At 45.1% G+C, this 44,919-nt stretch carries 42 protein-coding genes and 5 pseudogenes; 15 read left to right on the top strand and 32 right to left on the bottom strand.

Annotation, left to right across the window (positions count from 1 at the left end):
* Nucleotides 1-54: 54 nt before the first annotated feature.
* The 7 genes from QUB61_RS39955 to QUB61_RS19380 all read right to left on the bottom strand — a co-directional run bounded on the left by QUB61_RS39955 (nucleotide 55) and on the right by QUB61_RS19380 (nucleotide 4,400).
* Nucleotides 55-156 carry a hypothetical protein gene (locus QUB61_RS39955; RefSeq protein WP_445300620.1) on the bottom strand — a complete coding sequence of 34 codons (102 nt, stop codon included), beginning with the start codon at nucleotides 154-156 and terminating at the stop codon, nucleotides 55-57.
* 319 nt (nucleotides 157-475) lie between these two features.
* Nucleotides 476-1,024 carry an Hsp20/alpha crystallin family protein gene (locus QUB61_RS19405; RefSeq protein WP_333131281.1) on the bottom strand — a complete coding sequence of 183 codons (549 nt, stop codon included), beginning with the start codon at nucleotides 1,022-1,024 and terminating at the stop codon, nucleotides 476-478.
* Between the two features lie 434 nt (nucleotides 1,025-1,458).
* Complete coding sequence (locus tag QUB61_RS19400; protein ID WP_333131279.1) at nucleotides 1,459-2,574, bottom strand: SDR family NAD(P)-dependent oxidoreductase; 1,116 nt, start codon at nucleotides 2,572-2,574, stop codon at nucleotides 1,459-1,461.
* A gap of 9 nt (nucleotides 2,575-2,583) precedes the next feature.
* A complete protein-coding gene (locus QUB61_RS19395; RefSeq protein WP_333131277.1) occupies nucleotides 2,584-2,799 on the bottom strand; it encodes a hypothetical protein in 216 nt (71 codons plus the stop codon).
* A 167-nt stretch (nucleotides 2,800-2,966) separates the two neighbouring features.
* Nucleotides 2,967-3,206 (bottom strand): hypothetical protein, encoded by a 240-nt coding sequence (locus QUB61_RS19390; protein WP_333131275.1) that lies wholly within the window; start codon nucleotides 3,204-3,206, stop codon nucleotides 2,967-2,969.
* Between the two features lie 155 nt (nucleotides 3,207-3,361).
* Complete coding sequence (locus QUB61_RS19385) at nucleotides 3,362-3,613, bottom strand: hypothetical protein (protein WP_333131273.1); 252 nt, start codon at nucleotides 3,611-3,613, stop codon at nucleotides 3,362-3,364.
* A gap of 574 nt (nucleotides 3,614-4,187) precedes the next feature.
* On the bottom strand, nucleotides 4,188-4,400 hold the full coding sequence (locus QUB61_RS19380) for a hypothetical protein (protein ID WP_333131272.1): 213 nt from the start codon (nucleotides 4,398-4,400) through the stop codon (nucleotides 4,188-4,190).
* 593 nt (nucleotides 4,401-4,993) lie between these two features.
* Here QUB61_RS19380 and phaA point away from each other — a divergent pair.
* Nucleotides 4,994-6,313, top strand: a pseudogene (gene phaA / locus QUB61_RS19375) (acetyl-CoA acetyltransferase PhaA).
* A gap of 643 nt (nucleotides 6,314-6,956) precedes the next feature.
* Here the strand turns inward: phaA and QUB61_RS39950 are convergent.
* Nucleotides 6,957-7,214 (bottom strand): hypothetical protein, encoded by a 258-nt coding sequence (locus QUB61_RS39950; RefSeq protein ID WP_445300259.1) that lies wholly within the window; start codon nucleotides 7,212-7,214, stop codon nucleotides 6,957-6,959.
* Nucleotides 7,187-7,405 (bottom strand): hypothetical protein, encoded by a 219-nt coding sequence (locus QUB61_RS19370; RefSeq protein WP_333131270.1) that lies wholly within the window; start codon nucleotides 7,403-7,405, stop codon nucleotides 7,187-7,189. Before QUB61_RS19370 ends, QUB61_RS39950 begins: the two co-directional genes overlap by 28 nt.
* Nucleotides 7,406-7,861: 456 nt before the next feature.
* On the opposite strand from QUB61_RS19370, the pseudogene QUB61_RS19365 reads away from it, so the two are divergent.
* Nucleotides 7,862-8,282: pseudogene (locus QUB61_RS19365) on the top strand (transposase domain-containing protein); the annotation flags it as partial.
* A gap of 105 nt (nucleotides 8,283-8,387) precedes the next feature.
* Here QUB61_RS19365 and QUB61_RS19360 read toward each other — a convergent pair.
* From QUB61_RS19360 to QUB61_RS19340, 5 genes are all read right to left on the bottom strand, one after another.
* Nucleotides 8,388-8,891, bottom strand: a complete 504-nt coding sequence (locus QUB61_RS19360) for an IS630 family transposase (RefSeq protein WP_333131268.1) — start codon at nucleotides 8,889-8,891, stop codon at nucleotides 8,388-8,390.
* Nucleotides 8,892-8,911: 20 nt separating this feature from the next.
* Nucleotides 8,912-9,388, bottom strand: coding sequence for a helix-turn-helix domain-containing protein (locus QUB61_RS19355; RefSeq protein WP_333131266.1), 477 nt, complete (start codon nucleotides 9,386-9,388; stop codon nucleotides 8,912-8,914).
* An 882-nt stretch (nucleotides 9,389-10,270) separates the two neighbouring features.
* A complete protein-coding gene (locus QUB61_RS19350; RefSeq protein WP_333131262.1) occupies nucleotides 10,271-11,650 on the bottom strand; it encodes an amidase in 1,380 nt (459 codons plus the stop codon).
* 144 nt (nucleotides 11,651-11,794) lie between these two features.
* The gene (locus QUB61_RS19345; protein ID WP_333131260.1) at nucleotides 11,795-13,150 is read right to left on the bottom strand and encodes a cystathionine beta-synthase; all 1,356 of its coding nucleotides are present in this window, start codon (nucleotides 13,148-13,150) and stop codon (nucleotides 11,795-11,797) included.
* A 63-nt stretch (nucleotides 13,151-13,213) separates the two neighbouring features.
* Nucleotides 13,214-14,494, bottom strand: coding sequence for an aminotransferase class I/II-fold pyridoxal phosphate-dependent enzyme (locus tag QUB61_RS19340; protein ID WP_333131258.1), 1,281 nt, complete (start codon nucleotides 14,492-14,494; stop codon nucleotides 13,214-13,216).
* Nucleotides 14,495-14,555: 61 nt separating this feature from the next.
* Between QUB61_RS19340 and QUB61_RS19335 the strand changes: the two genes are divergently transcribed.
* On the top strand, nucleotides 14,556-14,876 hold the full coding sequence (locus tag QUB61_RS19335) for a hypothetical protein (RefSeq protein WP_333131257.1): 321 nt from the start codon (nucleotides 14,556-14,558) through the stop codon (nucleotides 14,874-14,876).
* 316 nt (nucleotides 14,877-15,192) lie between these two features.
* Here the strand turns inward: QUB61_RS19335 and QUB61_RS19330 are convergent.
* Nucleotides 15,193-15,496, bottom strand: a pseudogene (locus QUB61_RS19330) (HNH endonuclease); the annotation flags it as partial.
* 78 nt (nucleotides 15,497-15,574) lie between these two features.
* On the opposite strand from QUB61_RS19330, the pseudogene QUB61_RS19325 reads away from it, so the two are divergent.
* A pseudogene (locus QUB61_RS19325) lies at nucleotides 15,575-16,276 on the top strand (IS1 family transposase).
* Nucleotides 16,277-16,340: 64 nt separating this feature from the next.
* On the opposite strand, the pseudogene QUB61_RS19320 reads toward QUB61_RS19325, so the two are convergent.
* Nucleotides 16,341-16,943: pseudogene (locus QUB61_RS19320) on the bottom strand (IS1634 family transposase); the annotation flags it as partial.
* A 408-nt stretch (nucleotides 16,944-17,351) separates the two neighbouring features.
* A complete protein-coding gene (locus tag QUB61_RS19315; protein ID WP_333131254.1) occupies nucleotides 17,352-18,302 on the bottom strand; it encodes a pirin family protein in 951 nt (316 codons plus the stop codon).
* Nucleotides 18,303-18,318: 16 nt separating this feature from the next.
* Between QUB61_RS19315 and QUB61_RS19310 the strand changes: the two genes are divergently transcribed.
* The 8 genes from QUB61_RS19310 to QUB61_RS19275 all read left to right on the top strand — a co-directional run bounded on the left by QUB61_RS19310 (nucleotide 18,319) and on the right by QUB61_RS19275 (nucleotide 24,514).
* Nucleotides 18,319-18,513 (top strand): hypothetical protein, encoded by a 195-nt coding sequence (locus QUB61_RS19310; protein ID WP_333131252.1) that lies wholly within the window; start codon nucleotides 18,319-18,321, stop codon nucleotides 18,511-18,513.
* A gap of 713 nt (nucleotides 18,514-19,226) precedes the next feature.
* Nucleotides 19,227-19,355 (top strand): hypothetical protein, encoded by a 129-nt coding sequence (locus tag QUB61_RS19305; protein WP_333131250.1) that lies wholly within the window; start codon nucleotides 19,227-19,229, stop codon nucleotides 19,353-19,355.
* A gap of 133 nt (nucleotides 19,356-19,488) precedes the next feature.
* On the top strand, nucleotides 19,489-19,617 hold the full coding sequence (locus tag QUB61_RS19300; RefSeq protein ID WP_333131248.1) for a hypothetical protein: 129 nt from the start codon (nucleotides 19,489-19,491) through the stop codon (nucleotides 19,615-19,617).
* A 139-nt stretch (nucleotides 19,618-19,756) separates the two neighbouring features.
* Nucleotides 19,757-19,885: a hypothetical protein gene (locus tag QUB61_RS19295; RefSeq protein ID WP_333131247.1), complete on the top strand. Its 129-nt coding sequence runs from the start codon at nucleotides 19,757-19,759 to the stop codon at nucleotides 19,883-19,885.
* A 129-nt stretch (nucleotides 19,886-20,014) separates the two neighbouring features.
* On the top strand, nucleotides 20,015-20,143 hold the full coding sequence (locus QUB61_RS19290) for a hypothetical protein (RefSeq protein ID WP_333131245.1): 129 nt from the start codon (nucleotides 20,015-20,017) through the stop codon (nucleotides 20,141-20,143).
* A 134-nt stretch (nucleotides 20,144-20,277) separates the two neighbouring features.
* Nucleotides 20,278-20,400 carry a hypothetical protein gene (locus QUB61_RS19285; RefSeq protein ID WP_333131243.1) on the top strand — a complete coding sequence of 41 codons (123 nt, stop codon included), beginning with the start codon at nucleotides 20,278-20,280 and terminating at the stop codon, nucleotides 20,398-20,400.
* 166 nt (nucleotides 20,401-20,566) lie between these two features.
* Entirely contained in the window at nucleotides 20,567-22,111 is a 1,545-nt protein-coding gene (locus QUB61_RS19280) for an HlyD family efflux transporter periplasmic adaptor subunit (protein WP_333131241.1), read from the top strand.
* A 243-nt stretch (nucleotides 22,112-22,354) separates the two neighbouring features.
* Entirely contained in the window at nucleotides 22,355-24,514 is a 2,160-nt protein-coding gene (locus QUB61_RS19275; RefSeq protein WP_333131239.1) for a peptidase domain-containing ABC transporter, read from the top strand.
* Between the two features lie 194 nt (nucleotides 24,515-24,708).
* Here QUB61_RS19275 and QUB61_RS19270 read toward each other — a convergent pair whose 3' ends face one another.
* From QUB61_RS19270 to QUB61_RS19195, 14 genes are all read right to left on the bottom strand, one after another.
* Nucleotides 24,709-25,059 carry a hypothetical protein gene (locus tag QUB61_RS19270; protein ID WP_333131237.1) on the bottom strand — a complete coding sequence of 117 codons (351 nt, stop codon included), beginning with the start codon at nucleotides 25,057-25,059 and terminating at the stop codon, nucleotides 24,709-24,711.
* A 258-nt stretch (nucleotides 25,060-25,317) separates the two neighbouring features.
* Complete coding sequence (locus QUB61_RS19265) at nucleotides 25,318-26,025, bottom strand: hypothetical protein (protein ID WP_333131235.1); 708 nt, start codon at nucleotides 26,023-26,025, stop codon at nucleotides 25,318-25,320.
* Nucleotides 26,026-26,797: 772 nt separating this feature from the next.
* Nucleotides 26,798-27,016, bottom strand: a complete 219-nt coding sequence (locus tag QUB61_RS19255) for a hypothetical protein (RefSeq protein WP_333131231.1) — start codon at nucleotides 27,014-27,016, stop codon at nucleotides 26,798-26,800.
* 9 nt (nucleotides 27,017-27,025) lie between these two features.
* Nucleotides 27,026-28,165 (bottom strand): hypothetical protein, encoded by a 1,140-nt coding sequence (locus QUB61_RS39945; protein ID WP_445300260.1) that lies wholly within the window; start codon nucleotides 28,163-28,165, stop codon nucleotides 27,026-27,028.
* Nucleotides 28,166-28,399: 234 nt separating this feature from the next.
* Nucleotides 28,400-28,720, bottom strand: coding sequence for an RHS repeat domain-containing protein (locus QUB61_RS19240; protein ID WP_333131229.1), 321 nt, complete (start codon nucleotides 28,718-28,720; stop codon nucleotides 28,400-28,402).
* Nucleotides 28,717-28,914, bottom strand: a complete 198-nt coding sequence (locus tag QUB61_RS19235; protein WP_333131227.1) for a cytoplasmic protein — start codon at nucleotides 28,912-28,914, stop codon at nucleotides 28,717-28,719. The genes QUB61_RS19240 and QUB61_RS19235 overlap by 4 nt, the downstream gene beginning before the upstream one ends.
* A gap of 265 nt (nucleotides 28,915-29,179) precedes the next feature.
* On the bottom strand, nucleotides 29,180-29,368 hold the full coding sequence (locus QUB61_RS19230; protein ID WP_333131225.1) for a cytoplasmic protein: 189 nt from the start codon (nucleotides 29,366-29,368) through the stop codon (nucleotides 29,180-29,182).
* Nucleotides 29,369-29,475: 107 nt separating this feature from the next.
* A complete protein-coding gene (locus QUB61_RS19225) occupies nucleotides 29,476-29,682 on the bottom strand; it encodes a cytoplasmic protein (RefSeq protein ID WP_333131223.1) in 207 nt (68 codons plus the stop codon).
* 7 nt (nucleotides 29,683-29,689) lie between these two features.
* Nucleotides 29,690-30,091 (bottom strand): ADP-ribosyltransferase-containing protein, encoded by a 402-nt coding sequence (locus QUB61_RS19220; protein ID WP_333131221.1) that lies wholly within the window; start codon nucleotides 30,089-30,091, stop codon nucleotides 29,690-29,692.
* A complete protein-coding gene (locus tag QUB61_RS19215; RefSeq protein ID WP_333131219.1) occupies nucleotides 30,076-30,276 on the bottom strand; it encodes a cytoplasmic protein in 201 nt (66 codons plus the stop codon). Before QUB61_RS19215 ends, QUB61_RS19220 begins: the two co-directional genes overlap by 16 nt.
* Before the next feature lie 4 nt (nucleotides 30,277-30,280).
* Nucleotides 30,281-30,505 carry a hypothetical protein gene (locus tag QUB61_RS19210; protein WP_333131217.1) on the bottom strand — a complete coding sequence of 75 codons (225 nt, stop codon included), beginning with the start codon at nucleotides 30,503-30,505 and terminating at the stop codon, nucleotides 30,281-30,283.
* Between the two features lie 39 nt (nucleotides 30,506-30,544).
* Nucleotides 30,545-30,736, bottom strand: a complete 192-nt coding sequence (locus tag QUB61_RS19205; protein ID WP_333131214.1) for a cytoplasmic protein — start codon at nucleotides 30,734-30,736, stop codon at nucleotides 30,545-30,547.
* Between the two features lie 265 nt (nucleotides 30,737-31,001).
* The gene (locus QUB61_RS19200; RefSeq protein ID WP_333131212.1) at nucleotides 31,002-31,193 is read right to left on the bottom strand and encodes a cytoplasmic protein; all 192 of its coding nucleotides are present in this window, start codon (nucleotides 31,191-31,193) and stop codon (nucleotides 31,002-31,004) included.
* 4 nt (nucleotides 31,194-31,197) lie between these two features.
* A complete protein-coding gene (locus tag QUB61_RS19195) occupies nucleotides 31,198-40,572 on the bottom strand; it encodes a DUF4114 domain-containing protein (RefSeq protein ID WP_333131210.1) in 9,375 nt (3,124 codons plus the stop codon).
* A gap of 577 nt (nucleotides 40,573-41,149) precedes the next feature.
* Between QUB61_RS19195 and QUB61_RS19190 the strand changes: the two genes are divergently transcribed.
* The 3 genes from QUB61_RS19190 (at nucleotide 41,150) to QUB61_RS19180 (ending at nucleotide 43,699) form a co-directional block, all read left to right on the top strand.
* Nucleotides 41,150-41,956, top strand: coding sequence for a TPM domain-containing protein (locus QUB61_RS19190; RefSeq protein ID WP_333131208.1), 807 nt, complete (start codon nucleotides 41,150-41,152; stop codon nucleotides 41,954-41,956).
* A 333-nt stretch (nucleotides 41,957-42,289) separates the two neighbouring features.
* Nucleotides 42,290-42,913: a precorrin-8X methylmutase gene (locus QUB61_RS19185; RefSeq protein WP_333131207.1), complete on the top strand. Its 624-nt coding sequence runs from the start codon at nucleotides 42,290-42,292 to the stop codon at nucleotides 42,911-42,913.
* Nucleotides 42,914-43,201: 288 nt separating this feature from the next.
* Entirely contained in the window at nucleotides 43,202-43,699 is a 498-nt protein-coding gene (locus QUB61_RS19180; protein WP_333131205.1) for a GNAT family N-acetyltransferase, read from the top strand.
* Nucleotides 43,700-43,802: 103 nt separating this feature from the next.
* Here QUB61_RS19180 and QUB61_RS19175 read toward each other — a convergent pair whose 3' ends face one another.
* Nucleotides 43,803-44,516 (bottom strand): phosphate ABC transporter permease, encoded by a 714-nt coding sequence (locus QUB61_RS19175; RefSeq protein WP_333131203.1) that lies wholly within the window; start codon nucleotides 44,514-44,516, stop codon nucleotides 43,803-43,805.
* Nucleotides 44,517-44,919 lie beyond the last annotated feature (403 nt).

The raw sequence follows: 44,919 nt of genomic DNA, 5'->3' as shown, positions 1-44,919 counted from the left end.
TAATTGGGTCAACAGGTAAAAGATGAGTAATTTTACTCATTGACAATAGTGCTTTTAGCTTAACTTGTGAGTAATGAAGCAGGCGGGAACGGTGACGACAGCTTGGGTAGCTTTTTCACCAAGGTATTTGCTGGAATCGTCCGCGAGTTTACGCAGAAATTGAGCGGAGTTTTATGCGGGGGCAAACTGTTCGCCAGCAGCGGGACAGTCGAGTTTGAAGCTAGCGTTACTGTCGCGCAGGACTTTAGAGGAAACTTATGTGAGTTCTTGAGTACCTTCGTGGTATTTGCGGCAAATTCAGTTGTTATGAATTTGACTGGGCAAAGAATAAGCAGGAGTGACAGGGAAAAATTTTGGATGCCCATTTTCCTCTCACTCCTGCTGCTTATTCATTCCTGCCAGTGTTTTTTAAAACGGAGCCAGGAGGAATATAAACGGCTAATTAATCAAAGGTTTGGGGAAGCTGAACCAATGTTTAACTTGCTTGGACTTCAGCTTCAGCTTGGCTTGCAACTTGCCCGTTGCCCTGAGCTTGTCCTTGCTGAATTTGTTCTGGCTGCTTTTGTCCTCCCAGGTTAATTGTGACAACCTTGTTTTTTTCTTCCTCAGCTTTAGGCATGGTGAGGCAAAGGATGCCGTTATTAAATTCAGCTTGTACCTTGTCGTTTTGAATTCTCGCTGGCAAGGGAACGATCCGTTGAAATCGGCCGTACCGGAATTCGGTACGATTCATACCTTTGCCGTCGCTCTTGGTTTCAGATTTGCGCTCGCCAGTGATAGCCACTGCTTCGGCAGTAACTTTAATATCAAGGTCTTTGGCTTCTATGCCAGGAACTTCCATTTTGAGTTTGATGTCCTCAGGCGTTTCGTGCATTTCCGCAGCCGGCATAAAAGAAGAGCCAGCGCCCATGATGTCAGACTGCCCCTCATTACCAGGAGCCGAGATCATTCGGTCAAACAGGCGGTTCATGTCCCGTTGCAGCATTTCCATTTCTCGGAAAGGTTCCCAACGAATTAAGGCCATAGTTTTGTCCTCAACTTTTTTGCAATTCCAAGAGTTTCAACAGTCTTTTTCCAAGCATTTTTATGGTATTTAAAATTCCTAATTTGCTCCTCTATCAATCGACAGATATTATTGTTGTGTTAATGCCAATTCTTGAGAAATACAAAACTACTAACTTTGGTGTTTTGGTAGCTGCTATCGGACTTATCTGTTGTAGTGCAAGTTCGTGTGTGGCACTAACTAACGGGCTTAACTATAAATTTCTTCTTTTTCTCTAAAGGGAGAGGGTTGTGACCCAAATAATTACGAATTACCAAGGTCGAATTGCGAATTATTCGGTCACTCATTTCTAATTTCTCCGCGAACCTGTTAAACAATTGCGATCGTATTAACAGCATGGGGACGATCGCGCCGATCGCCTAGCGTGTTGTGAAAGAGAACCGCGCAGTTTCGGCTCACCCATCCTCACCGTCGGACAAAGACGATCGGTAGCTCGATCGCTCAGGGATTCGATCGCCATCCGGTTGCTCTTGGCTGCCCATCTCATTGTTTTGCCGTGCGGCTTTGTCACTCAAAAAAGTTAACACCGAAGGCGATAAAGATGAGTGGCTGTCTTTTCCAAAAGCGCGTTCAGTACCAATGCCACCTGTTCCAGGTAACAACCGATTAAACCAACCGATCGCAGTGGTAGAAAGCCCTGGAAAAAGAGCATAGAGTCTGGCACTAAACCAAGTCCAAAGTGGCACAATTACCTCTGCATCACCCCGTCGAAATCCAGCAATGGTCTCACGAGCAACCTTTTCGGCACTCGTCGAGATCCAGGGCAAGGAATCAGCAATGCTGAACCAGGTAAACTCCTTGCGGTGCTGACCTTTGAACATAGCGCGGTCTATCACGCCTGTGCGGATGAAACCCGGACATACCGTTGTGACAGCAATCCCGTCCTTTGCCAGTTCTGTCCGCATCCCTTCCGACAAACCCGTTAAGGCAAATTTGCTCGCGCAATACGCCAACATATGCGGGGAAACTACCTTGCCGCCGATCGAAGAGATATTAACGATGCGTCCAGCCTGTCGTTGACGCATTTCCGGGAAAACCGCATAAGTAGTGTATAGCGGTGCCCAGAAATGCAGCTTCATCAAATCGTCGTAGTCCTCGATCGTCAATACGTCCATTGGTCCGACAAGGTCGGTGCCTGCGTTGTTAATGAGGATGTCGATCTGACCGAAGCGATCGCGCACTTGCTGCACCATCCGGTCAACCTGGGTGCGATCGGTCACATCACAGGGAACAGTCAGCACCTCTCCACCGCACTGCAGCAGCTCGACACGCGCCCTTTCGAGCTCGGCGCGATCGCGGGCACAAATTGCCAAACGCGCTCCTTGCTGCACCAACTGGCGCGCCATAACCAAACCAAGTCCGCGAGAACCACCCGTAAGCAGCACCGTCTTGCCTGTGAGATCGTATTGACGTTCGCGCCACGATCGCACCACCCAAAGCACGACGAACAAAGCGGCCGCGCCAACTGCAAAAAGAATAAGAGGATTCTGATAATCTATATAGAAATTCATGGTTAAAACTCAAATGCTGATGTATTGTGAAGCGCAGTCTACCCTAATACCTGAACCTGATACTAAAACCTTAAACTTCTCCTCTCCTCTGACTGAGAGGTTGTCATCAAGGCACGCATCTATTAGCTTTCGGTCGTTCGGGATAATTAAATTTTGCAAGGCTTTCAAGTCTGGCAATCTTTCGCCAACCGGAAGCCGTTTTATATCCTCTAACGTTGTAACCATGTTTACTTATCCTCGATTAAAATAATCAGATTGATATTTATTGTTATCCGGCTTGCTAGGCAATTTATGCTCGGCATTATTTGCAAATAAGGCAGTGTCTCTACCACCTTATTTGCTGAGCTACCGTTCATCTCTCTCACAGATTTGCGCGATTTTAAAGAATCTTTTTAACGCGAGTCAGTTCCTTGATTTGGACTACCAACAACCTTGGGAGCAGCTCCTGGAGCTTCAGGTTCACTACCGGGACTAACCTCAGTATCGGATTGTTGACCGGTCATGCGATATCTCTCATCCAGTGGAGTGTCACCCTCTTCTGTGGTCGGTATACTTGTTTGGGTTCCAGGATTATCTTGAGGGTCATGTTTTTCCTCATCTTGCCGAGTGTCTGGAGGAGTATGTGATGTCATGATTTGCACCTGTTTTTGACCTTACTCTACAAGGCTATCATTCAGTTTCAAGCAGGCGCTCTATCCTCAGACATGACTCGTTCTATCACTAATTATCGAGGGAATATTGAGCTAGAATAATTGCATAAAATATGTGCAATCATTCTGCATCGGGCTTAACATTTGCTGTACGCCCAACACCGCTGTAGAAAATCGTCCATACTTTTCGCCGTTGTATCGATTAGCGTGTGTAGCCCTGTGCTTTGGTGTCCTGGTTGCGGCGTCCCAGCAGGGTGCCAACAGCGGTAAGAACCTCCGGGATTGCGAGTACGATGGACGCGATCGAGCAAACCGTCGCAACGCCGGCAGTATTCACAAAACGCCTTGTTCTCGCTCCATTCCTCACGAGCTAACTCGACATTGGTCACCGCATCCTACACGAGCTTGATACCTATTGCAAAGCGTGTCAATGACAATCAATAGAAAACGCACTAGGAACCCAATCCAACGATGCGATCGTCCTGCGCTGAGAGTGTATAGAGTTCCCATCATTTTATGGATTCAGTTTGATGCGTACCACTTACCTAAGAGGTACTTTAAATAAAGCGCTGTATTTCAAGCTCTTGTATACAAAAACTAGAACTCGGTTAATATTAATAAGTCCTTTCTTTAGGTAGACCCTTAGACAAAGTAATAGCATTAAAGTTTAATATAGGGCTTTTTAGTGAATTAAACCTTTTTATGGCAAAAACGAATAAAAAAATTTTTATTATTGAAAACGGTTTCATCTTTTAAAAGTTCCCCAAGAGGTTATCTTAGAGAGCTTTGTTAGTTTTTCTAGCAGGTTTGTAAAGCCGATGGCTTCCTAACTTTCGCAACACCCGATAAAAGATCAAAAATCACTCTCTAGGTAAACTCATGCGACTCTAATCATCAGTCGGCTTTTGTAATTTACGGCCTGCCAAGCATTTTGAAATAGCTTTCCCAAAATTGCTTCTGGGCTTAGATTGACAGACGAGCAACCATAGCCTGAAATTCCAGAGAACTCGTGACCACCTGTTCCTGAAATTTCAGGGTGTTAGCCACAGTATCGCGTGTGTTGGGCATATTGGAGCTTGCCATATTCGGCATCATGGATGCCCAGCTAGTGAAAATGCCTCTCTGCAATTCGCTTAACTGTCTTAGGTACTGTTCGGTGTTACTATTCCAATCCATCCTATTTCTCCTTTGATTGGGGTATTAAATACTGATTGTCTTGTCTGCAAACAATCAAGTTGATAATCAATTATAGCCTGTATAGTGTGCAATGGATAATAACTACGTTTTTTAAGTGCATTTATAAATAAGATTTGTATGAGAAGCAAGCTGTAATCAATACCTAATAGGCTTTACAGCTTGTCAAAAATACATTTCAACCCGTATGCAGTCGGCGCCATAAGGTTGAGTTCTTCCCATGAAAGCTTAACTACTCATCACTGTGCCGATTTTCAATTTTTGATTTTCGATTGGGAAGAGAAGTTGCTTCCGGATTCAGGCGTGTGGATCATCCGAAATCCCCAAATCCTGAAATTTGTAATCCACAAAATCTGTAATCCCAAATCAGCAAGCTCCCCAATTCATTTCGGGAGCTTTAGTGAGAAGAACAATCCAAAATCTCAAAGCCCAAATCCCAAAGTCTTTGACTTTTGATTGAGCTTTGATAAATGAGGAAAACTTCCTGATACTACTGACGGAATCCGCTTCCCCAAGCATCCCGCTTGAAGTTGGTAGAGCTTAACAATGCGAGAATTAAAAGATAGTGAGGATGTATGCAAGAAGCCTATATTGTCTCAGCATTACGCACGCCGCTCGGTCGGTTTGGAGGTGTCTTTACGGACTTTTCCCCAGTGGATTTAGGGGCACACGCCATGCGAGCCACCTTGGAGCAAGCCGGACTATCGGGTGACGCTTTAGACCTGTACATTTTTGGCAACGTACTTAGGGCAGGTCACGGACAGTTACTGCCCCGTCAGGCAGCTTTCAAAGCCGGGATTCCGGCAACGGTGAACGGGTATGCCGTAGACATGGTGTGTTCGTCGGGAATGTTGAGCGTGATGAACGCCGTTACAGCTATCCGCGCTCAAGAAGCCGAAATCATACTGGCTGGCGGCATGGAAGCTATGTCTCAGACTGGATTTTTCTTATCGCACCGAGCCTGATGGGGGTACAAATTGCTGCTAGGTTCGCCAGAGCAACTCACCGATATTTTGCTCCACGACGGACTCACCGACGCCACCACCTCCGAAACAATGGGAGAGCAAGCTGAACGGCTGGCCGCAGCTTACAACATCACGCGCCCTGAGTTGGACGAAGTTGCCTTCTATTCACAAGCTAGGGCAGCGATTGCAACCGAGCAAGGTTTCTTCAAGAAGGAGATCGTACCAATTGAGATCGAAGGGAAGAAAGGTTCGCAATTTGTCGATAAAGATGAGGGAATCCGCCCCGAAACCACGTTAGAGAGCCTTGCCAAACTCAAGCCTGCTTTTGGGGAAAATGGAGTATTCACAGCAGGCAACAGCAGTCAGATATCGGATGGAGCAGCAGCGCTAGTCTTAGCAAGCAAAACGGCGGTGGAACGCTACGGACTGAAGCCAATAGCACAGGTAATTGGAGGAGCGTCGATAGGTGGGGAAGCTTGGCGATTCCCCGAAGTTCCTATCCTGGCAGTCAACAAGCTTTTAGACAAGCTCAAGATGAGAATCTACGATTTCGATCTGTTCGAGAACAATGAGGCGTTCGCTTTAAGCAGCGTGCTGTTCAACCGGACGCTCGGCGTTCCTTACGAGAAGCTCAACGTCTATGGGGGAGCGATCGCTTTGGGGCATCCCATCGGGGCTTCTGGGGCGCGGATCATCGTCACGCTGCTCAACGCCTTGCAGGAGCGAAATGGGCAGCTAGGGCTGGCCTCTGTGTGTCATGGCACTGGTGGCGGTACTGCGATCGCAATTGAGCGGCTTCGATCGGGAAAAAGGCGAAAGGAAAAGGGAAAAATTCTTTTCTGGTTCTTTTTGCCTTTCTCCTTTCACCTTTTTCTTTTTCCTCCATACAGCGGAAGAGTGGCTTATGAAATCTTTGGGACTGGAAGATAAAGTCGTTTTAGTAATACCAATTTTCTAAAGTCCTGCTACAGATATAGCTGCCAAAATAAATTTCCATCCCGTCAAAGAAGCAATGACTTCTTTAGTCAATTTTTTTTACTCTTTTTGCACCACTGCTCTCAACTATTCTATTCGCTCGAATCTCAACCATTTCAATTGTTTTTTTACATATCCCCACAGTCTTTCTCTGGGGTTTACTTCCGGACTGTAGGCGTATTGAAATAGTAAAATAACGTTAAGATGGTATACTGAGATTTAAAGAGTTATGAAACCCGACCTTATCTACTTGAATTAGATGTAAATCCTCCGGGTACTCACTAGCAAATAGCTCTCAAAATTTCTCAAACCACACTGTATCTAAATGAGTAAACTCATAAAAAAAGCAGGCTCCTGTTAGCGGGTCTACTGCACCACACAACCACAAATAAGTAAAGTCCCATTGTACTTTCCCTTGCGGTTTTATGCCGTAACCTGTTAGCTTTTTTCTGTAAATTGTATGCAACCCCATCCGACTTTCGTCTTGACGACAATACCGCACTTTTTTCCATTGTTTTAAAAAGCTCTGACAGCGACTTGCTTTAATTAATATTGGCAGTTTTTTTTTAACTCTTCTACTGCTCCTGGTTTCTGCTTTTCACTCACGCCTTCGTGTCACTTTTAATTTGCCTTTAAGGCGATATCTTGCCCATTGATGCACTGTCCGATATGCCACGGGAATGTCACAACAGCTTATCAACCATTGATGTACTTCTTTGTAGCTACTGAATCCTTCTACTTGGTTTAACTCTTCTGATAATTTCTCTATCGTTTCAGGAGTCATTATTATGGGCCGATCCGGACGAGGTTTCTGGCATAATAATTCTTCTATTCCCCCAGTTCGGTAGCTAGACAACCATCTTTGTATTGTGATACGATGCTTACCGTGCGCCGCACCGCAGCAGACAATACATTATCCACTGTTTTGGTTTTGAGCCAATACAGAATCAGCAGTTTTTCGGGGCGCACGGCATCTTTCTCTTGGCACAGCAAAGTTTTCAGTTCTGCTGCGGTTTCTCGAATTACAATTTTAACAATTCCTGACATTGTTTTGACCTCTATTTGGCTACTAAATTGCCAAATACACTTCTACTAACTGTAGCACTATTTTCTGAAATTGGTATGAGAGGTTCTGTGTTGATTGCTGATTGAGTCGATCGTGTCGAGGTGGCTCACACGGACTGCACTGTTGGCAAAATTCCCGATGAAGATCCCTCGATGTTCCTGGCAGTACCCACGATGCGAGACCCATCGATCGCACCCTTCGGAAAGCATAGGCTGTGGATTGAGTTTTTTGTACCTTATAAGATTAAAGGTGCAGAGGGCACGGGTCTCAACGCAATACGGTTCAGTTAAGGCTTAAATAGTGGTAAATTAGGTATCGTGTCCCCCACATGGAAATCAAGTTAGCGTGCATCTCAAAGAATTCTCATTAGTATCTCCTTCGCTCCTTTCGTAGCGAAATATTCAAAGCAATAGAGAGCGCAATTCCAGCCAGTGCAATTGAAGAGGCGATTACTAAAACGAAGGTTGAAGAGAAACGCCATCGTGCTGGCGCCAGCACAAGTGGTAGTGTGTCTGGTAATAGCAATGAGCTTGTGGTCGAAGGATTCCAGGCGCGAGATACTAAAAAACTTAATTGATGGTCAAAATGAAACATGGATAAAAATTGGTAAGTAATGGCGATTTCCATGTGTATTTCGGCCACTCAAGCCAGACAGAGATGAGGAGCAGGTGTGATGAGACAGTTGTTTGATCGTCCGCATGCGACCAATGGCTACGGTCGAAACAGTAGGAGCTTTTATCAACGCACTAAGAATCGTAGTGATGGACGGGACGTGCTTAGATATCCCCTCTGGGTGATGAAAATGCCAGGGTTTTTGGTCGTCCGGGAAGCCGTCCGGCTAGGATCGCAGCGTTCCCCTTTCGCTAGATTAGTCATACCTTTTCTCTAAAGTTATCCAACAGTAGCTAGGGCTGATAAAATGTAATCCCATCCGGCTATAGATGCTATTTGTTCTGCTGAAAATTATTCAAGAAAAGCGCAAACTTTTTCTTTAATATCATCTAAATTTTCAGAGATTTCCCAACTTAGTTCTTGTTTTAGGTGTGACCAGATTCTCTCCATGGGGTTTAATTCTGGAGTGTATGGTGGTTGAAAAATCAGCAGAATATTATCTGGTATTCTCAGGCTACTACTATGATGAAACCTACCATTATCCAATTGGATAACATTTAAATGAGCGGGATATTTCTCGCGTCGTATATCTAAGAATATCTGAAAGCACATACCATCTAAATGTGAGAACTCCCACCAAAAACTTTCTCCTGTTTGTGGCGCAACTGCCCCAGATAAATAGTAGGCTTTAAAATTCCATTGAACTTTACCTAATGGTTTAACTCCCAAAGCTGTAATTCTTTTCCTTTCAATTGTTTTTAAGCCCATTCTAGTTTCATCTTGACACCAATATTTAAGTCCATTTTTTGCTGGTTTTGGGGTCAAATACTCCAACCACCAAGAGACTTGAAGCAATTTTTTTAGTTTTTTTTGAACTATATACCTGCCGCATTATCTTTTTTAATGCTCGAAGGTCTTGGTACTTTTAATTTAGCTTTCATTCGATAGTGTACTTGTTTGTGCAATGTTTGATACTTGACTGATCTTTGATATTTATCTTCTACCCACTTACCAATTTGTTTATAACTTTTAAACTCACAGGACTCCCCACTTAATTTATTTGATAATCCAGCTATTATAGCTTTAGGGATTACTCGGGGTCTACCAGTTGATTTTCCTATTTTTAGCAGTGATGTCAGACCGCCAACACTATATTGTTTTAACCATTTATGTACAGTTATCCTATGTACCCCTAGACGTTTTGCTACATCTGTAAGGCTTGGACTCAATCCAGATTTTAACCAATAAAGTGCCTGAATTTTTTGTCGGTTAATTAGAGTTCGCTGCTCCGACAAAATTTTTTTTAACTCCTCAACGCTTAAATCAATTCTTTCTTGGTAATCTACATTCATGCAACAATCCTCAAACTCTTATTGTTATTATAGCATACTTTTAGGGAAATAGTATTATTAAACTCAAAAAGTTAATTTTTAGGACAACTTAAGCTAGGTTGGTAAACAATACCTTGTGGTTGCTGAACGAGCTAATCGAGCGTCAGCCCTGTTTAACAGCTAAAAAATAAGAAGATTTCGTACAGGAGGAACGGTGAGCTTAATTAATCTTGTCATATCTTCGCCGCCCGGTACCACTGCCGGGATTGGCGCAATCTTAAAACTGATGCGGGATCATCCCGAACGTGTCTTAAAAGTTGTACACTTGTAACGCGATAATCCCAAAAGTACCAGCACTTTTATTGCGTTTTTTAGATATAGCAGAAGGCAGAAGGAAGTTCGGCAACGAGCAATGTACGGGATGTAACGGATGTAACGGATGTAACGGATGTCAGGAAGAAGGAAGAAGCAATAATAGCAATGGTTTCAGCGATTAAGAATGTCCTAACCGTCTTGGCGGTTGCTATAATTAAACTCTCTTTAGCAAATTACAGTAATTCTCAATGTATGGGATACGTTCTTTGGTTCCAACGGGGAAGGATCTCGTGCTTATGGTGCAATTTGCTCTGCAATTGAAGACTTGGAACTTCCTTTTGAACAGCACGATTGGCGGGTGTTTGCCCATCTAAAAAAAGGGTTAACCCATCGGGATTGGTCTGATGGCTCTTGGTCATTGCTTCTGCAGCCAGATGCCTTACACCAATGACAAATGACATTTCTAAGCTGTTGTGCATTTAAATTGTATATTTCGAGTCCCGATCAAAAATCGTCAAATCCTCTCCCCCTCTCCCCTTCACCCCCTCTCCCTCTCTAATACCATAGGCAATCTAGATGCAACACAGCTTAATACCCAGGTGGGCGTTGAAAAAAACCAGTTACTTGAGTTAATTTTTCTGCAATCTCTAGCAGTTTCAGATCGCTTCCGCGCCGTCCCACCACTTGTAGGCCGATGGGTAGTCCTTCTTGTGATTGTGTAAAGGGCAGCACTACGGCAGGGTTGCCAGTTAAATTGAAAATTGTTACGTAAGCACCTATTGTTGTCCAATAAGAGAACTCGCGACCATCCACCTCAATGGGTTCTCCTGGCTGACGGTGGGTGAAAGCAGGCACTGGCACCACTGGACACAGCCAAGCATCCCAATTAGATAAGAAACTTTCGATATTAGCAATCAGAATATCGCGCTCAATGAGGGCGGTGATATATCGTTGTTGCTGTTGAATCTGCGTCAGGTCTGGCTGGGATAAACCCAATTCAAATTTATAAATATTGAGGTAAGTATCACGTACCGCATTGCTATCAAAATTTGGCGGCTCGTTGTGGTGCTCTACACAGCATCCTATATCTGTCAGGGATGATGCTAATTTATCTAGAGCAGCTTTGGTTTGAGCTGTGGCTGGAATCTCACCAAAACCTTCTGTCCAAGCGTATCGGTACGATTGTAGCGTGGTTGCTGGGTTAACTTGTGTGGATATCGGTATTACTTCTGGCTGGCGGGGGTCTGGATCTTGAATCAGTGACAGGCACAATCGCAAGTCTTCTACAGAGCGGGCAAGAGGCCCTATTGTTTGTAAGTGATGGATAGTTTTAGGTGTTCCTGGTAATTCTGGAATATGTCCAAATGTTGAGACGCGATTCTGGGTTGGTTTCAATCCAAAAATGCCACAGAAGTGAGAGGGAACGCGGATTGACCCACCAATATCACTACCAAGTTCAAGAGGGGATAACCCCGCAGCTATAGCACTCGCTCCACCCCCAGTGCTGCCGCCTGGCGTATATTCATGGTTCCAGGGGTTGTTTGTTCTACCAAACAGAGGACTGTTGGTCTGAAAGTTACCAGCTAGTTGTGGTGTATTCGTCTTGCCCAACATAATTGCTCCTGCAGCGCGCAGTCGAGCGACGACGGTAGCATCTTGCTTTGGGACATAATTAGCTAAGGGTTGATAGCTGCTGGTTGTGCGTAACCCTTTGGTTTCGAGGGTGTCTTTGATAGTTACGGGTACTCCATGTAAGGGTCCCCAATTTTCTCCTTGAGCTAATGCTCGATCTGCTACTTTCGACTGCGCGATCGCATTTTCCGCATCCAGAGTCACAATCGCATTTAGTCCTGGGTTGTATTGAGCAATCTGACTCAAATAAGCTTCTATTACTTCTGTTGAAGAGACTTGGCGAACGCGGATTGCTTTTGCTAATTGATGAGCCGCTAAAAAAACTAAATCATTCATTCTACTTAACTCTATTTTTAGGGAATAAGCTGTTCATCATTTAAATTTTCGAGGCTATCTAAGCCACTAAAGGGTTTCAACCTCTGAAATACGCATTTTAAATGCACAACAGTTTACAACTATTTCTCATTCATAATTCAGACGCTAGGTTTTGCTTGCCCAATATTTTATTAAATCAGTTCTAGTAATTAATCCTACAGGAATACTATTTTGTTCAACTATAATACCATTAGTTCCTGATAGAAGAACTCTATAAGCTTCGGAAATATCGACTTTCTCATCTAAACTCGGTAAAGGTTCACTCATAACAGGCGCAACTTTTTGGTGAGAAAAATTAATCCCTTCATGCAGTAGTTTCATTAAAGCTGCTTCATTTAAACTGCCAAGGATGTGATGGTTTTCAATAACTGGAACTTGTGAGATATTCAGTTTTTGCATAACTTCAATGACTTGACTCAATGTGTCCTGCGAACTCACAGAAACGAGTGAGGGAAAATCTTGTTTCTGGGCAAGTATCTCTTGAAGTTTTATTGTTTTTTTTGTGGGTTCTTCCCAAAAACCATTTTCCTGCATCCAGCTATCAGAATAAATTTTATTTATGTAGTTTCTTCCTGTATCTGGTAACAGCACTACAATCTGTTTCGGTTCTGATAATCTGGCTGCATATTTAAGGGCTGCTGCTACTGCTGTGCCGCAAGAGCCTCCCACCAATAAACCTTCTTCTCGCGCTAGACGGCGAGCCATATTAAAAGACTCGCGATCGCTAACTCTGACCATTTCATCTATAACTTGGCGGTTAAACGTCTTCGGAATAAAATCTTCACCAATTCCCTCAACCTTGTAAAGTTTGGGGGTATCACCAGAAAAGATAGAACCTTCTGGATCTGCGCCAACAATTACTATATTTTGATTTTGTTCTTTCAAATATTTGCCAACTCCAGAGATTGTGCCGCCTGTTCCCATCGCGGCGACAAAAACATCAACTTTCCCATTACTATCTGACCAAATCTCTGGCCCAGTCGTTAAATAATGGGCTAACGGATTATTAGGATTAGCAAATTGATCCGGTCTATAAGCTCCTGATATTTCTTTAGTAAGTCTTTCTGCTACACCGTTGAAACTTTCTGGAGAGTCAGGCGGAACTGCTGTCGGCGTAATTACTACTTCTGCTCCATAAGCTTTAAGTAAGTTAATTTTATCCTGGCTCATTTTATCCGGCATCACAAATATGCAGCGATATTTTTTTATCGCAGCGATTAGCGCCAGACCAACTCCCGTATTTCCTGCTGTTGCCTCAATTATTGTCCCACCGGGTTGCAGTTTTCCTGCTTTCTCTGCGGCTTCAATCATGGACAGAGCTATTCTATCTTTCGTACTACCACCCGGATTGAGGTATTCTACCTTGCTATAAATTGTTGATTGAATTCCTTGACTAATACTATTAAGTTTAATGAGGGGAGTTCTGCCAACTGCTTCTAGAATATTATTGTAAGTAGCCATCAGAATGTCTCTAGTATTTTATAATGTTGTATTGCCGCTTTATGTTGGAAAAAAAACTTCAGACTAAACTCCACCAAATGCTTTTGCAGTAGCGTGTTCTATAGCTGCTTGAAATTTCGGCAGGGCACGGGAAATCATGTCTTGGTTGGCAGTCAGAGAAATTCGGAAATAACCCGGTATTTCCTGGGGTGTCCCAGGGAAGACAAAAACATCGTGGCTGGCTAGCAATTCGGCAAAAGCACAATCGTCTGACCAAGGTGACTCTACTAACAAAAAGAATGTCCCTTCAGGTATTTGTAACTTGTAACCCATTTCCTGGAGTGCCTTCACCATCCAATCGCGTTTGCGCTGTAAATGCTCTATATCGATGGTGAGTTGCTCCAAGTCAACGAGGGCATATTGCATCAATGCACTGGGGAAACACCAACCAAAGGGACTGCCTTGCAGTGTACGAATTATGCGCCGTATTGATTCCCGTTCAGGCATTGTGGGTGGCAAGGCAATATAGCCGATGCGTTGACCGGGAGCCATCCAGACCTTACTGTAACCATAGATGAGGAAGGAAAACGGGTAGAACTGGGTGGGACTCGGACAAGTTTGCCCGTCGAACACAATGCGGCTGAAGGTTTCATCGGAAATCAGGTAGATGGGTTTAGCGTAGCGATTGGAGGCATTGGTGAGCAGATTTGCTAATTGTTGTAGGGTTGTTGCTGAAAAAATCTTGCCTGTGGGGTTGTGGGGTGAATTGATAACGATCGCTCTGGTACGTTGAGTTACGGCAGCCGCGATCGCATCGAGGTCCAGATCGAAAGTAGTTGGATTGACTGCAACGCCAACCGGAACTGCACCAGCAACATGAATCATCCGCCTGTAGTTTAGCCAAGGTGGGGTGATGATTATCACCTCGTCTCCTATTTCGGTCACCATCTGAAGACAAATAGTCAGACTAATCAGACTACCGTTGGTCAGGAAAATATCTTCTGGTGCGATCGCGATCCCCCGTTGCCTCTTCAGACCTTCTGACACAGTGACTCGTGCTTGTGGAAGGTTGTCTTTGTAACCGAACCAACTCTCATTTTGCGGAATGCTCCAGCGCTGAAGGGCTTCTACAAAGCCTGGTGGGGGCAGTTCGTGAGCGTCACCCTCAGTAAAATCAATGTTCCCCGGTTCATGCTTGCGATTCATGTAGTTTGCCTTGGCAAGGAGTTCACTGGGGGTCTGGGCTTGAATCGCTTTGAGCAGTCGGGACGAGATTGTATGAGTTTTTATATCGAAATTCTCTTTAGTATCGGCTTCTTGTGCCTCCTGTGGCATTTTACTTGGTGGTTGTGTTTGATCTGCCATAATATAAGGTAAGTTGACCTAGTTATGTTAATCATAATCGCTGTTAGGACTTACGTACTGAGTGCCAAATTGCGTCATTCTGAGCGATCGCATTAGCGCAGTGGCTCCGCAGGATCTAGAACCGACATCCTCGCCAACAACAGCGATCCATCCTTTGAACTACAACTGGTCAGGTTTGGGGTGGATGCAGGCTCCGCCCGCATCAAAACCAATTTCCTCACCAGCCGTGCGCCAAAAACCTGAGACTCCCGAACAATGGGCTACTTTAACCGAAGCATGGTTCGTAGCTTGCGAGTATAAGCCCACCGTTGAAGATTTTCGCTTATTGCCAGAATTACTGTGGGAGAATCAAGGCAACGTTGAAGTTGACCTTGACTGCTAACAGCTTTGGATGGAATTTACTTCGATAACAGAGCGATCGCCCTATTTTGGAAAGATGAGCTTTTACCGCTATGCCTAAACCAAAGAGGTATCCCGACAATTGGGGAGACATTGCACTCTCGGTAAAAGAAAACGCTCTTTGGCGTTGTGCTTGCGTGCCATCAACAATGCCTCAGACCCGGTAAACCAAGCGGCCCGGGCCAAATCTGAACGGTGTGCCTTAACTTTGGCGGTGCACCATCGCAACCGGATACCGGAAGACAATCGCCTAGAAAACTTAATAGCCCTTTGTACTGCGTGTCACCATTAAACTCAACGAGAGTGTCACCAGCCCCGTTGGTCTTCAAAACCGTGCATGAAACTTTAATTTCACACGGCTCCTCAATGATTTGGTGCTTGTTACGCATACCTCATTACCCATTTATCCTCGACTCTTTCAAGTCTTTTGGTGGGTTTAGGCTCGACACTGTTGCAGTCGGATTTGCTGCCTGAACTGCCATCATTGGCTGTCTTTATATCATGGCAATGTCTATGTAGAAGTTGAAGATTTTTATATTCATCCTTTTCACCTTTCGATTTGGGGATGATATGGTCAACTTCCATTACATCATCTTCACGGAAGAAGGCGTTGGTGAGTTAAGGTACGATCATTTAATAGTGCGATCGCCAAAAAAATCAAACTGAGTGAAATCCCAGCTTATGCAATGCCCTGACTGCCTGTCAACTGAGATCGATAAAAATGGACATAAAAAAGGCAAACCAAACTTGATTTGTGTTCGTTGTGGTAGACAATTTATAGAGGATTATCAACCCCATAGAGGTTACTCGAAAGAGGTTCAACGAGAATGCCTAAAAATGTATGTCAATGGCATGGGTTTTAGAGCCATTGGCAGAGTCAAAAATCTTCACCATACTACAATTATTCATTGGGTAAAACAAGCTGGAAAGCTGTTACCTGATTTTTCTGAGCCAGAGGCAACACCAGAAGTGGGAGAATTAGATGAATTAGAAACTTTTATTGGCTCAAAAAAAATAAAACCTGGCGACCGACGGCAGTAGACCACTTTAAACCTGGTATTTTAGGATGGGCTTTAGGCGACCAAGCGTGGTCAAACTTTTAAACCTCTATGGGAAGTTGTTGAGATATGGAAATGCTATTTTTATCTGACAGATGGATGGAAAGTTTACCCTCATTTTATTCCCGATGGAGATCAGATTCCACCGCAAAACCTATATGACCCGAGTTGAGGGTGAGAATACAAGATTAAGGCACTATTTGGCTCGTTTGAAACGAAAAACTTTTTGTTATTCTCGCATCTGAACAAATGTTAAGGCATTCAATTCGATTATTAATTCACTATTCTTCGATTTGGAGATGTTCCTGTTCCTGCTCAAAATTAAAAAAATCATTTTTGTTGTCGGCGATCGCCTTTGAGCTTCATCATACCTTAATTCACCAACGCCCTATTTTTAAATATAATGGTAGGTCTCCGTCTCCGGTTACGATCATGTCTATGATGAATTGTTTGAGATCTGGTCGATGATCCCTTGAGTATCCATGTACTATTTCTATGGGTTTGATTTCGGTGTCTGCTTCTGAGGCTTCTTTTTCTATTTCGCTGATGGCTTCTGCTTCGGTTTTGTAGGCTCCATGTACGTACATTGAACTTCCGTCTAGATGAATGCTGTTCATTTTTACTTGAAATTTATGAGCTGCTTTTAGGGTGATTGCTGTAAATATTTTTGTGGTTCCTGTTTGGTAGTATTTGTCTAATGCTCTCCCTAGTCTGTCATCGTTTAAATGTTTGGGCAATATTCCTTTTCCGATTAGATGTTCTGTTGCTTTTCCTACGAAAAATTCCTCGAATATGTATAGGGGGGCGCTCAAAAATCCTAATCCCTTCAAAACCATTGCTTTCATTACTTGTCCGGGACTTATGGTTTCTTTGTTGCTTATTCCTACTATTTTATTGACTTCTTCTACCAATTCCATCTCGTCTATTATTCCGGCTACTATTCCTAAATGGTCGAGATTTAGGACTTTTATTGCTTCTTTTGGCTCATTCATGGTTTTTCTCCCTTTCTACTTGACTTGATTATTTGACATCAAAAGAGCCTGAAATGATTGCCAGGTAATCATTTCAGGCTACATTTTTTACATTTTTGCGCTCGTTAAATCTGCTTAAATATCTGCGGAATGTGGGTTAAAAGAAGAGGCGTAGGGGTATAATTCTTTTCATATTGTGCGATCGCTGTACTCAGAGCCTGGCAGTTTTTTCATGCTACCGGGACAAAAACTGCGTTTTAAGCCTAAACTAATACGAAGTTTGGAACTCCATATTGTTGTGTAGCAGCCCACCCACAAATCTATACCTAACTGTATCAAAGGTTTTGGAATAATATCCGTGAAGATTAGAGAAAAAAAGACAGATTGTAAATCAAAAAACAGTTTTTTAATTTAAATCGCTGGGGTTATTCATAATGGTTGCTCTGCTTGATTCGGCGGCTCTTCTGGCAGCGGAATAAACTCTGTCTCTTCAGGAACCTGACCAAAGCGTCCCTCTCTCCAATCGAGTTTGGCTTGTTCAATGCGCGAACGCCGACTCGAAACAAAATTCCACCACTTATGGCGCTCACCGACAGGTTCACCGCCAATCACAATACAGCGAGCTTTGCCAGAGGCAGAAATGTTTACTTCAGTGCCTGAATTTAAAACCGCTAACCGATGCTGTGCTAAAGGCACTCCATCGATCGCCAGCCCCTCTGTAACGCTGTAAACCGCCTGTTCGCTGTAATCCCCCGGTAAGGTAAATTGCTTGCCGGGAGCTAGTTGTGCATCCAGATAAATCATAGGTGAAAATATTTGAACTGGGGAAGTGCGACCGTAGGCATCACCCGCAATCAGGGTTAAAGAAACTCCTGCATCCTCCCAAACAGGCAGATCGGTAGCCGGATGGTGTCGAAACCAGGGGTCGGTTTCTTCGTGTTCATCGGGAAGTGCTATCCAGGTTTGGATGCCGTGCAGGATGGCTTCTTTGTTGCGATCGTCCTGGGGCGTGCGTTCGGAGTGGACAATTCCTCGCCCTGCCGTCATCCAATTCACGGCGCCAGGACGGATTTCTTGAACGCTGCCGACACTGTCGCGGTGCAGCAAAACCCCTTCAAACAGGTAGGTGACGGTCGCTAAGTTGATGTGCGGGTGTGGCCTGACATCCACGCCCCGATCGGGTGGAAACACGGCAGGGCCGAGATGGTCAAAAAAGATGAAGGGGCCAACCAGTGTTAGAACGTCTGAGGGAAGCAGCCGGCGGGCTTGGAATCCACCCAAATCTTGAATGTGCGGCTCGATGAGATGCTGGATGCTATCTGTCATGATGTTGGTGAAGTTGCGAACGTTAATCGCCTGTGTCAAAAGTGTATTATACAAAAAGCTATCCCTTGATATGTCCGTAGGGAGAGCAGCGCCCACTGTCGATGCTGGCGGTAAAGACGGGGCGCAAGAAAGTGGATATTGTGCGGATGTTGTTGGAGGATGGGTTGAAGGAGGTGGACGGGTAAAAGCGATCGTCCTAGCCCGCATTAAAGTGGTAAAGAACATCTCCAAACCCTCAAAATCTCGTAGTGGGCTGGCGGCATAGTGGCTAGCCCATTAACCACCCGGCCAATCAGGGATTGAACCCTACACGCCAGGGCAAAGAGAATGCGCTAGTTTCTATGAAAGGGCGATCGTCTCAATTGGGCTCGCGATCGCATTGATGCGCCTTCAATCTATCAATACTTCGGACTGTTTTGGGAACGATACTACAAGCTTTAGAGGGCAAGGATAATAAAAAAGTCGAATTAAATGGAAGTCAGGGATGGATCTGACATTGATTTAATTACCCACAGGGGCTCAGAATCCCAAAGAGTAAGCCATTGGGCCATCTAGAAACTGCCCTGACTGCTGGGTAAGTTAGGTGGGGAATTATCGCTGGGGTTATCCGAAAAAAATATTTAGCAAACTATCTGGCGAATCATCCGGACAAGCAAAATGATGAATGTATCTCTTGATTGATCTAGATATTTCTGAACTCAGGAGAACTAACAGTGAAAACCTAGAAGCAATCCCAGAAACAAGTTACCACCCAGCTACAGGTATATCTACTTATTGTCACCCTGACAGAAAAAGATATGTGTTCCGTTAACGGCGGCGGACAGCTTAATCCAATTTAGAGGTTAAGAAACCTCTAGAATTGTTGGTAGGAGGGGCTAAGGTAACGAGGACGTTAATCCAAGTTCTAAAACGAAGGAGAAAACAACGGCTTTTTTCCTCCAATTTGTTGAAATTTATTTAAACGTGGAGGATTCTACAATGGACACTAAAAAACAATCCCAGAAACAACCCAAAACACTACCTTTGGCACAACTGGCAATTGTCTCCCTAAGTGAAAAAGATATGTCTTCCGTCAACGGCGGGGGTACTCAGGCATGGGCTGGTTAATCAACCTCTAAGGTTGCTGTAGGAGGGGCGAAGGTAACGAGGAATTAAATCCTAGTTATGAAAAAAAGTAGTAAAAAACGACTTTTTCCCCCTCCACTTTGTTAATTTTCTCTAAAACGCGGAGGATTATATAATGGACACGAAAAAGCAAGACCAGAAACAAGCCAAAACCTTACCTTTGAAAAATTTGCCAATTGTAACCATGACCGAAAAAGATATGTCTTCCGTTAACGGCGGAGGTTACAATTCATGGGCTGGTTAATCAACCTCTAAGGTTGCGGTAGGAGGGACTAAGCGAACGAGGAATTCAACCCGAGTTCTGAAAATGAGGGAAGTAGTAAAAAACTACTGCTCTTCCCCTCCAATTTGTTAAAATCCACAAAAATGCGGAGGATTGTACAATGGAGACGAAAAAGCCTGACCAGAAACAAGCCAAAACCTTACCTGTGACACAACTGCCAATTGTTACCCTGACTGACAAAGATATGTCTTCCGTCAACGGCGGAACTCAAAGAGTATGGGGCGGTTAATCAACCTCTAAGGTTGCTGTAAGAGGGACTAAGCGAACGAGGAATTCAACCCAAGTTCTGAAAAGAAGGAGTAAAAAAACACTTCTTTAACCCTTTTGTTACAATTCAAAAAACGCCGAGGATTCTACAATGGACACTAAAAAACAATCTCAGAAACCCGCCAAAACATTACCTGTGACACAACTGCCAATTGTCACCCTGACTGAAAAAGATATGTCTTCCGTCAACGGCGGTTTCGCATGGAATGGTGGTTATTAATCAACCTCTAAGGTTGCTGTAGGAGGGACTAAGCGAACGAGGAATTCAACCCAAGTTCTGAAAAGAAGGAGTAAAAAACTACTGCTCTTCCCCTCCAATTTGTTAATATTCTCTAAAACGCGGAGGATTCTACAATGGACAATAAAAAGGCAGACCAGAAACAAGCCAAAACCTTACCTTTGACACAACTGCCAATTGTCACCCTGACCGAAAAAGATATGTCTTCCGTCAATGGTGGAACTAGCCACCATGGTTGATGGGTAGCAACTGACAAAATAAAGATTGGTGCTACCTAGTAGCTGTTCAAAAGTCTAAAAAGTTAACCCGGAGAGGATTGCCCTAGTGACAAAAGAGCAATATTTCTATTTCCTCTCTGGGTTATTTGTTGGTTAGCCAGCCGCGTGGTACTCTACCCTTGTAAGTATGTTTAGTGACCCCAACCCAGACCTGCTCCGGCCAGCCAAAAGCGATGAATTTCTGCCTCCCATCAGTCTTTGGACAACCCTAGGCGGCGTACTTCTGATGGGAAGCGTGGGTGCAGCCCTCATCCTCACTGCCGTTACGAAATACAACATTACCGTCAAAGCCCCCGCCACGGTCCGACCTTTGGGGGAAGTTCAGATAGTACAAGCAGCGACAGAAGGAACGGTCGAAAGTATTCCGGTTAAAGAAAACATGGTGGTAAAACAGGGAGATGCGATCGCAATTATCGACTCCTCCCAATCTTTGACTAAAAAAAGTCAATTACAAGGAAATATCCAGCAAAATCAACTGCAACTGCGTCAAATTTTGGCTCAAGTTACCGCTACAGACGAGCGAATCGCAGCAGAAAATTGGGGGATGGAACGCGCAATTGCCTCCGCCGAAGCCGATTTAAGCCGCAATCAACAGGAATATCGAGAACGAAAACTGACGACAGTTGCCGAAGTTGAAGCAGCCGCAGCTAATTTTCAATTAGCCAAACTGGAAAGGCAAAAATCCCAAGAAGACTTGCAAAAAGAACAGGCTTATTTACTAAAAATAGCGGCCAATTTAAAAGCAACAGAGGCGAGTTTAAAGGCGGCAATTTCTAAGCACAATCGCTATCAGCCGCTGCGAGAATCAGGGGCGATTTCCCTCGATATACTAGAAGAAACTGAACGAGCCGTTGAGCAGCAAGAACAAGCCGTAGCTGGGGAAAAAGCAGCGCTTAAAGTCCAACAACAAGCCATTGAAAGCCAAAGAAAAACCGTCGAAAAACAACAACAAGCGGTTGAAGTAGCTGCCGCTAAATTGAAAATCGTTCAAGCTGCCCTTAATCCTAGTGCCGCACCTGTAGCGATCGCTTCTGAACGAATTCTTCAAGAAAACGCTAAGGGCGAAGCAGGTTTGGCGATGTTAAAAAAAGAACGAGAAGCGCTAATTCAAAGTCGCCACGAAATCCAAAATCAAATAAACCGCGATCGGCAAGAACTCCAACAAATTGGGATCGAGCTCAAAAAAACCATAATTACTGCCCCAGCCGACGGTACTATCCTCAAACTAGAACTGCGAAATTCGGGTCAGGTGGTACGTCCTGGAGAATCCATTGCCCGCATTGCTCCAAGTAATGCCTCGCTTATCATTAAAGCTCGTGTGGCGGCTCAAGATATTGGCCGCGTTCGAGTCTGCAAAGAAGAAAAAGTCTCAGACTGTACGCAGGGCAAAGCTCAACTGCAAGTTTCTGCCTATCCTTTTCCAGATTATGGCACGCTCAAAGCTGCGGTAAGGGCGATCGCTCCCGATGCGATTACAGTTCACAGCCAGGATACGAGTGCAGCTACTCCCTACTACGAGGTGACACTTCAGCCTGAAAAACTTTATCTAGATAAGAGCGGTCATCAGTATCCCATCCAATCGGGAATGGAAGTTACAGCAGACATTATCTCCACAGAAGAGACGGTACTTACGTTTATTCTCACAAAGGCAAGACTGCTGATAAATTTATGATTTAACAGTCTAACTCTTCCTCAAATTGATGGAGTTGTGTTACTTTTTCAAAACGAAGATTAACTACAAAAAATTATTACTTTATCTAGCTCGCTTAAATTTTCTCATTCACTTTTTTAGTATTTGATAGAGTGCGATGCTTGTGACAAGAAACTAAGTGTCACTAAGTTTATCCAAAAGCTATAAAAACATGATGAGAATAATGAGTCTACACTGGCATATTCTGTTGGATCTAAAATAAGAATGCTTAGATTTGTTAAATATCCTTGTGTTTTACAGCTTACTGAGTCTGACTGTGGGGCAGCTTGCTTCGCTACCGTCGCTAAACACTACGGGCGTACCCTAGCAATCAGCCATATTCGGGAACTGGTAGGCACAGGGCAACACGGAACCACTCTACTAGGCCTGAAGCGGGGGGCGGAGGCGCTAGGTTTCAATGCTCAAGGCGTCAAAGCATCACCAGAGATTATTGACCAAATCGACGCTCTCCCCCTGCCTGCAATTATTCACTGGCTGGGGTACCACTGGGTAGTTTTGTATGGACGACAGGGCAAGAAATATGTCATCGCTGACCCAGCCGTTGGTATCCGTTATTTATCCCGCCATCAGTTAACCGAAGGCTGGCAAAATTACATCATGCTCTTGCTAGAGGCAGACCCAATTCGCTTTGCCCAGCAGCCCAACGATCGGATTAACAGCCTGGGACACTTTGTGCAGCGCATCTGGCCTTACCGAGCCATTTTATCGGAAGCGTTGCTGCTCAATCTTTTCTTGGGTTTGATTACTCTGGCTTTTCCATTCCTGATCCAAATTCTCACTGATGATGTACTGGTGAGGGGAGATACCAAGCTGCTCAATGGTGTGATTATTGCCACTGTAGTCATGAGTTTAATCGGTAGCGGAATGAGACTGGTGCAGTCAAATTTGATTGCACATTTTAGTCAACGGCTGGAGTTGGGGCTCATTCTCGAATTTATTCGAGCAATCCTGCGTTTACCGCTCACTTATTATGAAACTCATCGCAGTGGTGAAATCATTAGCCGGCTGCGAGATATTCAACGCATTAGAAATATAATTTCTCAGCTTTTAATTAGTTTACCCAGCGAGTTTTTTATTGCTGCGGCGTCTTTGGGTTTCTTATGGTTTTATAGCTGGAAACTTATGCTGCTTGCTACCTCAATCGCAGCGGTAATGACGCTATCGACGCTTGTGTTCCTGCCAACTCTCCGGCAAAAAACCCGAACTGTATTAGCCGAAGACGGTGAGAACCAAGCAATTCTGGTAGAAACCTTTAAAGGAGGACTCACGCTCAAAACAACCTCTGCCGCATCTCAACTGTGGGAACAACTCCAGAGTCGATCGGGCAAGGTAGCCAATCTGACATTTCGCACTATCCAGATTACCGTTATTAACCGCAGCTTTTCTGATTTAGTCTCTAATCTCGGTAGTGTCGGTATGCTTTGGGAAGGCAGCCAACTGGTGATTGCTAAAGAAATCAGCATCGGTCAACTGGTCGCTTCCTATACCTTAGCGCAAAATGTAATTCGCTTAATGACTGATTTGATTATCATCATCAATGAATTTATCTGGATTAGAACCGCTGTTGAACGCCTGACCGAGGTCACTGATGCCAAACCAGAAACGCAACTAGGGGATGTCAAAAAGCCTTTTGCCAAAATTTCTGAAAGTGCTGATATTGTTTGCACCAACATTAACTTTAACTATCCCGGTCAAGTTGATTTAGTTGATGATTTCTCTGTGACGATTCCTGGGGGAAAAGTCGTTGCTTTAATTGGAGAATCTGGTTGCGGTAAAAGTACCTTAGTCAAACTCATTGCAGGGTTATATCCCTTGCAATCGGGCAATATTCGCCTGGGAATTTATAACAGTCAAGACCTGGCTCTTGATTGTTTGCGCCAACAGATTGTTCTAATTCCTCAAGAACCTCACTTTTGGAGTCGCTCGATTCTCGCCAACTTTCGTTTGGGTTCACCTCACGTTGCCTTTGAGGAAATTGTTACAGCCTGTCAGCTAGCTAAGATTGATGAATTTATCAGTAAACTACCTGATAAATATCAAACTGTTTTAGGCGAGTTTGGCGCAAATATTTCTGGAGGACAGCGACAACGACTCGCCATAGCCAGAGCAATTGTCACCAACCCACCAATCCTGATTTTAGACGAATCAACAGCTAACCTTGACCCAGTAAGTGAAGCCCAAGTCCTAGATGGGCTCTTGTCTCACCGCCAAGGCAAAACTACGATTTTGATTAGTCACCGCCCTAGAGTCATCATGCGAGCTGATTGGATTGTTTTACTGGAGCAGGGTCAAGTGAAACGGCAAGGTTCTTTTGATGAATTGCAAAAGCAGACTGGCAACCATTTAGACTTCTTAACTCCTTGAAAACTATGGAGCCCAGCACTAATTAGGGTTTGCTGAATAAGTGCCAAAAGGTAACGGGCTTGGGTGATTCGATGGCGCGAGCAACAGAAGTGTGCAGGATAAATAGGTAAAAAAGGTAAACGAAGATTCGGTCTGAACTGGGGTTTCTGCCACTCTGCCATCTAAGCTGTGTTGTATCTAGATTGCCTATGGTATTAGAGAGGGAGAGGGGGTGAAGGGGAGAGGGGGAGAGGATTTGACGATTTTTGATCGGGACTCGAAATATACAATTTAAATGCACAACAGCTTATCACACCACTCGCCTGTACCTCATTTCCCTCACTGCCGCAGACAGCCGATAATGCTTCGGCTGCTTCACCTGCATTTATGCCGGTGCCGATACAGCGCGATCGCGCTGTAGGACGGTCAGCATTCCAGACAGCGGAAACATCACCAACACCCTCAACACCCTTCCCTTTATTGCCAACCGCCACACCACCTGGACCTTTCGCATTTGCACCAGAACCAGTTTCCATTCGATCGAAGGAGCGTAGTTTAACGAGCAAACTGCAAGCACCCAATAAAGAAGCGACGGTCAGGTTTAGCGTGGATATGTCTGAATCTGTGCACCGTAAACTGTCGGTGTTGGCAGCTTGCGACGGGGCGCAAGAAAGTGGACCGTCTTTGCGGATGCTGTTGCAGGATGGGCTCAAGGAGGTTGATGCGTAGGGGCGATCGGTCATTGCCCCAAAGAATCGAGATATCGAAGGTATACAGGACTGACGCAGGCACACGCCATATATTGTTTGTTAGCGTCTTATCCTTTATACGGCAGACAGCAACCCTTCAACTTCTTTCCCCAAAAACCGTTGGTTGACGATTTCTCTGTAAGCCTCTAAATCAGGCTGCCAATTCTCTAGAAGCTGGTATAAGTGTTGTAGTTTCTCGCCTTCTAATTCTCCTGCAACCTCGTACTGAAAGCTACCAGAGAACAATACTGCGGGAGTTGGGTCAGCATCTTGCAGTTGCAACAAAGCTTCGGCAACGCTCAAGTTGAGTTCTCCCCGTTCCAAGGCGTAGACTAAATTAACAGCAGCTTTTACCGGAGCTTTCCCCATATCAGACCAAGTGCCTTCCGAGAGTAAAGTCGAGGTAATGTATTTGCGGGCGGTATTTTCGTCTCCCCCTTCAAAGGTAACGAAACTTCTGGGATTGATGCTTAAAGTTTGGTAGTCTGTGCGGGGCAAAGCTTCAACGTATTTGCGGATGATAGCGGGAATTTTGATGTCTTCTAAAGGTTTTGCGCTCAGCGATTCGATGAAGGTGATGGCGTTCGATTGAGCGACGATGTTGATGCCGTTAGTGAAGGCAACTTGAGAGATTTGGGGACCCAAAATGGGGGGGCGGGCTAGTTCCCAATCAGGTGGAACGATGCCGCTGTATTTGAGGAAGTCCGAGTTGAGGAGGGTGGGGGAGTGGTTTTTGGCAGTTAGGGCTAAGGCTAATTCTTGGATGGTTATTTTCGGTGTCATGGTTGTTTGTAGGGGGTATAGGGTTGCATTTTATACTGTGTGTGTGGCTTTTGTACAGGGGTAAAAGCGAAAGTTAGCTTGCGATCGATTTTTGATTTTTGGTAACGCTCGAGGATTACCAGTAGTTGCGGTAAAACTTTGAGCAAGTCTAAGAGACATCTCCTAAAAAGATTGTGGAACCCTTGCCTTAGCCGGATAAAAACCTAATTTTGGGAGATGTCTAATAGAGCTTACTGAATCTAATTAAGAAATACCCTGCCCAATGGTGGGAAGGTCTGTATTGCAGACAGCACATAAGAAAAAAAATGTTTTTAACTATGTTTAGTTACCCACAATCAAGGCAGCGACGACATACAAATTCAATAGTAAATTTCCTCTAATTAGGAAGCAGGAGCCGTTGTTATCTGCTGGTAAAATAAAGTAATTTCGATGAGTTTATTTACCGATCCTACTCAAACTCCTGCTTAAAACTCAAGAGAAAATACATCTATATTTTCGACTGGAACTGAGTATTTCCATTGTCATCGTACCCGTACTCAACCGTCCCAACAACAAGATTATTCTGCTTCAACTCCTCCGTCAACAACCTGTCATTATCATCATAGACATAACTCTTCACCCCACCAACAGAATCAGTCTTTGTCAACCGATTGCCCACAGCATCGTAACCGTAACTAACCGTCCTCTCAACCGTTCCTCCAGGTGCAAATATCGTCTCTTTTGTTAAGCGATAAATATCGTCATATTCATACTCAATCTTCCTACCATTCTGTTAGATAATAACCCGGCGATTGCCGACAGAATCTAACGTATAATCAAAGCTTTGAAGCGTCATCCCATTTCTTTGATACTGCAACAAATTCCACCGATTCAACTCATCGTAATTCCGATTTTCTACCACTCCATTCGGTAATTCAGTTCGCTCTAAATCCCCCCCAACTTCGTAGAAATATTTCGTTTCATCTTTATCGGACTCAATCACTTTATTCAAGCGATTTTGCTAGTCATATTCATAGTTCGTCACACCATTCGGAGTCCTTGTTTCAGTCCGATTTCCCGCATCATCGTACTCGTACTCAATCGTCGCCCCGCTTGCCAAATAAGGGTCATCCGGGTCAATTCTCGATACCAACCTGCCCAATTCGTCGTAATTAAAAGTAGTCGTCTCCCTAGCATCAACAACAGTCTTAATCTGCCCGCCACTCGTGTAAGTAATCGTTACCGGAACCTCGCCAATAACAGAAAACTGCTTGGAAGTCAAACGATTTTCAGCATCGTAACCGTAGGTAATAGTATCGCCATTGAAATCAGTTACCGTCTTAACATTTCCTACCTCATCGTAAGTAGTAACCGACCTTTGATTTAGCGGTAACTCTACGGCTACCCGACGACCGTTTTTATCGTACTCAAATTCAGTCGGTTGGGTTTCAGCATCCTTCTGCCAAATCAACCGCCCAGCTTCATCGTAACCGTACTCGGTTCTCAAATTAATTGGATTGGTTCCAGCTTGGTTCAAAGTCTGCACGACAGCAGTCAATCTACCCAAAGCATCGTATTCGTACTTGACTGTTTTTCCAGCAGCATCGGTAGCAGAAATGCGGCGTCCCAAAGAGTCGTATTCAGTCTTGGAAGTCGGATTGTCTAATTGATTGTTGGGAGTAGCATCGGGATAAACAGTCTTCACCAACCGTCCCAAATCGTCGTACTCGTAACTCGTTATCCTGCCTTTAGCGTCGATAGTAGCGACAGTCCGTCCCGAGTTATCGTATTCTGTCTTAGTTCGAGAATTGTCATCCGAATTGTTCGGAGTGTCGTCGCGATAAATAACCTCTACTAACCGACCGTTATTATCGTAGCGGTATTCGGTACGATTTCCCCTTTCGTCGATTTGGGCTTTGACATCACCATTTTTGTAATATTCAGTCTTGCTGCGTGGATTGTCCAATAAGAAAGCGGGAGAAATCTCGGGATAAATTACCTGCGTCCAGTCTATTGTAGTAGGAGTTTGACCGGGCGCGATCGCATTTACCAAGTGAGCCAGCGTATCGGTTTGATCCGCATAAATCGTTTCGACTAACCGCCCCGTATCGTCGTAATTGTAGTGAGTTGCGTGCTTATCTGGATCGATAGTTGCCCGCAAACGTCCGCCCTTATCGTAAATGTTAATTGTACGGGGATTGTCAGCGGGATTGCTGAGAGTCTTGTCGGGATAAATCGTTTCAACAAGCTGACCTTTACTATCGTAGCGGTATTCGGTTTTATTGGTGCGGGCATCGATAAAGGCAATTTGATTGCCGTTACCATCGTACCTGTACTCAGTTACTTTGCTTTCAGCATCGGTAACTTTTTCAACTTTACCCGAGTTATCGTACTCTCACTTAGTAACGATATCCTGCAAGCCGCTGGGAGTGGTTACATTTTTGCGAGTTTCTTCTGTACGATTGCCGTTAGGATCGTATTTGTACTCGGTGATGTTGCCTTTGGCATCTTTCAGCCAGTTGACGTTGCCAAAGGCATCGTACCTGAATTCCGTTACCTTGTTGTTAGCATCGACGAGTTTGAGGAGATTGCCCCTAATATCGTATTCAAACTTGGTAATTTTACCTTCTGCATCCTCTATATTTTGCTCGCCAATAACCTCGACCAAATCCGCCACTGGTGGGGCTTTTGACTCTGTTGTCACTCCGTCATTCACAAAGCTTTTTCGGCTGGTTCATAAACAATTGTATTGTCTTGGTCGGGTAAAGGTTTTATATGTTGTATATTTCCGACGAAAATAATTAGTGGTATTCCTTCAGGAAAGGCGCGACAAGTTGGCATCCCGTCTACACTACTATACACGCCATGAAACAAGTGACGGCAGGGAAGGCATCCTCCATATTCAGCCATTCGATCAATCCTTAACAACAACTACTTGTTTGGGGTCGAAAACTAAATAATATTGCATGAATTCTGGGGTAGTCGCGATCGCATCATACCCCTGAGATCTGAGATACTCTGTATATCTAACAGTCAGCTCTGGTTCTTGTCAACCAGTTTCCCGGCTGTAATTCTTTGCGTGAGCCACAAATTCGTCCACACTATCATAGACTTTGGGTTTTTTTACCTTCAGCATAATCTTTATTCCCGCACCGAGTTGGCCTTTGGGTACTGCCTACTTAGCTGCTTCGACTGGCTCAAAAACAATTGTATTGTCTTGGTCGGGTAAAGGTTTTATATGTTCTTCACCTCCGATGACAAAAATTAGTGGTATTCCTTTAGGGAAGGCGCGACAAGTTGGAATCTCGTCTACAAGGCCATCAAACAAGTGACGGCAGTCAAGGCATCGTTTATATTCAGCCATTTGATTACTCCTTAACAACAATACGATCTATAAATTCATCTAAACTTTTACAGATCGTATCATTTTTTACGTTTTTAGCCTCTGGCTCTGCCCAGCCAATTTTATTTTTACTCTTCCATTTTGTCTGTTGTACTTTTTTTTATTTCCTCATAAACAATTGTATTTTTCTGCTTGGGCAGAATTTCAGTATGTTGAATGTCCCCTGATAGTATTCTCAGAGGTATTCCTTCAGGAAAGGCACTGCAATCTAGCTCACCTAAATAATGCCGACAACCACGACACCCTCTATATTCGCTCATTTGATTTTTATTCATTGGAGTATTAAGGACGAACAACTACTACCTGTTTTGGGTCAAAAACTAGTATGCTTTTTCTCCAAGGAACTTGAGGATTTCCTATTTGAAGAGCATCGTAACCTTGAGATTTTAAATATTCTGCATATTGATTAATTAACTCTTGGTCTGACAACTGTAAACCATTAGTTAAACGGTAGTTTTCTAAGCTGGACCTGTATGCAGAATCCTGTGAATATATTTTGGGATTTTTTACATTTAACCTTATATCCAATACGGCATCATCGGTGCTGTAGATTTCGGCTACATTTCTATCAGTTGATAAATAAAGTCCCGGTTCATACACTGAGTATTCTCTGTTAAAGTAAGCAGGATTTACCAAATCCGCTACCGATGGGGCTTTTGACTCTGTTGTCACTCCGTCTGCCAAAAAGGTTTTTCGGCTGGTTCATAAACAATTGTATTGTCCTGCTCGGGTAAAGGTTTTGTATGTTCTTTTCCGACGATAATAATTAGTGGTATTCCTTCAGGGAAGGCGCGACAAGTTGGCATCTCGTTTATATACACGTCCTGAAACCAGTGACGGCAGGCACGGCATCCTCCATATTCAGCCATTTGATTAATCCTTAACAACAACTACTTGTTTGGGGTCGAAAACTAAATAATATTGCATCATTTCTGGGTTTCTAGTCGCGATCGCATCATACCCCTGAGATTGGAGATACTCTGCATATCTAACAGTCAGTTCTGGTTCTTGTAAACCAGTTTCCCTGCCGTAATTCTTTGCGTGAGCCACAAATTCGTCCACACTATCATAGACTTTGGGGTTTTTTACCTTCAGCATAATCTTTATTCCCGCACCGAGTTGGCCTTTGGGTACTGCCTACTTAGCTGCTTCGGCTGGTTCATAAACAATTGTATTGTCTTGGTCGGGTAAAGGTTTTGTGTGTTCTATATTTCCGACGACAATCATTAGTGGTATTCCTTCAGGGAAGGCGCGACAAGTTGGAATCTCCTCTATATACACGCCATAAAACAAGTGACGGCAGGCACGGCATCCTCCATATTCAGCCATTTGATTAATCCTCAACAACTACTACTTGTTTGGGGTCGAAAACTAAATGATGTTGCATGCTTGTTGAGGTAGTCGCGATCGCATCATACCCCTGAGATTGGAGATACTCTGCATATCTAACTGTCCGCTCTGGTTCTTATAGACCAGTTTCCCGGCCATAATTATTTACGTGAGCCACAAATTCGTCCACACTATCATAGACTTTGGGGTTTTTTACCTTCAGCATAATCTTTATTCCCGCACCGAGTTGGTCTTTGGGTACTGCCTACTTAGCTGCTTCGACTGGTTCATAAACAATTGTGTTCTCTTGGTCGGGTAAGGGTTTTGTATGTTCTATAGTTCCCGTGATAATAATTGGTGAAATTCCTTTAGGGAAGGCGCGACAAGTTGGGAGCTGGTTTATATACACGTCCTGAAACCAGTGACGACAGGCACGGCATCCTCCATATTCAGCCATTTGATTACTCCTCAACAACAACTACTTGTTTGGGGTCGAAAACTAAATGATATTGCATCATTTGTGGGCCTCTAGTCGCGATCGCATCATACCCCTGAGATTTGAGATACTCTGTATATCTAACTGTCAGCTCTGGTTCTTGTACACCAGTTTCCAGGCCGTAATTCTTTGCGTGAGCCACAAATTCCTCTAAATCCTCATAGACTTTGGGGTTTTTTACGTTTAGGATAATCTTTAATACCGGACCCACCCCTGACTGGTTATTTTCATCCCTGCTAAAAATTTTAGCCATGTTTTCCTGATTGGTCAAATAAAAACCTTCTCCGAGGTAACCTCTTGTGAACCTAGCAGGATTTACACCACTCTTCGCAATACTAGCAGCACCATCTGGGTTAGTTCCATGATAGAGCACGCGTCCGCTGTAGTAGCTATTTTTTGTATATTCTTCAGCCTCAGCGAGAGTCATAGAAGGTTCCCACTTCTTGCCAAAAGAAATATCGTCAAGGTAAACAGTGCCGTCATTGAGTTCAAACTTGAGTAAAGCTGCCTTACCGCGCAGTTCTTGCGGGACATTTAGGTAGAAACTCTCAAAGCCTTCAGTACCATAACCGATCTTGCGAGTATTGCTGTCGAGCTCCTCCGGAGAGCTATCTTTTCCAGATACTCCTCGCTCTAAATCGATAGTTCCTATTGACGTAAACTGTTCGTAACCAGCTACGTCTGCTCTCAGAGAAACCGTAATTTTTCTTCCCGCACCGAGTTGGTCTTCAGGTACGTGCAGGTCGAACTTCAAACTATCGTGTAAACTGTTCCGATCGGGCACAAGAAAGAGATTATGAATTATTTCTTTAACTCCATCGGTTCCTCCCATCTTCAAGGTATAGTTTTGTCCCGCCAAACCAGGGTTTAATTTTCTTTGCTCTTCAGTTAAAAAGGTATCAATCTCATCCCGTTCATGCAGATGTCTTTGCGACACATTATGATTGTCGGATACAGTTAAAGTGTTGTAAAAAGACCAGCCTGGAACGCTCTGATAAGAAAAACTTTCGCTGGTGGCGTCAAAATTACCATTGAAAAGGGTGGGAACTGCATAGTCACCTCGCATTTTGTTACCTATAGTTTCGTCTGTGTAGGTGTTGTCCTCGGTTACGGGGACACGGTTACTTACGTTAACATCATAGGGGCGTAATTGAGAGCCACCGCCGAGTACCGAGTAAAACCAGCCTGTACCGATACCTTCCCAAGGAGCTCGTTGTTCACCGTGAGTAAAATTAGCATTGGTACGATCGGGTGTGTACCACGTAGGTGTGGTTGGATTGCCTGAACTATCTAGGTCCAGATCTCCAAGCCGACGGTAAATCTTCTCTCCATTCCTTAAGGGGAGTTGACTTCCGCTAAGGTTAGCTGTTCCTCCATACCAAGTTAGAGCGTTCAGGTGAGGCTTTCCATCCGTGATATGTTCAGTAAATCCAATCCGGCTCGAGCCATCAAGAGAGCCTGTTCCATCAGAACCGCCAAGGTGTACGTTCCAATCCGCCTCGGCAATTCGCCGACCAGCACGAGTATTGGTTTCCTGTGTATCCACAGTGGGAACGTTTTGATAATAGTTATCGGCATAGGTAACATTTTCCCAGATTCGCACTTCGGGATCGCGGACGCTTTTTAAGGTGCCTAGCAAGTAATCTTGGTCGAAATCATGAGGATCGATCGTTGTCATCTGGAGGTCGCGGTTTACAAGGCTAGTACCACCAGCGAGGGGAAAATAAGTCCCCAAACGCTGGACAATTTCATTGTTGATCGCTGTACCCTGACCAAACCCCATAAAGTGCATAGGTGAATTGAAAAGGGTGTTTTCCAAATTTTGATTTAAAGCTACCAGTGAAGCAAAAGAGGCATCTGCGGCTGCCTCAGTAAAGCCAGAGTTAAATGCGGTTGCTTCTGGCGGCTGTTCCCACCCAGGGATTAGTACCAGTGGTGCGCCCAATTTATGAGTTGGAGGGGAGAAGGTTGTGGATCCATCAAAATTCAGCCATCCCCATTTGTTAGTGGCGCGATCGTAACGCATGACCAAACCATCTTCTTTAGTCAGGTGAGAAGCCATCTGCTCGAATTGGCGGTCTATCAAATTAGATTGAGCTTCCAAACCGCGCGTTAAAACAGTAACGCTGCTGAAAGTGTTGCCACCAGAAATCGGCTCTGGCAGTAGAGTTTTAAACTTGTCAACAACACGTTTTCTTTCCCCTTTATTCGTCACAGCTTCCACCGCCCAATGATATTCCTGACCCGCCGTCAACATTAGGTCTTTAGAAAGAGTAAACTCCTCATTATTATTAGAAGGACTAAACGGCTCAGAAGAACCAGCCATATTCTCGCTATTCCAAGTCCACTTGTTATTCTCCCATTTAGCAGTCAGAATCCGATTCGGATTGTAATCTTTTTCGTCAGCCGAATTTAACCCCTTCCACCTATCTGTCGGCAATAATCCTTTTCCTTCAGGAAAAACACTCACATAAAGATTGACCTCCTTAATATCAGTATTGGGATTAAAACTAGGAAGACCGCAGGGTTCATCTTCACCCTTAAAATCCCATTTAAAAGTAGGAGTTAAAGGATTGGTGTCATTTTTGCTAGTACCAGTCGGTCCGACTAATTCCAGCCAATTTCTCGCACTCGCGATCGCCAAACCCCGAGGATTTCCGCCGAGACCAATGGGAGCGCGGTTCGTGCCTTCTGGTACATCGAAGACAAAATTATTAATCCCATTTCCCCCCGTAATTTCAAAGTCAGCCGCAATACTAACCAGAGGGTTGATATCATCAATAGGCACGCGGGCGAGGTCAGCTATCGTCGCATTTCGCTCAGTGTTAGTCACGAAACCAGCGGTACCCACACCCCTGTCGCGTGCGTCAAGCTTGTAATCGCCCGGATTCTCTATAGCCTTAATCATTTCCTCAACATTGAAAACATAGGTATTGCCTCCCAAGTCTTCGGTGGGATAGGAACCAATCAAATATTTGCCATCGCTCGAAAGCGCTACATTGTTAGTTAAGCTGTGCGGAATCGGTCGAGTTGCGGCCACCAATTGAGGATTCGATCCCAGCGGGTCTTTGATAATGCCAATATTTCCACCCTTGCGCCCATCCGGGAAGTCCTCGGGGTTGCTTTGCCTGCTGTTGCGGCCGGCAACAAACGCATAGCGCCCGTCTTTCATTATTGTTACAGCCACTCCCTCGTTAACATCGAAGTAATCGGAAGCGCTACCAAGCGACAAGTTCGCGTAGCGTGTCGCCGCGGCAAAACTCAGGGGGTCGCTGTTGGTAATTTCCAAAACGCCAAAACCGCTGCCGTCTAGAGTAGAGTTGCCACTGGTAAAAGTTATCTTCGACGGGTCAGAAGTTGCAGTTATCCCCATTGCCCCGTCTGGGGTTAATATTTCGCCAATCTTCTCGTGCCACTTGCGGGGATTAGAACTCGAATTGGTTGGTTTATCGTTCGGGTCGATGTTGACAACGTGAATCTTTTTGTCGCCAGCAGTTACAAAAAGTTTGCGTTCATCGCTGTTAATTGCTAACTGTTGCAAACCCGACGGCGAATCAATGGTAATTGTCTGAACAACGGTATGATAAGTTGCCGAATTCGGGTTGATGTCGAGGACGTAGATGTTGGGGAGATTCTGGTCGCTAATGTAAGCGTAATTGTCTCTGGGGTCAATCACAACAGCCTGCGGTCTAGCCCCAGAGGGCAAGCTAATCGCATCCACAGTAGCTGTTTCAGGAGTAGTGTCTATCTCTCGCAGCGCTATCAAATCCACCACTGACACCCCGCCGGTCTGCCGCAGAGTCACGTAGGCGCGGGTAGCATTGTTAGTGGCTGCTATCAACTCCGGCCGGTCGGCGATGGCGGGATTACCCACAGGAATATTAAGTGCAACCGCCAATTTATCGCTGTTCTGGGTTTCAACAGTCGATAAAGCGTCTTTGAGGTTAATAACGTTAATTTTGTCGCCAGAGCGTTCTGTCACTAGCGCCAATTCAACGCAGTTAGGAGCGAGGCGGATATTTTCTTCACTTTCAAGTTCGACAAGTTCGTAATCGTCAACACCCTGGCCGTAACGTTTTTTCTGCCGTCTCGACACTACAATAGTGGATTCGCCGACAGGTACGGTAATCGGAATTTTGACGGCAATTCGGTAGCGATTGTCTCCCAAATCAGTGTTTTTATCTGGTATCAAAAGGCCTGGATAAGTCTTGTCGCCGACGCGGAAGCTGACAGTTAAATCCTCAAATTCACCGCCCAAATCATTGGAATTGTTCAGGAAATTGCTGCCCGTCAGGACAACCGTTGGGGAGCCATCTTCTAACTTATATTCAGCGGATTGAAGCACTGGAGGTGATTCGGGCTCTGCTGGGAATAATGTCGGTATATTTAGAGTCGCCGTGACGCTGGGAATCCCCGCTGGGTCGAGTTCGACGCCCGCCGGAGTGACTACAGGTAAACCGACTTGTGGAATGGCTGTAACTTTCAATCCCGATTGCAGGTATTTAGCCAAGTAACCGAGGAGCAAGATTGTAGCGGCGAATTGGGCTCCGGTGACGGCGACGAGACCGATTAAACCGGCATTTGCTGCTAATAAGCTGCTTTGGAGACCGAAATTAGTTGAGAGGTTAATTGCCCCTGCACCGCTGGTAGCTGCCAGGGGGCCAGCAGCGGCTTGCGATATGCCGAGATTGACTAACTGTTGGACAGTCGGCGGAGCTCCTACTAATCCCAGCATAGTTGGCCATGCAAAAATCGCATATTCGCCACTTTCCAAAATGCCAGAAAATGGTGGGGAATTGGTTCGGATAGTGCCGGAAGCATCGACTACGCCGGATTCTTGAATCAGCCAAGTAGGGTTTTGAATATTGTTAGCATCCGGCAGCGAACCTTTTCGCATGAATAAAACTTCGGTACCGGGAGATAAGCCGGCGGGGGCTGGAATTGCTAATTGAGCGGGCATTTTCAAGGAGTCCTCGCCCAAGTCTAAGTTGAAGCCTCCGGCAAACTGCAAACCATCGGGAAGTTGTAGCGATAGAGCATTGCTGCTTAGAGATGTCAAGCTAATAGCTGTATCTTCGGCAAGAGCACCGGGCGGTACCATCACAATTGAACCGTCGCTGCCTTGAACTGCACCGCCATTTACTCCTAAAGTCGCTCCGGCGGCGACAGGAACCGACACTTGTACTGGCACGACTTGTTCGGCTCCTCCGTGAATGACGGTGACGTTAGTAACTCCTTCTTCTATTGCAGTAATAAGGCCGTCTGAATTCACTTGCAAGAGGTTGGAGTTTCCGGGGAAATAGCGAGTTCCTGTAGAGCCAAATTTCAGGTCGGGAGATTGGATAATATTTTCAATTCCTACTAAAAGCGAGCGCCCCATTCCGGCTGTCATGGTGACTGCTTTGGGATAGACATTCAAACCGTTAATCTCGGCTAGTGCTCCATTGAATTCTGCATCGTTGGTTGGGGCTGGCAATTCTCCTACTCGCACCGCTGTTACTGCTTGCAGGTTGTTGCGAGATGCGCTCAAAATTGAAGTGCCGTTGGTTAAACCTGTCACTTTTCCAGTCGCGTCAATTGGTGCTACTTCTGGATTTAATGAAGTGTAAGTTAAATAAGAATCCGGCAGCACGACATCTTGTTGGTCGGCAAAATCTCCGAGCACAACTAATTCTGTATTTTCTCCTGCATTGAGTCGCGGGTTGCGCTTGACAAAATCTAGATTCAGCAGGGGAACGTCGCTGACGTTGACTGTGACTCGCGCAGGACTAGAACTCCCAAAAGCGTCGCTGGCAAGGAAATCAAAGCTGGCAATACCGGAGAAACCGGGTTCGGGCTTAAACGATGCTTTGTTAGTTAAGGGATTGAAAATTACTGTGCCGTTAACTGGATTGAGGACGCTAATTGTCAGGGGGTCGCCCTCTGCATCTGTGGCAAGATTGTCTAATGAAATAGTTGTCTCTAATTCTGTGTAAGTCCGAGCGCTTGTCGGTGAAACAACAGGCGGATTGTTGTCAGAATTCGAGGGATTGGCTTCGGCGAGCAATTGTTGTCCCAGGGGAGTGTTGCGCCATTCTTTGTCAGGATTGATGACTGTATCCAGCAGCGGTGCGTTTCCTGTCGCGCCGCTAATCTTAAAGATTAGGTCGTTGTAATCTTTGTCCGAGCTCGCGGCCGACATATCTTCGAGGGCGAAGGTGTTGCCCGTACCTGTTGCATCGGCGATCGGCAACACGTAAGATGTATCGTTAGGATTGGCGCTCTCGATCGAGAACAAGGGACGCATTTCGGGAAACAAATCCCACAACCACGAGAATTGCAGCGATGACTGCACCGTACCGCTGGGTACGAACATGACGGCAAAGGTATCAAAAGGCGTCATGTTGAAGGTTTTGATGCCCTGGTACGGGTCGCTGCCAAACGTTCCTTCTCCCGGCATCGCACCGGTGAATTTGCCTCCTTCGATGCTGTCGCGGATGACGAGGTGCCCTTCAGTGGAATTGGTGAGAACTCTCCTGGCAGCTTCGGCAATAAATTCTGGACTCCCTGGCGTCAGCGCTTCCATTCCTGACAGGCTGAAAATGCCAAGCTCGCCTTCATAGTAGCCACCGTCAAATTGATAGTCAAATTTGACTTGTCCGTCAGCATTTTCTACAAGAAAAGTGCCGGGACTGGGTGAGTTGGCTGCTGCTGTTCTTGAGAGATTTGCTTGAGGATTGGTATTGCTTTGGAAGTCGCCGGCACGCTGTGTTGGATTGGACACAATGTCGGCAATACCGTCTTCGATTTGAGCCGATTCTTCTGCCTCTAACGACAGCAAACCGCTCGATATATCTGCTGGTTTTGGCGCAATTTCGGTATCGGAATACGCGGGTGGGGTTCCGGCAGTTTCTGTGGGAGTTGAATTGCTATTATAATTGTTTGAAGTTGGTGCTGGTGGGGATTTAACAGTTGAGGGTGAAACGCTGGTTTCGACTGAGGCTATCTGTGCCGTACCTGCTGCTGTTTCTGATGAATTTGAGAAAAGTGCCGGTCTGGGAGAATCGGTTTGTACGCTAGAATTTGAGTGGGAATTTAGCGGTTCTGGTTCGATAGAATTAACAGCTATTGCCGGGGGTTTTTCAGTTTTTAATTCGGCTGCTGTGAAGGCGACAGCGATGTCTGTATCACTTGGAGTAGCAGTGAAATCTGCAACAGCCAGAGCATCGGTTTTTTGTGGCAATTGTTCGCTTTCTAATTCGGCTGTTATTTCAGCAACAGGGAGAGCGCTTTCAACCGTATCAGCCGCTTCGGGGGCAACAACAATTGACTCGGTTTTTGTCACCAATTGTTCGGTTTCTAATTCGGCTGCTATTTCAGGGAAAGCGGTATCATCTTCAATTAAATCGCCAGCCTTTTCTGTGGTAATCTCAACTTGCTGTTCTATTTCCGAATTTAATTCAGTAGGGCTAACACTAAGTGTTTCTGGGGGAGAGGCTGTTTGTTCTATGAGTTGCAATTCTTGAGTATCGGATTTGTCAACTGTTGATGTTTCTGTTGGTGGCGATTCTTGAGTATCGGATTTGTCAACTGTTGATGTTTCTGTTGGTGGCGATTCTTGAGTATCGAATTTGTCAACTATTGATGTTTCTGTGGCTGGCGATTCTTGGGTGTCTGAGTTAGCAACACTTGAGGTTTCTGTTGGTAGTGATTCTTGGCTGTCTGAGTTAGCAACTGTTGCTGCTGTTGGGTGAGGTTTTTGTTTGTCATTATCAGCAGTTATTGATGGTGTTTGGGCCGGGAATGTATCAGCGGAATTGGTAACAGTTGATTCTGCGGTAAATAGGGAACCGGATTTATCCGATTCACCCTTGAGTTTTTGAACTAACTGGGAGTGAATTGATGCACGGTCGGAGCCCGCTAATTGGCTCAGGGGAACGATTTGGGATGTAGCGCCCGTGACACGGAAGGTGATATCATCGTAATCGCGATCGCTTCCTTCACTCAGCGCCATATCTTCCATGACGAAGAGTTGACCTTCGCCTGTAATATCGGCAATTTGACCGATACTGAAGCCGTCGTTGGGATTTTCTGTAGCTATTGAAAATAGGGGTTTTTTGTCGCCGCCGATTGCGGGGTTGTCGTATACTTGTTGTACGGTGCCGTTGGGGACTAGCATGAAGAAGAATTTGTCCCCAGGCGTCATGGCAAATGTTTTTTTGCCGAGGTATTGCCCTGAGTTAAAGTTTTCTGAGCTGTTAGGAGCGGTGTAATATGCTCCTTCTAAATCGTCAGAAATTGCGATGTAGCCGTTTGTTGAGTTGCTTAAAGCTCGACTGGCAGCTTCTTTGATGAAGGCCTCGGAACCGGGAACGAATTTTTCCATTCCGAGTAGGTTGACGATGGCTAGTTGTCCGCTATACCAGCCGCCGTCGGATGTGAATTCTATACCGATTATTCCTTTTTCATCGACACTGAATGCGTTTGAGTCAAAGTTGATGCTGGTTGAAGAAATTGAGGCTTTATCGGGTTCTAGATTAGTGGCGGTTTCTAAGTTGTTGGCGGTAGAGTTTTCGGTAAGTGATGTTTTATTTAATTCTGATTTATCAGTCGTTGATGCAGTTGCGGGTGATGTTTTGTTTGATTCTGACTCGCTTTTGAGTGTAGTCTCTGATGATAACGGTGTTGGGTGTTCTTCTGGTTTTGATGTCGTTTCAGCAGTTGTGACTAATGTTGTGGAGAGCGTAGCTTTTTCGCTCGTTGTGTCGGCAGTTACAGCGAGGAATTTTTGGCTGTTTTCTGGCTCGGATTGGCCAACGGCGGCGGAGGGTAATTGTGTGGTGTTTTCCGGTAATTTATCACTGGCAGCGGTTGTAGCTGCTGTGGTTTTATTTAGTTCTGAGTTGCTGATTGAGGAGTTGACTGGAGGTATGTCAGTCGCAGATTTATTAGAATCAGAAGTAATGTTATTTGATGCAATTCGATTCGGGTCGGTTAAGGGGTCTCCTAAGCCGGAGTCGAGTTTACCAATTAGGGGGTCAAGTTCAGAATTTGTTGTATCCCTGAGAGTGCTGTTAGTTATCAGAGGGCTGGTGTTGGCAGAAGGTATGCTGTTAATATCGGAGGCTTTATTAATAATAATAAAAGTATCTGCTTCTGTTCGACTGAATTCGGATGCGGAGCCGCTTGCGGGTTCTATTAAGTTAGGTTGTTCGGAGTTTTCTGAAGAACCCGGAGTTTGATATAATAAGGTTTTGTTAGTCCCAATTCCCGGCAGTTGTGGGGCGAAAGTAGGGGCCAGTCCGGGAATTAAGGATTCTATTTCTGTTAAAGGTTCTCTAAGGGGGTCGGTTAAAGGCACTGGGGGCGCTCCTTGAGAAATAGTTAATTTTTTTTTGATCGTTCAGCGATTACCGATCATAATCGGCTAGGCTCGGTTATAAGTAAATCCGGAAAACTACTGAAGTTCAGGGTTTTTTGGGGTGTTGCTAGTCTGTTTGATGTCATGTATATTTACTGAGAGTTTTTCAAATTATGCTAAATCTTTATGAAAGTAAGTTTTTTCAGGCCGGAAAATACTTAAATAACCGATCGCACACACTGTCTCTCTCTATTACGATCGGCTTCAAGTATTATTCATCAACGGGACTGCGCGAGCCCTGCTGGATGAACATAGAAGGACGCGGACAATCCAAGATACTCACCCCGTCAGGAAATCGAGCTCTTGTTTAACGGCGGTTTGCCCTCGATCGCAATCGTGTCCTCTACAGTTAATTGTCAGCCCCTTCCCCGCTCGCAAACTTTCCTTGCCCGAACTCTTCCGCTTGCTCTCCCCTTCCTGTAAAGTAAATAATTGTAAAGAAATATGAGTTTTCTCTTATCCTTTGGTTAAGACCGCCAGCTAGCATTCACAATTAAGACCCGGATTACAAGTTCCTATGTCACAGCTTTTCCCGCGAAAATTTCTAGCCTCTGTTGTCGCATTTTTTCTGGCTTTGTCGGTGTGGACGATCGCACCGGAGGCCCACGCTTTCAACAATCCCGATTTGTTGCCGTCAACTCAGACGCCGATCATTGATTTAGCTAAAGCCCTCACGGATATTGAAGAAGAGGGTTTGGCAAAAAATTTAAACGCCTTTGAAGCCGAAACCGGCTGGAAACTCCGAGTGCTGACTCAGTACGATCGCACGCCTGGTTTGGCTGTCAAAAGCTATTGGGGGCTAGATGACAAGAGTGTGTTATTAGTTGCTGACCCCCGAGGGGGCAATTTGCTCAATTTTAATGTGGGCGACTCGCTGTATCCGCTGCTGCCGCGCACTTTTTGGGTGGAACTGCAAACCCGCTACGGCAATCAATTTTTTGTGCGGGACAATGGCGAAGATCGAGCGATTATTGAATCTTTGGAGTCGATAGAAGGCTGTTTGCGTCAGGGCGGCTGTCGCGTGGTTCCGGGTTTGCCGAGGGAACAGTGGGTTCTGACGTTAATTACGTCGGTGGTTGGCGGCGTTATCTGCGGGTTTGCGGCTCAGCCTCGGAAACCGGGACAGGTTGTGGCTTGGCAGTGGGCGCTGATTTTTTCGCCGCTGTGGGGCATTCTGTTTTTCGCTTTCGGACTTGGGCCGGTGGTGACTCGGACTTCTGACTGGTTGCCTGTGGTTCGGAATGTGGCCGGTTTTGCGATCGGAGCTTTGGCGGCATTCCTGACTCCGGTGCTGGGCAAATCTTCTTCGTCGTCGGAAACTTAGCAGTGCGATCGTCCCTGGCCCAGCGATCGACCCTGACGGGGGCGCTGGCTGCCGAGAGACCAGTGCGATCGTCTCGTTTTCAGGTTCAGTTTTGGACGCGCTGCGACTCTTAAAAACCGGGTTTTTCACCTTGGAGGCTGGCTGTAACGAAGTATTGCTGTGAAAAAACCAAGGTGATGGGCCCGGCGCGCAAGTCTTGAGATTATTTGTTGGCGGCCCAAATCGCCCAAAAACCTGCTCCTAAAAAATAACTAATGACTAATGACTAATGACTAATCACTAAAAGCTGGTAAGCTGATACCTGACAACTCACAGGCGACAGCTATCCAACAAATGGAATGGCACGTAAGCGATGCCCAGAGTCTGGGATTAATTGATAGCGAAATTGGCGACCACGGTTTTTCAGCGGCGGAGTACGAAATAGTCCGCCGTGTGATTTATGCGACTGCTGATTTTGAGTACAAGTCTTTAATTAGTTTTTCCGATCAGGCTTTGCAAGCCGGGGCGGCGGCTTTGGCTGCTCGGACTACGATCGTGGTAGATGTGCCGATGGTGCAGGTGGGCATTACGCCCTTGATCCAAAGTACCTTTGCGAATCCGGTTTACTGTTCGATGGAGGCTTTGACACGCCCCCAAAAGGAAAGGACGCGGGCGGCTTGGGGGATTGAAACTTTGGCAAGACGCTATCCTGAGGGGATTTTTGTGGTGGGCCAGGCTCAAACTGCTTTGTCGGCGATCGTAGATTTGATTGAATCTGAGGAAATTCGACCGGCTTTGGTGATTGGGACTCCTTCTGGGTTTGTGGGGGTTGACGTGGCTAAGTCGCGGCTGCACGATTCGATGATTCCTCACATTCGGATTGAGGGCCGCAAGGGCTCTGCGGTGGTGGCTGTCGCTATTGTTAACGGGCTGGTCGATTTGGCTTGGCAAGCTTACGGCCAAGAGCGAAACAGTTGATCGAGAAGTCAGTCGATTTTAGATTTTAGATTTTAGATTTTAGATCCCGCTTTCGGCACCCTCTACTGTCACCATCGGTTTTTTCGGAATTTTGTGAACAAATTAAGTTACTTTTTATACTGCGGTATTCTGTGAACCATCATAGATAGAACTGACGCACGAGCATCCAGAAACCGGGTTTTTTTACGAAAATACGCAGGTTTCAGCCACAGATTCGGTAAAAAACCCGGTTTCTTTGTCGGAGTGGGTAAGTCTTGATAGAGTAGAATTCTGTAGCAAATTAAGGAAATGTGTCGATTGCAAATTCGCCAAGATGACCTCAGAGGTAGAAAGATCGCTGACTTTCTGTGCGAACATCTCGACAATATGAATGAGATTACACCACCTGAAAGCATTCATGCTCTTGATTTAGAAGCATTGCGCTCGCCCGATATTACTTTCTGGACGGCTTGGGAGGGTGATGAATTACTCGGATGCGGAGCATTGAAAGAACTAGATTCAAGAAGTGGTGAAATCAAATCAATGCGTACCGCCAAGGCTCACCGCCGTAAAGGTATCGCCGGGAAGATTCTTGAACACATCATAAAAGAAGCCGAAGGGCGTGCTTGCGATTGCCTGAATTTGGAAACAGGGGCTTTGCCTGAGTTCGCCCCGGCACGAGCCTTGTATATAGGGTATGGGTTCAAGTACCGAGGCCCCTTCGCTGAATACATTGATGACCCGAATAGCGTGTTTATGACGAAAAAGCTCGCTCGATCGGCTTCTCGAAAGTGGTGTATTTCTTGAAAATCGGGCAATGACGCTTAACTATTATTAGACATCTCCAGAAATTAAGTTTTTGCCCGGGCTTAACGTGCGATCGCTCTTAAATTTGTCGCTACGATCAATATTAATAATCGGCGGGCGATCGCCTTTTTACATCTCTACTTTGGTTAGTGCGAACGCGCCCTTTTTTCTGTCTACCTTTTTTTATCTCCTGGCTGATCTCGACAAACAAATCTCTGCGTAAATAAGGATAGTCGCTCACCCACACGTCGCGGCTGGGAATATAAATATCTGATACTTTGGTAATCGTGCTCAAATCTTCTTGATTTGACATGATTAACATTAAAGCAGCTTGGCCGGGGACAATTCCTTGGTGTTCTTTCCGCAAGGGAGCTCGAAGTGTAGTAGTAAATCCGGTTTTGTCGCCAACTTCTAAGTTGATGCGCGGTTCTAGGTTGTCAACTATTACGAGTTGTCCTTTTTGATTGACTGTTTCTTCTTGACTTGTGACTTCATCTGTGATGTATATATCCAAAACTCGTCCTTGCCAAAAACCGCAGTATTGATATTTGCGACATTCTGCATTCCGCAAACTCGCCCACAAAATCGGCCCCCACAGCCAGTACAAACCAGCTATCAATCCGGTGATTAAAACTAGCGGTCCGACATCCGAACCTGCGAAGTTGTAGAGGATCAGGAGGAAAACTACGATGACGGCAGAGATTAACATTCGCCTCAAAAAATCTGGCGGTTTTCCCCAGATATATTTGTATTGCGCTCCCGTGGCGACGGCGGGAATTAGTTCTTGAAAGGTTTCGCGGGTTAAGGGAAGTAGCATAGGAAGTTCGGCAACAGATTTTGTAACGGATGCAAGGGATGTCTGTTCGGCAGCGAATTATATAAGGGTTGTAACTCATATGTTGCACCCTTGTCAATTAACCTTTTATGAACAGGCAAGATGCCTGTTCCACAAAATATAAATTTTCTCGCTTCACAGGCATCTTGCCTGTTGCTGACAATGGTGCAACATATGAGTTGTAACGGATTTAACTGATTGAGGTTGAAGTCAGAAATCAGGAGTTAGAAGTCAGAAGTTAGAAGTGAGATTGATTCCACATTACGAATGACGGTTGACTGTTGACTGTTGACTGTTGACTGTTGACGGTTGACTGTTGACTAATGACTAATGACTAATGACTAATGACTAATGACTAATGACTAATGACTAATGACTAATGACT

Source organism: Microcoleus sp. C2D2, assembly GCF_036702495.1.
Lineage (GTDB): Bacteria > Cyanobacteriota > Cyanobacteriia > Cyanobacteriales > Microcoleaceae > Microcoleus.
The sequence above is the reverse complement of the archived record's forward strand: the minus strand, read 5'-3'. Positions and strand labels throughout refer to the sequence as shown.

Bases quoted from the DNA above. Each gene is read 5' to 3' on its own strand.
- QUB61_RS19395 (WP_333131277.1), bottom strand. From the start codon at position 2,799: ATGGTTACAACGTTAGAGGATATAAAACGGCTTCCGGTTGGCGAAAGA.
- QUB61_RS19345 (WP_333131260.1), bottom strand. From the start codon at position 13,150: ATGGCTACTTACAATAATATTCTAGAAGCAGTTGGCAGAACTCCCCTC.
- QUB61_RS19215 (WP_333131219.1), bottom strand. From the start codon at position 30,276: ATGGCTGAATATGGAGGATGCCGTGCCTGCCGTCACTGGTTTCAGGAC.
- QUB61_RS19180 (WP_333131205.1), top strand. From the start codon at position 43,202: ATGTGTCGATTGCAAATTCGCCAAGATGACCTCAGAGGTAGAAAGATC.
- QUB61_RS19390 (WP_333131275.1), bottom strand. From the start codon at position 3,206: ATGACATCACATACTCCTCCAGACACTCGGCAAGATGAGGAAAAACAT.
- QUB61_RS19185 (WP_333131207.1), top strand. From the start codon at position 42,290: ATGGAATGGCACGTAAGCGATGCCCAGAGTCTGGGATTAATTGATAGC.
- QUB61_RS19295 (WP_333131247.1), top strand. From the start codon at position 19,757: ATGGAGACGAAAAAGCCTGACCAGAAACAAGCCAAAACCTTACCTGTG.
- QUB61_RS19205 (WP_333131214.1), bottom strand. From the start codon at position 30,736: ATGGCTGAATATGGAGGATGCCGTGCCTGCCGTCACTTGTTTTATGGC.
- QUB61_RS19370 (WP_333131270.1), bottom strand. From the start codon at position 7,405: ATGTCAGGAATTGTTAAAATTGTAATTCGAGAAACCGCAGCAGAACTG.
- QUB61_RS19235 (WP_333131227.1), bottom strand. From the start codon at position 28,914: ATGGCTGAATATGGAGGATGCCTTCCCTGCCGTCACTTGTTTCATGGC.
- QUB61_RS19265 (WP_333131235.1), bottom strand. From the start codon at position 26,025: ATGACACCGAAAATAACCATCCAAGAATTAGCCTTAGCCCTAACTGCC.
- QUB61_RS19210 (WP_333131217.1), bottom strand. From the start codon at position 30,505: ATGCTGAAGGTAAAAAACCCCAAAGTCTATGATAGTGTGGACGAATTT.
- QUB61_RS19300 (WP_333131248.1), top strand. From the start codon at position 19,489: ATGGACACGAAAAAGCAAGACCAGAAACAAGCCAAAACCTTACCTTTG.
- QUB61_RS19355 (WP_333131266.1), bottom strand. From the start codon at position 9,388: ATGAATGTAGATTACCAAGAAAGAATTGATTTAAGCGTTGAGGAGTTA.
- QUB61_RS19190 (WP_333131208.1), top strand. From the start codon at position 41,150: ATGTCACAGCTTTTCCCGCGAAAATTTCTAGCCTCTGTTGTCGCATTT.
- QUB61_RS19310 (WP_333131252.1), top strand. From the start codon at position 18,319: ATGTCCGTAGGGAGAGCAGCGCCCACTGTCGATGCTGGCGGTAAAGAC.
- QUB61_RS19400 (WP_333131279.1), bottom strand. From the start codon at position 2,574: ATGAATTTCTATATAGATTATCAGAATCCTCTTATTCTTTTTGCAGTT.
- QUB61_RS19275 (WP_333131239.1), top strand. From the start codon at position 22,355: ATGCTTAGATTTGTTAAATATCCTTGTGTTTTACAGCTTACTGAGTCT.
- QUB61_RS19280 (WP_333131241.1), top strand. From the start codon at position 20,567: ATGTTTAGTGACCCCAACCCAGACCTGCTCCGGCCAGCCAAAAGCGAT.
- QUB61_RS19405 (WP_333131281.1), bottom strand. From the start codon at position 1,024: ATGGCCTTAATTCGTTGGGAACCTTTCCGAGAAATGGAAATGCTGCAA.
- QUB61_RS19290 (WP_333131245.1), top strand. From the start codon at position 20,015: ATGGACACTAAAAAACAATCTCAGAAACCCGCCAAAACATTACCTGTG.
- QUB61_RS19340 (WP_333131258.1), bottom strand. From the start codon at position 14,494: ATGGCAGATCAAACACAACCACCAAGTAAAATGCCACAGGAGGCACAA.
- QUB61_RS19230 (WP_333131225.1), bottom strand. From the start codon at position 29,368: ATGGCTGAATATAAACGATGCCTTGACTGCCGTCACTTGTTTGATGGC.
- QUB61_RS19305 (WP_333131250.1), top strand. From the start codon at position 19,227: ATGGACACTAAAAAACAATCCCAGAAACAACCCAAAACACTACCTTTG.
- QUB61_RS19175 (WP_333131203.1), bottom strand. From the start codon at position 44,516: ATGCTACTTCCCTTAACCCGCGAAACCTTTCAAGAACTAATTCCCGCC.
- QUB61_RS19285 (WP_333131243.1), top strand. From the start codon at position 20,278: ATGGACAATAAAAAGGCAGACCAGAAACAAGCCAAAACCTTACCTTTG.
- QUB61_RS19380 (WP_333131272.1), bottom strand. From the start codon at position 4,400: ATGGATTGGAATAGTAACACCGAACAGTACCTAAGACAGTTAAGCGAA.
- QUB61_RS19350 (WP_333131262.1), bottom strand. From the start codon at position 11,650: ATGAATGATTTAGTTTTTTTAGCGGCTCATCAATTAGCAAAAGCAATC.
- QUB61_RS19225 (WP_333131223.1), bottom strand. From the start codon at position 29,682: ATGAATAAAAATCAAATGAGCGAATATAGAGGGTGTCGTGGTTGTCGG.
- QUB61_RS19200 (WP_333131212.1), bottom strand. From the start codon at position 31,193: ATGGCTGAATATGGAGGATGCCGTGCCTGTCGTCACTGGTTTCAGGAC.